47 protein-coding genes, 4 tRNA genes and 2 pseudogenes (1 of these 53 running past the window's edge) are annotated in these 57671 nt (G+C 47.4%); 34 read left to right on the top strand and 19 right to left on the bottom strand.

Going from position 1 to position 57671, the window contains the following annotated elements; all coding sequences use genetic code 11:
* The 5 genes from SHEWPOL2_RS08885 to SHEWPOL2_RS08865 form a co-directional block, all read left to right on the top strand.
* Positions 1 to 856: part of an HlyD family type I secretion periplasmic adaptor subunit coding region (locus SHEWPOL2_RS08885; protein ID WP_083848321.1), annotated on the top strand (this coding region is incomplete at its 5' end). 498 nt of the annotated region lie to the left of the window's left edge; the window shows 856 of its 1354 annotated nt.
* A gap of 26 nt (positions 857 to 882) precedes the next feature.
* Complete coding sequence (gene aggA, locus SHEWPOL2_RS08880; protein WP_037427724.1) at positions 883 to 2298, top strand: type I protein secretion system protein AggA; 1416 nt, start codon at positions 883 to 885, stop codon at positions 2296 to 2298.
* Positions 2295 to 2900: an OmpA family protein gene (locus tag SHEWPOL2_RS08875; RefSeq protein ID WP_037427723.1), complete on the top strand. Its 606-nt coding sequence runs from the start codon at positions 2295 to 2297 to the stop codon at positions 2898 to 2900. The genes aggA and SHEWPOL2_RS08875 overlap by 4 nt, the downstream gene beginning before the upstream one ends.
* Before the next feature lie 18 nt (positions 2901 to 2918).
* Positions 2919 to 3626, top strand: a complete 708-nt coding sequence (locus tag SHEWPOL2_RS08870) for a transglutaminase-like cysteine peptidase (RefSeq protein ID WP_037423398.1) — start codon at positions 2919 to 2921, stop codon at positions 3624 to 3626.
* A gap of 8 nt (positions 3627 to 3634) precedes the next feature.
* Positions 3635 to 5554 carry an EAL domain-containing protein gene (locus tag SHEWPOL2_RS08865; RefSeq protein ID WP_037427720.1) on the top strand — a complete coding sequence of 640 codons (1920 nt, stop codon included), beginning with the start codon at positions 3635 to 3637 and terminating at the stop codon, positions 5552 to 5554.
* A gap of 192 nt (positions 5555 to 5746) precedes the next feature.
* On the opposite strand, the gene SHEWPOL2_RS08860 is transcribed toward SHEWPOL2_RS08865, so the two are convergent.
* The 4 genes from SHEWPOL2_RS08860 to SHEWPOL2_RS08845 form a co-directional block, all read right to left on the bottom strand.
* Positions 5747 to 5823: transfer RNA gene (locus tag SHEWPOL2_RS08860), tRNA-Pro, on the bottom strand.
* Positions 5824 to 5876: 53 nt separating this feature from the next.
* A tRNA-Pro gene (locus SHEWPOL2_RS08855) sits at positions 5877 to 5953 on the bottom strand.
* Positions 5954 to 5968: 15 nt separating this feature from the next.
* Positions 5969 to 6044 (bottom strand) — tRNA-His (locus SHEWPOL2_RS08850).
* A 52-nt stretch (positions 6045 to 6096) separates the two neighbouring features.
* Positions 6097 to 6173 (bottom strand) — tRNA-Arg (locus SHEWPOL2_RS08845).
* A gap of 207 nt (positions 6174 to 6380) precedes the next feature.
* On the opposite strand from SHEWPOL2_RS08845, the gene SHEWPOL2_RS08840 reads away from it, so the two are divergent.
* Complete coding sequence (locus tag SHEWPOL2_RS08840; RefSeq protein ID WP_037427718.1) at positions 6381 to 9011, top strand: diguanylate cyclase; 2631 nt, start codon at positions 6381 to 6383, stop codon at positions 9009 to 9011.
* A gap of 20 nt (positions 9012 to 9031) precedes the next feature.
* Here the strand turns inward: SHEWPOL2_RS08840 and rep are convergent, their stop codons facing one another.
* Positions 9032 to 11047 carry a DNA helicase Rep gene (rep, locus tag SHEWPOL2_RS08835; protein WP_037423389.1) on the bottom strand — a complete coding sequence of 672 codons (2016 nt, stop codon included), beginning with the start codon at positions 11045 to 11047 and terminating at the stop codon, positions 9032 to 9034.
* 325 nt (positions 11048 to 11372) lie between these two features.
* Here rep and SHEWPOL2_RS08830 point away from each other — a divergent pair, with 325 nt between their 5' ends.
* The 6 genes from SHEWPOL2_RS08830 (at position 11373) to SHEWPOL2_RS08805 (ending at position 17409) form a co-directional block, all read left to right on the top strand.
* The gene (locus SHEWPOL2_RS08830) at positions 11373 to 11945 is read left to right on the top strand and encodes a TetR/AcrR family transcriptional regulator (RefSeq protein ID WP_037423387.1); all 573 of its coding nucleotides are present in this window, start codon (positions 11373 to 11375) and stop codon (positions 11943 to 11945) included.
* A 20-nt stretch (positions 11946 to 11965) separates the two neighbouring features.
* Positions 11966 to 13084 (top strand): efflux RND transporter periplasmic adaptor subunit, encoded by a 1119-nt coding sequence (locus SHEWPOL2_RS08825; protein WP_037427715.1) that lies wholly within the window; start codon positions 11966 to 11968, stop codon positions 13082 to 13084.
* Positions 13085 to 13097: 13 nt separating this feature from the next.
* The gene (locus SHEWPOL2_RS08820) at positions 13098 to 16187 is read left to right on the top strand and encodes a multidrug efflux RND transporter permease subunit (RefSeq protein ID WP_023266070.1); all 3090 of its coding nucleotides are present in this window, start codon (positions 13098 to 13100) and stop codon (positions 16185 to 16187) included.
* 116 nt (positions 16188 to 16303) lie between these two features.
* The gene (locus tag SHEWPOL2_RS08815) at positions 16304 to 16558 is read left to right on the top strand and encodes an accessory factor UbiK family protein (RefSeq protein WP_023266071.1); all 255 of its coding nucleotides are present in this window, start codon (positions 16304 to 16306) and stop codon (positions 16556 to 16558) included.
* A 94-nt stretch (positions 16559 to 16652) separates the two neighbouring features.
* Positions 16653 to 16985, top strand: a complete 333-nt coding sequence (locus tag SHEWPOL2_RS08810) for a hypothetical protein (protein WP_023266072.1) — start codon at positions 16653 to 16655, stop codon at positions 16983 to 16985.
* 58 nt (positions 16986 to 17043) lie between these two features.
* Positions 17044 to 17409, top strand: coding sequence for a hypothetical protein (locus tag SHEWPOL2_RS08805; protein WP_023266073.1), 366 nt, complete (start codon positions 17044 to 17046; stop codon positions 17407 to 17409).
* Here SHEWPOL2_RS08805 and SHEWPOL2_RS08800 read toward each other — a convergent pair.
* A complete protein-coding gene (locus SHEWPOL2_RS08800) occupies positions 17406 to 18572 on the bottom strand; it encodes a crosslink repair DNA glycosylase YcaQ family protein (RefSeq protein ID WP_037427713.1) in 1167 nt (388 codons plus the stop codon). The genes SHEWPOL2_RS08805 and SHEWPOL2_RS08800 overlap by 4 nt on opposite strands.
* Positions 18573 to 18807: 235 nt before the next feature.
* On the opposite strand from SHEWPOL2_RS08800, the gene SHEWPOL2_RS08795 reads away from it, so the two are divergent.
* The 6 genes from SHEWPOL2_RS08795 (at position 18808) to SHEWPOL2_RS08770 (ending at position 25024) form a co-directional block, all read left to right on the top strand.
* Positions 18808 to 19335 carry a hypothetical protein gene (locus SHEWPOL2_RS08795; RefSeq protein WP_023266075.1) on the top strand — a complete coding sequence of 176 codons (528 nt, stop codon included), beginning with the start codon at positions 18808 to 18810 and terminating at the stop codon, positions 19333 to 19335.
* A 162-nt stretch (positions 19336 to 19497) separates the two neighbouring features.
* Complete coding sequence (gene creD / locus SHEWPOL2_RS08790) at positions 19498 to 20976, top strand: cell envelope integrity protein CreD (protein ID WP_037427711.1); 1479 nt, start codon at positions 19498 to 19500, stop codon at positions 20974 to 20976.
* 117 nt (positions 20977 to 21093) lie between these two features.
* Positions 21094 to 21876 carry a phosphatase PAP2 family protein gene (locus SHEWPOL2_RS08785; protein WP_037427709.1) on the top strand — a complete coding sequence of 261 codons (783 nt, stop codon included), beginning with the start codon at positions 21094 to 21096 and terminating at the stop codon, positions 21874 to 21876.
* Between the two features lie 369 nt (positions 21877 to 22245).
* Positions 22246 to 22746, top strand: coding sequence for an Lrp/AsnC family transcriptional regulator (locus SHEWPOL2_RS08780; RefSeq protein ID WP_037427707.1), 501 nt, complete (start codon positions 22246 to 22248; stop codon positions 22744 to 22746).
* Positions 22747 to 23082: 336 nt separating this feature from the next.
* Positions 23083 to 24441, top strand: a complete 1359-nt coding sequence (locus SHEWPOL2_RS08775; RefSeq protein ID WP_037427705.1) for a sodium-dependent transporter — start codon at positions 23083 to 23085, stop codon at positions 24439 to 24441.
* A gap of 244 nt (positions 24442 to 24685) precedes the next feature.
* Positions 24686 to 25024 carry a hypothetical protein gene (locus SHEWPOL2_RS08770; protein WP_037427704.1) on the top strand — a complete coding sequence of 113 codons (339 nt, stop codon included), beginning with the start codon at positions 24686 to 24688 and terminating at the stop codon, positions 25022 to 25024.
* Positions 25025 to 25253: 229 nt separating this feature from the next.
* On the opposite strand, the gene SHEWPOL2_RS08765 is transcribed toward SHEWPOL2_RS08770, so the two are convergent.
* The 9 genes and pseudogenes from SHEWPOL2_RS08765 to ilvC all read right to left on the bottom strand — a co-directional run bounded on the left by SHEWPOL2_RS08765 (position 25254) and on the right by ilvC (position 37141).
* Complete coding sequence (locus tag SHEWPOL2_RS08765; RefSeq protein WP_037427702.1) at positions 25254 to 26129, bottom strand: Tim44-like domain-containing protein; 876 nt, start codon at positions 26127 to 26129, stop codon at positions 25254 to 25256.
* Between the two features lie 833 nt (positions 26130 to 26962).
* Positions 26963 to 27526: a hypothetical protein gene (locus tag SHEWPOL2_RS08760; RefSeq protein WP_037427700.1), complete on the bottom strand. Its 564-nt coding sequence runs from the start codon at positions 27524 to 27526 to the stop codon at positions 26963 to 26965.
* Positions 27527 to 27984: 458 nt separating this feature from the next.
* Positions 27985 to 28245, bottom strand: a complete 261-nt coding sequence (locus SHEWPOL2_RS08755) for a hypothetical protein (protein WP_086024010.1) — start codon at positions 28243 to 28245, stop codon at positions 27985 to 27987.
* A gap of 34 nt (positions 28246 to 28279) precedes the next feature.
* Entirely contained in the window at positions 28280 to 29413 is a 1134-nt protein-coding gene (locus SHEWPOL2_RS08750; protein ID WP_037427697.1) for an alanine--glyoxylate aminotransferase family protein, read from the bottom strand.
* Between the two features lie 137 nt (positions 29414 to 29550).
* On the bottom strand, positions 29551 to 31209 hold the full coding sequence (gene ilvA, locus SHEWPOL2_RS08745; protein WP_037427696.1) for a threonine ammonia-lyase, biosynthetic: 1659 nt from the start codon (positions 31207 to 31209) through the stop codon (positions 29551 to 29553).
* Position 31210: 1 nt separating this feature from the next.
* Positions 31211 to 33071: pseudogene (ilvD, locus tag SHEWPOL2_RS08740) on the bottom strand (dihydroxy-acid dehydratase).
* An 81-nt stretch (positions 33072 to 33152) separates the two neighbouring features.
* On the bottom strand, positions 33153 to 33413 hold the full coding sequence (ilvM, locus tag SHEWPOL2_RS08735; protein ID WP_037423344.1) for an acetolactate synthase 2 small subunit: 261 nt from the start codon (positions 33411 to 33413) through the stop codon (positions 33153 to 33155).
* Positions 33410 to 35083, bottom strand: a complete 1674-nt coding sequence (gene ilvG / locus SHEWPOL2_RS08730) for an acetolactate synthase 2 catalytic subunit (protein ID WP_037427694.1) — start codon at positions 35081 to 35083, stop codon at positions 33410 to 33412. Before ilvG ends, ilvM begins: the two co-directional genes overlap by 4 nt.
* A 579-nt stretch (positions 35084 to 35662) precedes the next feature.
* Complete coding sequence (ilvC, locus tag SHEWPOL2_RS08720; RefSeq protein ID WP_037427692.1) at positions 35663 to 37141, bottom strand: ketol-acid reductoisomerase; 1479 nt, start codon at positions 37139 to 37141, stop codon at positions 35663 to 35665.
* 196 nt (positions 37142 to 37337) lie between these two features.
* On the opposite strand from ilvC, the gene ilvY reads away from it, so the two are divergent.
* Complete coding sequence (gene ilvY / locus SHEWPOL2_RS08715) at positions 37338 to 38210, top strand: HTH-type transcriptional activator IlvY (RefSeq protein ID WP_037423332.1); 873 nt, start codon at positions 37338 to 37340, stop codon at positions 38208 to 38210.
* Positions 38211 to 38257: 47 nt separating this feature from the next.
* On the opposite strand, the gene SHEWPOL2_RS08710 is transcribed toward ilvY, so the two are convergent.
* A complete protein-coding gene (locus tag SHEWPOL2_RS08710) occupies positions 38258 to 39574 on the bottom strand; it encodes a hemolysin family protein (protein ID WP_037423329.1) in 1317 nt (438 codons plus the stop codon).
* Between the two features lie 167 nt (positions 39575 to 39741).
* On the opposite strand from SHEWPOL2_RS08710, the gene SHEWPOL2_RS08705 reads away from it, so the two are divergent.
* The gene (locus SHEWPOL2_RS08705; protein WP_037427690.1) at positions 39742 to 40581 is read left to right on the top strand and encodes a transporter substrate-binding domain-containing protein; all 840 of its coding nucleotides are present in this window, start codon (positions 39742 to 39744) and stop codon (positions 40579 to 40581) included.
* Here SHEWPOL2_RS08705 and SHEWPOL2_RS08700 read toward each other — a convergent pair.
* From SHEWPOL2_RS08700 to SHEWPOL2_RS08690, 3 genes are all read right to left on the bottom strand, one after another.
* Entirely contained in the window at positions 40544 to 40957 is a 414-nt protein-coding gene (locus SHEWPOL2_RS08700) for a YkgJ family cysteine cluster protein (protein ID WP_037423422.1), read from the bottom strand. The genes SHEWPOL2_RS08705 and SHEWPOL2_RS08700 overlap by 38 nt on opposite strands.
* Positions 40958 to 41060: 103 nt before the next feature.
* The gene (locus SHEWPOL2_RS08695) at positions 41061 to 42899 is read right to left on the bottom strand and encodes a GGDEF domain-containing protein (protein WP_231570464.1); all 1839 of its coding nucleotides are present in this window, start codon (positions 42897 to 42899) and stop codon (positions 41061 to 41063) included.
* A gap of 13 nt (positions 42900 to 42912) precedes the next feature.
* A complete protein-coding gene (locus SHEWPOL2_RS08690) occupies positions 42913 to 43971 on the bottom strand; it encodes an ABC transporter substrate-binding protein (protein WP_050991329.1) in 1059 nt (352 codons plus the stop codon).
* A gap of 635 nt (positions 43972 to 44606) precedes the next feature.
* Here SHEWPOL2_RS08690 and recG point away from each other — a divergent pair.
* The 14 genes and pseudogenes from recG to SHEWPOL2_RS08620 form a co-directional block, all read left to right on the top strand.
* Positions 44607 to 46682, top strand: a complete 2076-nt coding sequence (gene recG / locus SHEWPOL2_RS08685) for an ATP-dependent DNA helicase RecG (RefSeq protein ID WP_037423313.1) — start codon at positions 44607 to 44609, stop codon at positions 46680 to 46682.
* Positions 46683 to 46857: 175 nt separating this feature from the next.
* The gene (locus SHEWPOL2_RS08680; protein WP_037427687.1) at positions 46858 to 47751 is read left to right on the top strand and encodes a DUF3014 domain-containing protein; all 894 of its coding nucleotides are present in this window, start codon (positions 46858 to 46860) and stop codon (positions 47749 to 47751) included.
* Between the two features lie 366 nt (positions 47752 to 48117).
* On the top strand, positions 48118 to 48858 hold the full coding sequence (locus SHEWPOL2_RS08675; protein ID WP_037427685.1) for a beta-ketoacyl synthase chain length factor: 741 nt from the start codon (positions 48118 to 48120) through the stop codon (positions 48856 to 48858).
* A complete protein-coding gene (locus SHEWPOL2_RS08670) occupies positions 48851 to 49708 on the top strand; it encodes a lysophospholipid acyltransferase family protein (protein WP_037427684.1) in 858 nt (285 codons plus the stop codon). The genes SHEWPOL2_RS08675 and SHEWPOL2_RS08670 overlap by 8 nt, the downstream gene beginning before the upstream one ends.
* Complete coding sequence (locus SHEWPOL2_RS08665) at positions 49686 to 49940, top strand: phosphopantetheine-binding protein (protein WP_011074022.1); 255 nt, start codon at positions 49686 to 49688, stop codon at positions 49938 to 49940. The genes SHEWPOL2_RS08670 and SHEWPOL2_RS08665 overlap by 23 nt, the downstream gene beginning before the upstream one ends.
* A 9-nt stretch (positions 49941 to 49949) precedes the next feature.
* Positions 49950 to 50198: an acyl carrier protein gene (locus SHEWPOL2_RS08660; protein ID WP_011074023.1), complete on the top strand. Its 249-nt coding sequence runs from the start codon at positions 49950 to 49952 to the stop codon at positions 50196 to 50198.
* Positions 50198 to 50746, top strand: coding sequence for a hypothetical protein (locus SHEWPOL2_RS08655; protein WP_037427683.1), 549 nt, complete (start codon positions 50198 to 50200; stop codon positions 50744 to 50746). Before SHEWPOL2_RS08660 ends, SHEWPOL2_RS08655 begins: the two co-directional genes overlap by 1 nt.
* Positions 50743 to 52107, top strand: coding sequence for an AMP-binding protein (locus SHEWPOL2_RS08650; protein WP_037427682.1), 1365 nt, complete (start codon positions 50743 to 50745; stop codon positions 52105 to 52107). The genes SHEWPOL2_RS08655 and SHEWPOL2_RS08650 overlap by 4 nt, the downstream gene beginning before the upstream one ends.
* Entirely contained in the window at positions 52100 to 52474 is a 375-nt protein-coding gene (locus SHEWPOL2_RS08645) for a thioester dehydrase (protein WP_037427680.1), read from the top strand. Before SHEWPOL2_RS08650 ends, SHEWPOL2_RS08645 begins: the two co-directional genes overlap by 8 nt.
* A 20-nt stretch (positions 52475 to 52494) precedes the next feature.
* Positions 52495 to 54303 (top strand): glycosyltransferase family 2 protein, encoded by a 1809-nt coding sequence (locus SHEWPOL2_RS08640; protein ID WP_037427727.1) that lies wholly within the window; start codon positions 52495 to 52497, stop codon positions 54301 to 54303.
* The gene (locus SHEWPOL2_RS08635; protein ID WP_037427678.1) at positions 54300 to 55865 is read left to right on the top strand and encodes an aromatic amino acid ammonia-lyase; all 1566 of its coding nucleotides are present in this window, start codon (positions 54300 to 54302) and stop codon (positions 55863 to 55865) included. Before SHEWPOL2_RS08640 ends, SHEWPOL2_RS08635 begins: the two co-directional genes overlap by 4 nt.
* Positions 55862 to 56296 (top strand): acyl-CoA thioesterase, encoded by a 435-nt coding sequence (locus tag SHEWPOL2_RS08630; RefSeq protein ID WP_037427676.1) that lies wholly within the window; start codon positions 55862 to 55864, stop codon positions 56294 to 56296. Before SHEWPOL2_RS08635 ends, SHEWPOL2_RS08630 begins: the two co-directional genes overlap by 4 nt.
* Positions 56293 to 57114 (top strand): outer membrane lipoprotein carrier protein LolA, encoded by an 822-nt coding sequence (locus tag SHEWPOL2_RS08625; protein ID WP_037427674.1) that lies wholly within the window; start codon positions 56293 to 56295, stop codon positions 57112 to 57114. The genes SHEWPOL2_RS08630 and SHEWPOL2_RS08625 overlap by 4 nt, the downstream gene beginning before the upstream one ends.
* Positions 57114 to 57671, top strand: a pseudogene (locus SHEWPOL2_RS08620) (MMPL family transporter); the annotation flags it as partial. The gene SHEWPOL2_RS08625 and the pseudogene SHEWPOL2_RS08620, both read left to right, overlap by 1 nt.

Genomic DNA, 57671 nt, shown 5'->3' with positions numbered 1-57671 from the left:
AGATAATCTGAGCAACCAATTAGAAATTCTGGTTCGTCAGATACAACAAAGGCAACAAGAAATCGATGACCTTGCCTCAAAAACAACGACCTTAACAACCAGTATGCAGTTGATTTCTAGGGAGTTAGAGCTTACGAGGCCTCTGGCTAAAAAAGGGATTGTGCCCGAAGTTGAATTACTTAAACTCGAACGCGCAGTGAACGATGCCCAAGGGGAATTAAACTCATTGAGACTGCTTAGACCGAAACTGAAAGCAGCATTAGATGAAGCAATATTAAAGCGCCGTGAAGCGGTATTTGTTTACGCTGCAGATCTTCGTGCACAACTTAACGAAACACAAACCCGTTTATCCAGAATGAACGAAGCACAGGTGGGAGCCCAAGATAAGGTTAGCAAAGCGATTATAACTTCCCCTGTAAACGGCACCATTAAGACTGTGCATATCAACACCTTAGGAGGCGTGGTTCAACCCGGAGTTGATATAGTTGAAATCGTGCCATCTGAAGATCAGTTACTGATAGAAACCAAGATCTTACCTAAGGATATTGCGTTTTTACATACAGGCTTACCTGCAGTAGTTAAGGTGACTGCCTATGACTTTACCCGTTACGGTGGTCTTAAAGGTACAGTAGAGCATATTAGTGCCGATACATCACAGGACGAAGAAGGAAATAGCTTCTACCTTATAAAGGTAAGAACCGAAGAATCGAGTTTGATAAAAGACGATGGCACAGAGATGCCAATTATACCGGGGATGTTAACTAGCGTTGACGTTATCACCGGACAAAGATCCATTCTTGAGTACATTTTAAATCCAATTTTAAGGGCTAAGGACACAGCGCTCAGAGAGCGTTAAGCCTGTTATAAACCGGGAGGTTTGCAATGAAGACTTTAGTAAGACGACAATTTCAATGTTCAAAAATAGCGGTTCTGCTGTCAGCTATCTTGCTTCCACTATCGGCTCAAAGCCAAACGCTTGAGCAAGCGGTTGCGCACACGCTCGATACCAACCCAGATCTACGAGTGGCGTTTAACCGATTCAAAGCAAGAGAAGAGCAAGTAAATCAGGCAATTGCTGGTTATATGCCAACAGTCGATCTCACTGGTGGCTATGGCTACGAGCAGACGGATAGCGTATCAACCCGTCGACGCAAAAACGTCGGCGATGTTGATAGCAATGGCGTCGCGGAACTCAACCGCGGTGAGTTTGGTATTAGCCTAAAACAAATGCTTTTTGATGGTTTTTATACCAGCAGTGAAGTTGACCGTTATAGCTTTGAAGCCAGTGCAGACCAGTGGGCCTTACTTGCTGCTGCTGAAGATATGGCATTGGATGTCAGCAAAGTCTATCTCAACTACCTTCGTACTGATGAAGTGTTGAAGCTGGCTGAAAAAAATCTTAACAGCCATAAAGAAATTTATGATCAAATCAAGCAACGTACTGATTCAGGTCTAGGTTCAACAGCCGATCTATCACAAATATCAGGCCGTCTTGCAAGGGCAAATGCGAATGTGATTTCTGCTCGAAATAATTTGCTCGATGCTAAAGCGCAATTTATCCGAGTTGTGTCTGCCGACCCAGTTGACTTAATTCAACCCGTTCCAGATGCCGATATGTTACCAAAGGATTTAAACAGTAGCTTAGCTGACGCAGAGAAAAATCATCCTATCCTTAAATCTGCAGCAAACGATATTCGTGCTGCTGAAAATGAGCGTTCATCCACCCAAGCCAACTATTACCCGCAAGTTTCGTTAGAGCTAAACGGTAGCTGGAACAATGATGTGGGTGGCGAAGATGGCGTAAGTGCATTAGCGAGCCAAAATGTAGGTGGTTATAGCAACGACATCGTCGCCATGGTGCGAGTAAGATATAACCTCTTCGCTGGCGGTAAAGACCTCGCTCGTGAAAAAGAATCAGCCTATAAGCTGGGTGAAGCCAAAGAAATCCGTCAACGCGCTCAAAGAGAAGTCGTTGAAGGCGTCAATCTAGCTTGGAACGCCTATGAAATGTTAGCACCTCAAAAGCAATACATTCGTGACCATGTCATTGCAGCCAAAGATACTCAGTCCGCTTATGCGCAGCAATTTAACCTTGGTCAACGCAGCTTACTCGACTTACTTGATACTGAGAATGAATTGTTCGAAGCACGTAAGGACTACTTACAAGCTGAATATGATGAAATCATTGCCAAATATCGCGTGCTTAACGCGACTGGCCGCTTACTCGACTCACTGAAAGTGACGCGTCCGGAAGCATGGCGCGGAGAGCGTAGCTACGAAGGAGGAGCCAACCAATGAAAACCACTATCCTATTCCTTAGCGTGGCGCTTTTAGCAGGTTGTTCCATGCGTGATACAGTCAATATTGAAGATATGACAACAACTCAAGCATACGATCTTTCCGATAAGGATAGTGATGGAGTAGTTGAAGCCCGTGAACGCTGCAACGATACTGTTAAAGGTGCAGGCACGGATAACTACGGCTGTGGTCAGATCAAATCAATTAATGAGCGTAAGGAAATCAATGTATTATTTCCCAATAACTCAGCATACATTGCACCTGAGTATTACCCGCAAATTGAAGAGATCGCAATATTCTTACGTCAATACCCCACAACGAAGGTGACCATTGAAGGACATACAAGTCGTACGGGTACAGATGAAAGAAACTCGGTATTATCACAGGAGCGTGCTGATGCCGTTACCGCCGTTCTTGCCGAACGTTTTGGTATCGACAGAAGCCGACTCACCGCCATAGGATATGGCTCAAGTCGTCCAGTCGTTTTAGAACAGACACCTGAAGCAGAAATTCGTAATCGCCGAGTCGTCGCTGAAGTGACGGGTGATGACACCGCTACAGATATGAAGTGGACGATTTATTCCGTCGATGACACCAAATAAGGGCTAACAGAGTAGGTTATGAACGGCAGGCCAAAGGATATAAATGCATTTTTTCGCGCCTGCCGCTCAAGCCTAATTGCGTCTGCGTTGGGGATTAGTTGCCTGTATGCGGCACCGACCCAAACACTCGATGAAGCAAAAATCACCTCAACGCTAGAAAAACGCTATGGTGAGCGAGCAGGAATGCGAGCAAGAGCTTGGTTTAAAGTATTAGCAGAGGCAAACACGGTTGACGAAAAAGAAAAGCTATTGAAAGTTAATAACTTTTTTAACTTATTTCGCTTCGTTGATGATATAAAATTATGGGGAGAATCAAACTATTGGGCCACTCCAATGGAGTTTATTGGAGTCAATGGTGGAGATTGTGAGGATTTTTCAATCGCCAAGTATTTTACACTGCTTCAATTAGGTGTGCCCGAGGATAAAATGCGGATCACCATGGTTAAAGCAACCAGTGTTAATCAGTATCATATGGTATTAGCTTACTATGATACCCCTTCCTCCATCCCTTTAGTGCTTGATAATCTTGATCATGTCATCAAACCCGCAACTCAACGTAAAGATCTTATACCCGTATACAGCTTTAACGGTAAACAGTTATGGCTTAACAAAGAACAGGGACGAGGCGTTTTAGCTGGCTCGTCAACACGACTCGAAAAATGGAATGACCTAAACCATAGGTTAGGGGTTGATCGCTTAAGACAGCCCAAATTAAAACTGGAGTAGCACCCAAGATGACACTGTTTAGACAGATTTATTCGCTGCTTTTTAGCCTATTCTTGTTAGTAGTAGCAAGTCTTGGCTATGTGCAATTTACTGAGACTCAAAGCTTTTTGACCAAGCAAATGGAATCGGATCTAAACAATGCCAGTACCTCGCTTGGATTAATGCTAACTCCCGCGCTTGAGGCGGGTGATACTGCAGCCGCAGAAACCTTAGTCAACGTTATTTTTGAAGGCGGCTATTATAAAAATATTAAACTGACGTGGATGGTTGACGGTAAACAACAAGAATGGGCTAACCCTATTAAAATTGATGATGTACCTCAATGGTTTATCAATTTGAACCTATTTAAAACCATCAAAAAAGAAAGCACGATTACCTCAGGATGGTTACAGCTAGCTCAGCTTGAAATCACTGCGCACCCAGGATTTGGTTACCATGAATTATGGCGCATCATGTCCAATACTATTATCGCCTTTTCGTTGCTGTTTTTAGTCGCTATTTTTACCGCAAGATTAGGATTAACTTGGATTTTAAAACCACTACACGCTTTATCTGATCATGCTAAAAAGATTGCGGCTCGCCAGTTTGGGCCAGATATGCCTTTGCCTAAAACCACAGAACTCAAAGATCTCGTTACCGCGTTCAATAGCATGTCAGCTCAACTAAAACAGCTCTTCCAATCACTCGATGAGGAGGTAGGTACTTTACGCAAAAAGAATCTCACAGACCCCGCCTCAGGACTGCCTAATCGCCAATATGTGGTGAGCCGTCTCAATGGCTGGTTAAGCGAACCGAGCAGCGGCGCCCTGTTCTTAGCTAAGTTAGACTGGCTCGAAGAAGTTCACAGTAAATATGGCTATCAGGTTCGCGATGAAACCATTCGCCTATTGGCCGAAAAACTAGTCCAGCAATTAAATGAGATCACCCCCTCTGTGGTTGCGCGTATTGCCGCATTTGAGTTTGCCTTCCTTGTAACCGATGTAGAACATGATCAAATTAGCAAATATTTGCAAACGCTGATCCGCACAATCAATCAAGAAATATCAAAAGCAGGTTGTAAGCCCAATGAGAATTTTGCGATTGGGGTGGCTGAACGGATTGGCCAAATGAAGGTCTCCGATATTCTTGCCCAAGCAGACAACGCTCTGCAAAAAGCGCTCAAAGAGAATAAAACCTTCCATTGGTTCGAGACAACTGAACAACAACTTTTCACCCGAGAACAATGGCGCGACAATCTTAGCCACGCCATTAGCAACAAAAAGTTCAAGTTCCGTTGGCAACCTATCCAATTTTGTAATGGCGATGGCGTGAGCCAAAGAGAGCTCTATTGCCAACTCGAGCTGGGTGATAAGCTCGCTCATGCTGGCCAGTTTATGCCTTACATAGAGCTGCTGTCACTCGGCTCATTACTCGATAAATGCCTCATTGAGACTGTCTACGAGCAAAAACTGCTTGAGCGTCATTACGAGCCTTTAGCGATAAACTTAACGCATCAAAGTATTAGTGATACACAGTTCCACGACTGGCTTAATCACTTCCTCCGCACGGCTCAACAGGTTGAACGGATTTGCTTTGAGATCCCTGAAGCGGGGGTTTATAGCGACTTAGAATCCTGTACTCGCCTTTGCAATATTATTAGGGACAATGGTGCTAAATTTGGTATTGACCATTTTGGTAGACAATTTGGCTCCATGTCTTACCTCCAAGAGCTAAGACCAAGTTACGTTAAACTTGACCAATCTTTCTCTTACTATGACGAAGCATCACATAATAGCGAGCTCTGCCGTGCGATTATCAATGTAGCTAGAGGATTAGATATTCAGGTGATAGTGACAGGAATTCAAGAAAAGGCTCAGCTAGAGCGCTTCAATGAGCTAAAAACGGATGCCTATCAGGGCTTCATTGTCCCGCCAGAAAATATCGACTAAATCGAATACCATTGATTAAGGCTCCTTCGGGAGCCTTAATTATTTGAGATGTTGCTAACGGCCTTGAATCCTCGCAGCACCATGTCATGCAATCACAACGAGCCAGCAAGATACGAATAGCAAAACAGTACCAAGAGACAAATACAAAAAAGCCTCAGTACTTCTTTCGAAATTCTGAGGCTTCAGTGTAATTGGTCGGTGATAGAGGATTCGAACCTCTGACCCTCTGGTCCCAAACCAGATGCGCTACCGGACTGCGCTAATCACCGTAACTGTTAACTATTTGCTTGAAAACTCAAACGCGCTAGTTATGCGAAGAATGTGGTCGGTGATAGAGGATTCGAACCTCTGACCCTCTGGTCCCAAACCAGATGCGCTACCGGACTGCGCTAATCACCGAGATGTTAAATGAAATGGGGTGACTGATGGGGCTCGAACCCACGACAACCGGAATCACAATCCGGGACTCTACCAACTGAGCTACAATCACCACTGAATTTCACTTTACTGCTAACCTCAAGCTCACAACTCATTCGGAGAGATGGTGCGCCCAAAAGGATTCGAACCTTCGGCCTCACCCTCCGGAGGGGTGCGCTCTATCCAGCTGAGCTATGGGCGCTCGCCTTGGTTAGCGCCGCATATAGTATGGACAAATAGCCTTTGAGTCTATAGCTGTTTTGCACTTTTTTTACTGACTGCTCAAGTTTTGATACATTAGCATGCTTTTACAGCGAAAACACAGTTAAAATATGACTTGGATGTTACGGTATTTCGTGCTAATTATAACGTTTGGCAACAATTAACGCAGAACTGATTAGTGAGTATCATGTTTAGGGATGAAGATGAAACTACCCAACCTCGAGCTCCTGAGCTTGAACGCTTAAAAAAAAGACTTAATCGCCTTAAATATTTGGCGCATAAGTACAAGCGGGCGGAGATCGTTCAAAATGCGTTACTCGAATTATCCCATATTGCCACTCAGGTTCCTTCCCTCGAAGAATTCTATTTAGGGGTTCACCACCACCTAAAAAAGCTTATTTCTGCTGATAATTTTTTTATCGCTACTCTCGATATCAATACCAACACTATTTCGGTTCCCTTCTTTGCCGATGAAAAAGATGCCCATCCTGCCCAGCTTTATCCCGAGCAATCCCTATCAACGCTGTTGCAACAAGGATTAACTGGTTACGTTTTTCGCACAGGAAAAACCCTACTATGCGATGAATCCAAGGTTGAAGAGCTGGTCGAAGCAGAGGAAATCGTCAATTTAGGTTCTCCTTGCCACCTTTGGCTTGGAGTGCCCATCAAGCATGAAGGCATAGTCACTGCCGTACTGGTAGTACAAACCTATGATACTAATGTCAGTTATGGCGATATCGAGGTCGAGTTAATGACCTTTATTTGTCACCATATTGCTGGCGTGATGGAAAGACTTAAGCACCAAGAACAGCTAGAGCAAGCAATACAACAACGAACTAAAGAGCTTAGCCAAGCCTATGACAAGCTCAAGCAAGAAGTGTATGAAAGACGCAGAGCCGAGCGGCTGCAAAAATCCTTATTTGAAATAGCAGAACTAGCAAGCTCTAGTTCAGATAATCCTGAATTTTATGCACAGCTACATAATGTGATTCGGCACCTTATTCCTGCCAATAACTGTTACATCGCACTGCTAAATGAACAAGGTACCCACTTAACCTTCCCGTTTTACGTTTCCCAATTAGGTAACCAACACCCTGGGACTCGGCCATTACAGGATGGGCTTACGGAGTATGTGCTCAAACACAAACGTCCACTACTGCTAGACCAGAATGATATTCATGGTTTGATTGCCTCAAAAGAAATTTACGCTAAGGCCCCCGCACTTAATCACACTCAAACAATGCATCAATGGATAGGTATCCCACTGTTTATCCATGATGTAGTACGAGGTGCGCTAACCATTTATAGCTTTAGCATGACCCAAAACTACCAAACGAAAGACTTGGAGTTACTCACCTTTGTGTCACAACATATCGGTGCTGCTATCGAGAAAAAACTCGCTGCAGAGTCATTACGCCGCAGTTATGAAGAACTAGAGGAAAAGGTTGCAGCTCGTACAACTGCACTCGCTGAGCTCAACAAGGACCTAGAGAAAGAGATCCGTCAGCGCCGTAATATGGAAGCTAAACTCGTCCATGATGCCAAACACGATGCGCTCACAGGATTGCCCAATCGTGCGATGTTTATGGAACGTCTCAATCAGGCTATCAAACATGTTCGCCGCCATAGCCTAGAACAGTTTGCCCTGCTGTTTATCGACCTCGACCGCTTTAAGCAGATTAACGATACTATGGGGCATTTGGAGGGCGATAGATTCTTAATTGAAACCGCCACTCGCTTACGCGGTTGCATCCGTAGCAACGATACCTTGGCGAGGCTCGGTGGCGATGAGTTTGTTATCCTGCTCGATACCATCAACGGCATCAACGATGCCCGTGATGTGGCCGAACGGGTCATTCAAAAAGTCTCACAATCCTACAAATTAGGGACAATCGAGTTTCACTCAGGTGCCAGTATCGGCATAACCATTAGTGGTAATAAGTTAGATACCAGTGAATCGATGCTACGTAATGCCGACACCGCAATGTACCAAGCCAAGGCGAATGGCAAAGGTTGTTATGTCATTTTTGACGATAGCGCGTCACAGCAAAAAATCCAGGATATTGCCTTCGAGAATGATTTTAAACAGGCGCTGCAAGCAGAGGAGTTACAACTCAATCTTCTCCCAATAGTTGATTTACAGACTCTACAACCCCATGCTTTTGAGTGTCGATTAATTTGGGAGCATCCCGTATGGGGAAGTATTCCGCACGAAGTTTTAAGCCAATTAGCTGAGCAAGCTAACCTCATGGTTGAGTTGGATAAGTATGCAATTAACTTACTGAATAAGCATTATCACCAGCTCGTTGTGAGCCATGGAGATAACCTTGATTTACACCTTATGCTTTCCAGTCAACATCTTAAACACAAGCATGTACTTCGTGGTCTTAAAAATGCGCTCAAACAAACTCAGCTTCCTCTCCCGCAGCTATGGTTATTTTTTAATGAAAAAGCCTTAGTTCAAGAAACAGAGAACCACATAAGCGGCTTTGAATTATTAAATAAGCAGGGGGTTAACTTAGGGATTAGCCACTACGGAAGCGGCCACAGTGCGTTAAACAGTTTGTTATTCCTCCCTGTAAAAGGCTTAAAGCTGGATGCGAATATCACGAAACAACTGCAAGATGAACAACACATAAAGCTGATGTCTGCCTATCAAAAGGCGGCCTCAACCTTAAACTTACAAACCTTTGTTGACGGACTTCATCACCCTGAGCAAATCAATATATTCAATGCACTAGGTTATCGCTTCGGCCAGGGTAGTGCCATAGCCCACCCTTTTACCTTAGTGGAAACCCTGCATCAGGTTTGCGCCTAAAACTGCAATTACATGATTAATTAAGACTTCTTAAACATATCTCTTAAATTCGAGATATGGCTGCGCCCGGTCTGCATTCGCTCTTGCTCTGTTTGCTGTGGCTTACGGTTTTCCCAAATAAGGTCATCCTGCGGTAACTCATGCAGAAAGCGGCTCGGCTCGCAGCGCATAGTTTCACCAAACTGGCGACGCTCACGGCAGAGGGTGAACCATAGCTCACGTTGTGCCCGCGTTATCCCCACATAGGCAAGACGACGTTCTTCATCAACATTATCTTCATCTATGCTGGTTTGATGCGGCAGAATGCGCTCCTCAACCCCCACCATAAACACGAAGGGGAATTCCAGCCCTTTAGAGGCATGCAGCGTCATTAATTGCACCTGATCGCCGCCTTCATCTTCGCTGTTACGCTCCATCATATCTCTAAGCGTTAGGCGGTTAACCACTTCGGGCAAGGTCATAGGTTCATCTAATTCATCCCCAGAGAGCATTTCCGTCACCCAGCGATACAACTCGGAGATGTTTTTCATCCGCATTTCGGCGGCCTTCGCACTGGTACTGGTCTCGTATAAATAGTCTTCGTAATTAATCTTACGGATCAATTGTTTTACGGCTTCAACCGGTTCTCCCCGCTCGGCATGCTCGCCCGTATCGACAATAAAGCGGCCAAATTGATACAAGGCTGACATGGCATTAGGTGGTAAATGATGATTCAGCTCAGGATCAAAAATCGCCTCGAACATGGAGATATGTTTCTCGTTGGCAAAGTTACCCAAACGCTCCAAGGTGGATGGACCAATACCCCGTTTAGGTAAGTTAACCACACGTAAAAAGGCGTTATCATCGTCAGGATTTACCACCAGTTTAAGGTAGCCCATGATGTCTTTAATCTCGGCACGGGCGAAAAACGAAGTGCCGCCGCTTAGCTTGTAAGGGATACGGTTCGTCATCAACGCCCGCTCAAGTAGGCGAGACTGGTGGTTACCGCGATACAGAATTGCGTAATCACCAAATTGGGTACGGCCGACAAATTTGTGGCGAATGATTTCGGCGACCACGCGCTCGGCTTCTTGTTCCTCATTGGCAGCAAACAGCACCCGCATCGGCTCGCCGTAGGCTAATTCACTAAATAGTGACTTATCATACACATGGGGATTGTTGGCGATAAGGATGTTAGCCGCCCGCAAAATGCGTTGGCTAGAACGATAATTTTGCTCAAGTTTAATCAACTTAAGCTTTGGGAAGTCTTTGCCCAACAGCACTAAGTTCTGCGGCTTAGCACCACGCCACGAATAGATGGACTGGTCATCGTCCCCCACCACAGTAAAGCGCGCGCGCTCGCCCACCAGTAGCTTGACCATTTCATATTGGGAAGTGTTGGTATCCTGATACTCGTCCACCAGCAGGTATTGGATCTTGGTTTGCCAGCGCGTACGCACTTCTTCATGATGGCGTAACAATAGGGTTGGCAGCAGAATTAAGTCATCAAAATCCAAAGCGTTGTAGGCTTTCATATGCTGGGCATAACGCTGATACAACAGGGCGAACAACTGCTGCTGTTCATCCTTTGCCAGCTTGCGCGCTTGGTCGGGAATAATCAGCCCGCCCTTCCAATTGGAGATGCTGCTTGCCAAGGCTTTGAGTAAATCTTTATCTTCCTGTAATTCTTTTTGAGTCAGCTCTTTAAGGAGCGCAAGCGTATCTTGGTCATCGAATAACGAGAACCCAGGCTTTAAACCCAGCACTTTATGCTCACGTTTTACAATCTCAAGACCTAAGGTATGGAAGGTCGAAATCCATAAACCTCTAGCCTCTTTACGCCCCATAGACTGTGCGACCCGCTCCTTCATCTCGCGCGCCGCTTTGTTGGTAAACGTCACGGCGGCGATATTGCGGGCATTGTAGCCACACTTTTGCACTAGATAGGCAATCTTGTTGATAATTACCCGCGTTTTGCCACTGCCCGCGCCCGCTAATACTAAGCAAGGCCCAGAAACATAATGAACGGCATCATTTTGGGCAGGATTGAGTTTCATCGTCGCGCAATATCCAAACAAGTCTTCAGAAGGGGGATGGGATCATAGCAGAAGCGAAGGTTTTAAGGCCAACAAATCCCCAGATATCAATTGAGCAAACAATAGAAATGACTCGTCTCTTCAAATGAATAAGCATTTGAATATGACATCCTAAAAACCAGTCAAATATGCTGCAATCAGTGTGCAGGCAAGCTTATTACAAAATAACTTTCTTAAATCACACTTTTGCCATTTTTTGAGCTAATTTGTTGCTAAGGTTGATAATGCGCAGTAGAATTCCGCATGGATGAACGTTCATTCATAGATGTCGATATCGGAAAGCAGAATGGATAACAAACGTGACTTAATACTTCGCTCCGCCGAAAAAATCATTGCGACAGCAGGCTTACATAACCTTTCAATGCAAAAACTAGCAGTAGATGCAGGCGTTGCCGCAGGTACGATCTACCGCTACTTCAAAGATAAAGAAGATTTGATCATTGAACTGCGTAAAGACGTATTACAACAAATTGCCAGCAAGTTGCTTGAAAACATTAATGAAGGCAGCTTTGACGAAAAATTTCGCCGCCTATGGTTCAAGATTGTTGAACTGGGTCGTGAACAATCCCATGCAAATTTGAGTTTTGCTCAGTATTCCCACCTCCCAGGGGTAGATGCACCTGAGCACCAAGCATTTGAAAGAGAAATATTTCAACCGCTACACCAATTATTTGAGCAGGCAAAAAACCAAGGAATGATTCAAAAGCTTGATAATACCTTGTTGTTTTCTATCGCCTTTGAGCCGGCTATCGCCATAGGCAAACGCCTACGGCGAGGCCATTTGGAATGTACAGAAAATGAAATCCGGCGGGCATGTGAATTATGCCTAAAGGCCATTTCAATCAATCTTCAACTTTAACTCTAGGAATCTTTAGCACCATGAAAAAATGGACTCTAAGTATGCTAGCGATCGCTGTACTTGCCTTTGGCTCAGTGATCGGCTTTAACCTGATGGTAAAAAATAAAATCGCCGAGGCGATCGCCAATATGCCAGAGGCTGAGTTTCCTGTAACAGCCATGACATTAGATATGCAAAAGTGGCAACCCACAATTGATGCGATTGGCTTTGTTGAGCCGCATCAAGGGGTGACCATCTCCAACGAATTAGCAGGACGCGTCACCAGTATTAATTTTGAAAACGGTAGCCGAGTGGAAAAAGGCCAACTGCTGGCCGAACTCGATGCCAAAGTGGAAAGAGCCAACCTTAAAAGCAAAATGGTACAACTGCCCGCCGCTGAGGCCGACTTCAAACGCCTTTCAAAACTCTATGCGCAAAAGTCAGTCTCTAAACAGGATTTAGATAATAGTGAATCTAAATATCTGGCCTTACAGGCGGATATTGAAAGCTTAAAAGCCACTATCGAGCGCCGTGAAATCAGTGCGCCTTTCAGTGGTTTAGTGGGTATTCGTAACATTAACTTAGGTGAATATCTTCAGCCTGGTACCGATATTGTGCGTCTCGAAGATATCAGCACAATGAAAATCCGCTTCACTATTCCGCAAACCCAATTACCTCGTATTGCCGTAGGCCAAAAAATCCATGTGTTTGTGGACTCTTATCCTGAGCAACCCTTCGAAGGTGAAATTGCCGCGATTGAACCCGCCGTGTTTTACCAAAGCGGTTTGATCCAAGTGCAAGCACGCATTTCTAACGATAACGCCAAACTGCGTAGCGGGATGTTTGCCCGAGTATCCATCCTATTGCCAGAACTGAACGATCAGTTTGTACTGCCACAAACCGCCATCAACTTTACCCTTTATGGTAACTCTATTTACCTCATCAAAGAGGTCGAAGAAAACGGTAAAAAGCTGGCTAGAGTCGAGCAAATCAACCTGACGGTATTAGAGCGTAACGGCAATAACGCGCTGGTGAGTGGAGCGTTAAAAGCGGGAGATCGTATTGTCACCTCAGGGCAAATTCGCCTCAGTAACAACAGTAAAGTGACAGTGGTTGAAGACCAAGCCCTGACCCACTCCGACACTATGCCAAAGCTGTAATAGGAGCAAGATAATGCGCTTTACAGATATCTTTATTAGGCGACCCGTACTCGCCGCCTCAATCAGCTTTCTCTTGCTGCTGTTAGGCTTTAATGCCCTCAATAGCATGCAAGTGCGTGAATATCCGAAGATGACGAATACCGTAGTCACGGTATCGACCAGTTATTACGGCGCGGATGCAAATCTAATCCAAGGTTTTATTACACAACCGTTAGAGCAAGCGCTAGCGCAGGCCGATAACGTTGACTTTATGACCTCAGAGAGCTTTCTCGGCACCTCGAAAATTTCGGTGTATATGAAGCTCAATACCGATCCGAATGGCGCCTTGGCCGATATTCTCGCCAAAGTAAACTCGGTGAGATCGCAATTGCCCAAAGAGGCTGAAGATCCCAGTGTTGAAATGTCCACTGGCTCGCAAACCTCTGTACTGTATATTTCATTTTTTAGTGACCAGATTAACTCAAGCCAGCTAACGGATTACCTTGAGCGTGTCGTCAAACCCCAGCTCTTTACCATTGACGGCGTTGCTAAGGTGAATTTATACGGTGGTATTAAATACGCCATGCGTATTTGGCTCGATCCGGCCAGAATGGGGGCGTTTAACCTCTCCTCCAGCGATGTAATGCAAGTATTGCAGGCGAACAACTATCAGTCAGCGGTGGGTCAAACCAACAGTGTTTACACCCTTTTCAACGGTACAGCTGACACCCAGGTTGCTACCATCGAAGAGTTAAAACGCTTAGTGATCGGCAGTAAAGATGGTTTAGTCGTCCGTCTCGGTGACATTGCCGATGTCAGCCTCGAAAAGAGCCATGATATCTACCGCGCCTTAGCCAATGGCAAAGAAGCCGTGGTCATCGGCCTTGATGTCACGCCAACGGCTAACCCGCTTACCGTTGCGGCTGATACCCGCGCCCTGTTACCTGAAATTGAGCGTAACTTACCGCCATCCATTGAATCGAGCATTCTGTACGACTCCTCACTCGCAATTGATGAATCGATTAAAGAAGTGGTTAAAACCATTGGAGAAGCCGCGATTATTGTTATCGTGGTGATCACTCTCTTCTTAGGTTCGCTTCGCGCCGTGGTGATCCCGATTGTGACCATTCCGCTCTCGCTGATTGGGGTTGCCATCATCATGCAGATGTTTGGTTTTACGCTCAATCTCATGACCCTACTGGCCATGGTGCTCGCCATTGGTTTGGTGGTTGACGATGCGATTGTGGTGGTCGAAAACGTTGACAGGCATATCAAGCTGGGTGAGTCGCCCTTTAGAGCCGCGATTATCGGTACCCGCGAAATCGCGGTGCCAGTGATCTCCATGACCATTACCCTCGCCGCGGTTTATGCGCCGATTGCCTTAATGGGCGGGATCACCGGCTCATTATTTAAGGAGTTTGCCCTTACACTCGCAGGTTCTGTGTTTATCTCGGGCATAGTGGCACTGACACTGTCACCCATGATGTGTGCCAAAATACTCAAACCCCATACCGCACCTAATCGGTTCGAAATGGGAGTAGAAAACTTCCTCACGGGCCTGACTCGCCGTTACAGCAACATGCTAGATGCGGTGATGTTACATCGCCCAGTGATCGTCGCCTTTGCGATTATCGTGTTCGCTTCACTGCCAGTGTTGTTTAAGTTTATCCCGTCAGAACTGGCGCCCAACGAAGATAAAGGTGTGGTAATGATGATGGGCACCGCACCTTCAACTGCCAACTTGGACTACATCCAAGCCAATATGGGCTTAGTCACGGATATGATTAAGGCACAGCCTGAATCAGCCGCGTCACTCGCCTTTGTGGGCGTACCAAGTTCCAGCCAAGCCTTCGGGATCGCGCCATTAGTGCCTTGGAGTGAGCGGGATAAGAGCCAAAAACAAATGCAGGAGTTTTTTGCTAAAGAAGTGAAGCACATTCCTGGAATGGCGATTACCACCTTCCAAATGCCTGAGCTGCCTGGGGCGTCGAGTGGTTTACCGATTCAGTTTGTGATTACTACATCAAACTCCTTTGCCAGCCTCTTCCAAATCGGTACCAGCGTACTGGAAAAGGTGCAAAAGAGTCCCTTGTTTGTGTACTCAGAAATCAACCTGAAATTTGATTCCGGCACCATGAAACTGCATATCAAGCGTGACTTAGCCGGGACCTACGGCGTGACCATGCAAGATATCGGGATCACACTCGCCACCATGATGAGTGATGGCTATGTGAATCGCATTAACTTGGATGGTCGCTCCTACGAAGTGATCCCACAGGTGGAGCGTAAACTGCGGGCGAACCCAGAATCGCTGGCTAATTACTATGTCAAAGCCGCCGATGGTAAATCCATTCCGCTATCCAGCTTGGTTGATATTGAAATGGTGGCCGAGCCTCGCTCACTGCCGCACTTTAACCAAATGAATGCCTTAACTGTGGGTGGTGTAGCCGCGCCAGGCGTAGCTATTGGTGATGCCATCAGCTTTTTGCAAAATATTGGCGATAATGAGTTACCTAAGGGTTATAGCTACGACTTCCTCGGTGAAGCACGCCAGTTTGTCACTGAAGGTTCGGCACTTTATGCCACTTTCTTGCTGGCGATTGCGATTATTTTCTTAGTACTCGCCAGCCAGTTTGAAAGCCTTAAAGACCCATTAGTCATCTTGGTATCTGTACCGCTGGCGATTAGCGGCGCCTTGATTGTACTCGGGTGGACCCATGTGTTTGGCTTAGCCAAAATCAATATCTACACCCAGGTAGGATTAATTACCTTGGTGGGTCTTATCACTAAACACGGGATCTTGATGTGCGAAGTGGCCAAAGAGGAACAACTCCACCGTGGGCTATCTAAACTTGAGGCGATTAAACTGGCGGCAACCATCCGCTTACGCCCGATTTTAATGACCACAGCAGCGATGATTGCGGGTCTGTTACCGCTATTGTTTGCTTCCGGCGCAGGTGCGGTAGCACGCTTTAATATCGGTATTGTGATTGTCGCAGGTTTATCGATTGGGACGATTTTCACCCTGTTTGTATTACCGGTGATTTATACTTATCTTGCTGAAAAACATGAGCCTTTGCCCGTGTTTGACGAAGATACCGACGGGCTAGCCCACAACAGCTAACCGCATCCAAGTAAAACCTACGTCCCTTAAGACGTAGGTTTTACAAGGCGGTTTTCTTTTGAAAGCCAACGTACTAGGTTACAATCCCCACATTCAGTAAAGAGGCGGACAAGAAGATGATCAATCCAAAGAAAATCGAAGAAATGGCGAAGCAACTGAGCGATAGCCTGCCCAGCGGTCTTAAGCAATTTGCCGGTGAATTTGAAGAGCGCAGCAAGCAAGTGCTGCAAAATCAATTGCTCAAGTTGGATATGGTGTCCCGTGAGGAGTTTGAAGTACAACAGCATGTATTACTGAAAACCCGCGAGAAATTAGAAGCCCTGCAAGCACAAGTGAATGAGCTTGAGAAAAAGCTAAACGCCGCAGACTAACTTATAATGCCTGTTTGAAAGAGCACAGTTAGCGATAGCGCAGCTGTGCTTTTTTGTTTTTAACACTTCAAACATTGAGTCACTTAGGGAAATAATGCAACAACTCGCCAGCTACATCCTTGCTATTCAAGGCTATCCTAGCCCAGTTTCAGTGGTGAGCCACACCCAAGAGCAGCAAAGTTATCGAGACGATAATGCTGAAATGTGTGAATCTTTGACCTTATATCACTTCAACAACGGGGTTGTGGTCAGTCTGTTAAGCGAGCAAGATAAACAAGCTGATGAGCCAAACGCGGTTTGTGAGGATTATTGGTTGAGTTATCGAGTCGTCACCGCCAATATCGCGATTTCGCCGCAGCAAAAGTCCTTTAGCAATCTCTGCCAACAAGGCTTTTGGCTTAAGATGCAGCAAGGGCTTAACGAGTAAGAATAGCCGTCGGCGCTAAGACCTAGCGCCAGAGTTCGAATCGTCAGGGAAGAAGACAATGGATATCGCAATCAGCACACACTATCAAGACTATCTGCTTTGGGGATTATTGCTCCTTGGCGGCCTGCCACTGCTCAGCTATCCCTTTGTAGTCCTCGCCAGCCTGATGGGACTTGCCAGCCGAACCACGATTAACGTGCACTGGTTTTACCGGCTGATGAATAAGAGTTTTCTGTGGGGAACCCTTGCCTATCCCTTAGTGTATATTCCCTGCTACTGGCTCGCGCGCGGTGAGAACGGTTCATTATCCTTAGCCTATGCCACCCTGCCGCTGCTCTTTTTAGCACTGCTGTACCTGTGCTTTCGCTGGATGGATGTACCATCTAAAAACAAATGCCCAGATAACGACAAAGATCCCGATTAGATCGTCTGCTGCCGTGCGTATAGTTGTTTGAATGCCTTATGGTTAGCCTTCACCAGTTTCCAACGGCTACAGCCATTAAAGCGCGCATACTCAGTGACTGCCGCCTCAAATGCTGCGCAAAAGTCATCATCCATGCCGCTAAATCCCTCTTCTAAAGTCAGCTGTTGTAATAACAGTAAACCGCTTTGCCGCTCGGCTTTCACATCCACTCGACCAACAAAGCAGTCACGCCACAAAATCGCGAGGGAGTAATAGCCATATTGGCGTTTTTCGGCGGGCACATAGACTTCAATTTGGTAATCAAAATCAAACCATTGCTTTAATCGCTGCCGCTGAATTAATAGATTATCGAAGGGATTGAGTAACCAGACTCGATTGGGTATTGCAGCGGTTATTTGCAGCTCGGGGCGATAAAAATACCATTGCCCTTCCGCCTTAAAGCTTGCCAACTCACCTTGAGACTGCATAGCGGCTAATTGCTCATTCACATTAGCTTTTATGCCTTTGCGCAGATAAGCGATTTGCGCTGCCGAGCCAAAGGCATGGGCAGCGAGATAACGCTCAATCAAGTGGCGAGCAAATTCGCTCTCGCTTGGCGCTTGGGTATTGATATGCTCTGGCAGCACGCGCTCGGTAAGATCATAACATTTTTGAAATTTCTCCCTGCGCACCACCATTAACTCGCCGCGCATAAACAACTGCTCTAGCGCCTTTTTGGCGGGCTTCCAATCCCACCAGGCACCGTTTTTGCCTTCTGCATGTTCAAAGTCACTGGCCTTCAGTGGTCCTTCGGCGCGAATGCGGGCGCGCACTTCCTGCATCACCTTATCGTCTGGCTCAAACCAATGTTTGCCGCCATTTTGCAGCTGTTGTTTACGTTGCAAACTAAAACGGTAGTCGGCAATGGGTAAATATGCCGCCGCATGGGACCAATATTCAAAAATCTCGCCCTGTGCCAGCGCAGTATCTAACATCTGCGGTTGATACTGTGGTATCCGGCTATGCAACACATGGTGGTGCGCCCGCTCGACCACATTAATCGAATCGATTTGCACATACCCGAGACGGCTAATCAGCTCACAGACCGAAGTCTGCGGTTGTAATAAGCCCTGCTGTTGCATATTCAATTGCAACCACTCACGGGGTGAAAAAGGACTCGACATAAATTCTCCCAAAATGCTCAAAAACAATTGCGCCCAAAGATTGATGCCATGACTGACAGATGATCAAAAGGATAATCCTCTTACTTTTGTCGGATATTTCGTAAACTTAGCGTGAATTTGTCAGCTCGCGTACAACTTGAGTTAACATAGGGCATTTCCTCGCTTAGGGCTATCGCTTACCTCGAGTCAAACAACTCCCTCTTACAAAGGTTAGCCCCTCATTAAGGATTGATGAATGAATATCTATTACCGCGAAGCCAAACTCTGCGGCCGTAAAACCGGCAATGGTACTAAACTGCCATTTTTAATGAATATGCTGTACTCACTCGGTGAAAAGAATGGCGAGTTACAACCTTTCAGCATCGACGATATTAAGGCAGTCCTGTTTAACCAACATCAATCGATTGGCTGCTCCATCAAAGCGCCTTTACCCATAGTCTCTTGGCGCAGTGAAGCCATTTGGTACGAGCTATTCAAAGGTGAAGCGCCCGTGTATCTGCCCCAATGCATCACCTTTAGCAATGGCGCAATCGACTATGCGATTGTCGTGATTGGCGATGAGTATGAGCTACGTATTTGGCCGGACTGCAATAATCGTGAGCGTGAAAAACACCAATGGTTTTCACACCATGCCGCCGTCTACTCCGAAGAAATCGATGTCTTTAAAGAATGTCTTGAGACGCTACTCAAACATATCCGCAAGGAAGATGACTTTGAGGCTAAACACCCGAAATTTGACAAACAACGCACCAGTTCAAAATAGGTTTTAGCGCACTTAAAGGCGATTGCCATAATTTTGCCACTATTGATCAGCAACTTGCCCGCAACTTCCGTGGGCAAATCTGCTTTAATACCCGCCGTAATATCGAGTTAGCCCAATAGTATGCAATGGCGACTCGCGCGTATTTCATAGGGAATGAAATCCATGTTTAACATTATTTTCTGGGTGCTCACGTTACTGAGTTTGGCGCTGTTTGGCGGCGCTATCTATTTAGTGGCGCGCGCACTCCTTAAAAAACTCAATCGTGATCAAGGAACCGATATGTCAACACAAGAGCCGTGGGCAGCAACTACGACAAAGGGAACGGCATTAAAAAACACCACCTTATTAAAAGCCATCACCATTGGCATACTGTCGATTGTGGCCTTGCTACCGCTCGGGATCATTATGGATATGACGTCCGATCGCGAAATGCTTTACAACAGTGTGGTCGATGAAATCGGCCGCTCATGGGGCGAGCAGCAAACCCTCTCGGGCCCAGCGTTGGTAATCCCCTACAGTTATTTTGTGATGCAGGAAGAAGTCAGTAACGACGGCAAAACCCGCCACGAAGTGAAGCGCACCTATCAAGATGAGCTGGTGATTCTGCCGAAAAAGCTCACTCTCGATTTAGACCTAAAACATGATTTCCGTACCCGTGGCATTTATCAATCGCTGGTGTATAACGCGGCGCTTACGGGGCAGGCTGACTTTCGCTTAAATCGTTATGACATTCCTAACCTTATCGCCTTTGATAACAAAAATGCCCGTTTAGTCTTTGGTGTGTCATCAAACCAAGCAATTGATAAAGTAGAAAAGATTGAGGTGACAGGCGATTCAGTCTTACTCTCTGGCTCGCTGATGTCGGGCACAGGCTTGACGACTGGCGGTCTAGAGAAAGGCTTTAACCAAGGGATCCAAGTCGGCGAAGCAAGTGATTTTAGCGTGAACTTTGCCATGACACTGCGCGGCTCTCAGTCGATTAGTGCCCTGCCATTAGGCGAACAAACCCTGCTGAAGATCCATGCCGACTGGCCGCACCCGAGTTTTAAAGGCTTACTCCCAGCAGAGCGCGAAATCACTACTAACGGATTTACCGCCAACTGGAATATCAGTCACTTAACTCGCAACTATCCGCAGGAGTTTATTAAGAGTAATCAGTCGACGCTTACCGAAGTCGTAGCCAATGCCATGTTATTTGAACCTGTAACCCATTACGGCAAGATTGAGCGCTCAGTTAAATACGGCCTACTGTTTATCGTACTGACTTTTATCATGTTATTTATCTTCGAGCTGGGTCAAAAGACCAGCCTAAGCACAGTGCAATATATGCTGGTTGGCAGTGCGATGGCACTGTTCTACCTACTATTACTGTCACTCTCGGAGCATCTTGCCTTCCTGCAAGCCTATCTGATCGCCGCCTGTATTCCTGTGCTGTCGGTATCCGCTTATGTGGGCAGTGCCACCGCTAGCGTTAAACGTGGCGCGATAGTAGGCACTATGCTGGTGAGCTTGTATGCGGTGTTGTACTCAATACTGCAATTAGAAGATTACGCCCTACTGATGGGTACTGGCTTGTTATTAGTGGTTTTACTGATTTTGATGTTCGTAACCCGTCATCAACCCAAGGACACAGTGCAATAGCACCTACCGCTCCACCCTTGAAGACCCCCGACAGCGCACTTTTTGCTGTCGGGATTTTTTTATTGGCAAGACCACATGTGACATGTAGCCTATTGCGTTTACTCGGAGGCAAATATTTTGACTCATCCAGCCTATCTTCTACGTCGTTTGGCGCTTGTATGGTTACTGCTAGCAGCGATTCCAAGCCTACTGTTACTTACGCAAAATCAATTATTTCCGTTGCTCGATCTACAATCGCCCTTAGCCAGAGCCTTGTACTGGCTCACCACAACCGGCACAGCGCCCTATGGTGTTGCGACTGTTTTAGTCGTGTTGGCGCTTGCCTATTGTTATATGCCTAAAGCATTATTTATTAACTTGTTTTTAGCCATCAGCCTAAGCCAAGTATTAAGCCTAAGCACTAGCCATGCCCTTAAAAGTTTTTTTAAAGAGCCAAGGCCCAATCTGGTATACCTATCTGAGCAAGCACTCCCAGATGATGCACAGTTAACTCCGCAAACCTTCTATCAACTCGCAAAACCAGAACGCTCACAGGCCATTGCTGAGGCGCTGACCGAGCTGCAAACGAGAACCTCAGCGGTAAAACTGTCCCCAAAAATCCACCAACATTGGGAAGATGAAATCGGCTATTCCTTCCCGTCTGGACACACCATTTTTGCCGTAACCTTAGTGCTAACCGCCAGCTACTATCTGCTTTTAGCGGGTTTACCTCTATTCACCAGTGCGTTATTGGTTTGGGGATTATTGATGGGCCTAAGCCGTATGCTACTCGGCATGCACTGGCCGCAGGATGTGCTCTTTTCCACCCTACTCGCCGCTATCATCAGCAGCTTAAGCATATTTTTGGTCAGTAAAATGCGTCTATTCACGCAAAGGTTTGCGAAAACCTCTTCGCAATAACGCCTAGACCGACAATTCGCCATCAGACCTTTATACCAATCGTATTAAATATCTGTTCATTCAGCGGGAGTTAAACGCGCTTTAGACAAGGCGAAGGCTTGAAGGCATAGTGGTGCTCTGTCGAAAGCCTTAAACGCAGTATAAAGCACGTTCAACCCCGCCCTTCGGGAGCCTCACAGGCATCCCACTCCGGTGTTGCATTGACTTAAAAGGGAATGACCATTTCTGCGTCAATGCGCCTTGGATTGAAATGCCTGTGAGGCTCTGAACTGATTAGATATTTAATGTGATTGGTATTACACAAGATTTTTGGCAAACAGCGCTAACACTGGCAAACTAGGGGTAGAGTCCGCTACCCCTAAATTTTCCATGACTGAAACTCACCCATATAAACTCGACCAACTCGATTTAACCATTTTGCGTTTACTGCAAACCCACGGCAGGTTATCGAATCTTGAACTGGCAACGAAAGTCGGCCTGTCGCCGTCCCCTTGCTCACGCCGCGTTAAAGCCCTAGAAGAAGCGGGTTATATTGCCGATTATGTCACGCGTCTGTCAGCGGATAAATTCAACCTACATTTGACTGCGTATATCCATGTAAGGATGGAAAAACACACGCCTGCAATCCTCAACCAATTTGAAGCCAATATACTGGGCTACGAAGAAGTCCAAGAGTGCGCGCTGATCACGGGTTCTGAAGCCGACTATCAACTCAAAGTGTTAGTCCAAGATATGGCGCACTTTCGTACTTTTCTGTTAGATAAACTCACCACCAATGTGCATATCGCAGGTGTGCATTCCAGCTTCGTGTTGAAAAAGGTCAAGGAGCACACGGCCATCCCCTTAAGCCATATCACCATTGAACCCTAAGTGCAGTAAAAGTGGCGGCTTCTGCGATAGCGTGAGACCAATGCAGCTATGGTTACAGCGTAGCTCCTCCAAACTACTCACCCTGCGAAAGGTATTTTTAGCGATAAGATCACAATTTATTAGGTTTTTACCATCGCAATTAATCGCTAAAGCGAGGCAGTCAGCCACCGCCACGTGCAACATAATCGCGAACTTCACCACAAATCAAAATTTAACACCAAAATTAAAGCAAAATACGAATAACAATTGCCGATTAACATCAATTTAACGCACTAAAATTGCGTTGAACTTCTTATTTATCCGCCTAAGATACGCCTTCTTTTTACGGGAGGCACAATGCAATCGGCCAATACAAATTCGACTAACCATTTCAGCTCACGCTTAGGTTTTATTATGGCGGCAGCTGGCAGTGCCGTTGGTGTCGGCAACATTTGGGGATTCCCCACCCAAGCGGCAACCCATGGCGGCGGGGCCTTTTTGCTGGTGTACCTAGTACTGATTTTTATCCTAGGCATTCCCATGCTGATGGCCGAACTGATGATTGGTCGCCACGGACAAACCAACCCCGCCGATGCCATGGGTAAACTCGGTTGCAACTCGCTCACCCGTAATTTAGGCAAGACAATAGGGTTGATTTCTATCGTAACAGCAGGGTTGATCTACACCTTCTACAGCATTCTTTCTGGCTGGTTTGTGAGCTACGCTATCGCCCCAATTGCCACGGCTATGGGCTCGCACGATACCGCTGCTTGGCTAATGGATTTCTCGCTGTCGCGCAATCTGGTATTCACGCTAATTTTTAGCGCGCTGGTATTTTTGGTATTGCTGCAGGGCGTACAAGAAGGTATCGAAAAATGGTCTAAACGCTTAATGCCGCTATTGTTGATCATGCTGATCGCGGGAGTGGCCTATATCTTCACCCTCAATGGCGCGAGTGAAGGTATTACCGCACTATTAACGCCTAACGTTGCCAAGGCTATCGCGCCAGATACCTTGATCAACGCACTCGGACAAACCTTTTTCTCACTCACCATAGGCACTGGTGCCATGATGGTTTATGGCAGCTATTTGAGCCAAAAAGAGAATATTGCCAAATTAACCATCTGGGTTGCCTTTACCGATAGCGGCATCGCCTTTCTCGCCGCCTTTTTAATCATCCCAGCCATGTATGTGGCCCAGCATAATGGCGTGCAGATTTTTAGTGCAGAAGGCAAGTTGATCGATTCGGATGCATTGGTCTTTACTGTTTTACCCGCCTTATTCTCAACCCTAGGCGACACGGCCAACCTCATTATTAGCGTAGTGTTCTTTATGCTGCTGATCATCGCCGGCCTGACGTCAGCCATTTCCATCGCCGAGGTGCCAACGAGTTATGTGATGCAAAAATGTGGATTCAGCCGCCAACGTGCTACCTTGATCATCGGCCTATTGTTGACCTCATTATCCTTATTACTGGCGGTATTTTTTGAGACGCTATTTAGTTTCACTATCATGCTAACCACGCAAATGGCCCAACCGCTGGTAGCCCTCGGTATTGCGATTTACTTAGGTTGGATTTGGCGCCAAAGCCAGTTACTCAAGGCGATAAGTGGACAAGAGGGTGTCGATGCCACCGGGCTTTTCTGGCGTATTTGGCCAAGGTACGTGAAGTATATTTGCCCAGTACTAATCATCGCGATCAGGCAATTTGTGTAACCTCTTTCCAAACGCTAACAATCCATGCTGAGTTCGGGGATTGTTAGCTCCTCATCAAAAAACTAAGCCCAACCTTTTATTCTGTTTAAATATATAATGCCAACCAACTTAAAAAACACCTAAGGTATAGCACTTTATTTTTGTATAAGTATAATCAGCCCCCAATGGGAGCAATTGAAATTGATTTCCTTTAAACGTTGCAGATTAATTTTGCAATAGACTTTCATATAAAATGGATTTTATTATGCTAGCGTGGCTCATCTTGATATTAATAACGATTGTTCCAGTAAAAATTGGAGCTGAGTTATTTGAAGCAGAAAACAAAAGTATTATACATTGTGGTTTAGCCGTTACGATTGGAACAATACTAGCATTCACAATAGTTATTGCTATCAAAGGATTGCTTGGGCTAATTGTGACATATATTGCAATATCAGTAGTTTACAGTAAAATTTTTCAACTATCCTTTGGTAAAGGGTTAACTTTTACATTAGTAGTATTTGTAATTCAATTAGGAATAGTACACGGTTTAACTGATTTGGGTCTCCACCTTATTTCTCCATATATTAGCACCTCAACATAACGAAAAATCAGCACTATAAAATATAATCTACAAATAATGGCCCTAGTAGTGAGTAACTTAATTGCAGCTCGTCTCGCAACGACTGTATAGCCATATTAGTAAAATAGTCAAAGTAATGATAAGCGATTTTTCAATCAATAACGTTGAACTACTGAGGGAAGGCTGGATTGACGCGAAAGGGAATGTAAGCAGCCTTAAGAGATAAAGGCTGCTTTTGAAGGCGGACAGATTACTGCTCGATACCCACGATTAACCAAGGCGCGTTGGCTTGTGTAAGGTTACGCTCTAAATGCCAGATTTCCTTAATGTCTTCTTCGACACCTTCAACCGTATCACGGTAGCGGCCGCTAAACTTAACACTCACTTCCGCCAGATTAGCATTGTGTGTCGCGCGGACCAGTTCAGCATCTAAAAACATCACTTCTGTATGCTGTTCACCAACGAGCTCACGGCGTTGGTTGCTGAGTTCATTATAAAGCTCAATCGAAACATACTCTTGGATTTTGCTTAAGTCGTTTTCGTTCCATGCTACTTGCAAGGTTTTGTAATGACTACGAGCCCCTTCCAAAAAGCCGGGTAAATCAAAACCCGCAGGCAAATGGAAAGGCACTGTGCTCGCCGCTTGCGCAAAACCATTGCTGCCACTGTTTGCACTGCTGGCAAAACCGGTTTGTTCCGCTTGCTGGCGTTGCAGATTCGGATTAGGTTGACCTGCCCCCGCATAGGCCGGTCTTGGCTGCGCACTGGCTTTTGATGCCATCACTGTACGGATGATTTTAAACAGCACGAATGCCAACAGCGCGATAATCAAAATATCCATAAATTGAATATTTTCAAAACCTTCGCCCATAAATAGCGCAGCCAATAAGCCACCCGCTAATAAACCGCCTAACATGCCGCCCATCATACCTTTCTTGCCCGCAGCAGGTGCTGGCGCAGCGGTAGGCGGGGTTGTAGGGGTATTGGTTGCCGCAGGCTGAGCCGGCGCCGTTTGATGACTTTTGCCAATAGACTTATTACTGCCGAATTTTTTTGCTTCTGCGACGGGACTAGCAGCCAAGCTAACCGCAAAAATCATCGCCAGCATAATAAATAACTTTTTCATTTATAAGTTCTTTGTATGTATGACCAGAGGTGCAGGCATCATAGCGGGATGACATTATATGTCAACAGACAAAGCGGAACATAAACTGACAAACTTCGTTTGTTCTTCTAAATCAAAGTCAAAGTCGTGAGGCTTCGTCCCTAATTGTTCAACATGACTCGACTAAGAATGCGACAAAAGACACGTCAGTTCTGACTATGTAATGTGAGAAATGATTAAGCACTGTCATTCCAGTTACACGCAGCAAGCACATCCCTGTGTGCTCGACCGTGACATCCCTGTCACGAACGGTCACTTACATGCCAGCGCTTAATCCCGTTAACTTCCGTGTATCCTGATAGCCAGAACTCCGAAACCCGAAGCCAAGATCTAAGTACCATCTAAGCAGATATAGCTTTGGAAGAGTCATTAACACAGTCGCCATAGTGAAAAAATGCATGTCCTATCTTTTAGTAAGCACATCCCTGTGTGCTCCACGGCGGCATCTGCTGTATATGGACATACGAATGTCGCGATCACATGGATATGAATGAGCGACCATGCCGCCAACGGTCACTTACATGCCAGTGCTTAACCTTGCCCCCCTACAGTAATCTGCCCCTTCATACAAACGTACATACTGTAAATTTAAGCATGGGAGGCTCGTTAATTCGCGCCGAACAACGCGACTACAACAGTAATAGAGGGCGTGTCTTCAACACTAATCTGAGTTCTTCTAGGCCTCGGCATAGCAACTCCTCCACATAAACACTTTTACTGAGTTTAGTAGATGAGCCTAAATAACGCGATTTGTAATAGGTGGCTAGATTTTGCACCGCTAGATCTTGCCCTATTTATTTTTTTACTCTATTAACATTTAAACTTTCAAATAGCTCATAATATTCTCTTGAACTACAACGACCATCAAAAATATATGGAGGAGACCCTTGGGGGAATCCAATCAAATGGCTTAACCAGCCTCCTTTAGCTTGTAACCATCTATAGGTAATTAATAATTCACCAGTTTCAGAATCTTCCCATTGTGTTGTAGTTACGACTATTGGAATAGCTTTATTTAACGTATAAATTGCAATACCTTTGCTCTTATTGATATCTATCTTCGTAGACATTGTCCAATTACTATCCAGAGGTATATCTCGACGAACAACTGATTTTCCATAAACTTTATTTTTATCGTATATAAGTGTATCTTTTTCAGTACATAAGTTATTAAACTGAAACCACCCAACAATTTCATCTGCAATAGGAAAAAGGAAAATAAAAATAAAACCACTCCAGATTACTACCGGCTTTTTATTCCCATCAGGTAAATTAAAAATCGAAGAAAATAATACCGCTATTTTTTTTGCTATAAAAACCCATGCGGTCAGTATTAAAATAAATATTATTCCACTCATATAACATCCAAGATTGTTAGATTATTATTACGTCAGGAGTGTATTCACAACACTCATCACCTTTCTCTAGCCCCTTCACTAACACCTTTCATTAAAAAGAGCGGACTGGCACTTTTTATGCCTTAACAATCGACCTATAACACCTAAGCCAAAGGAATACACCATCCCCTCGGAGTTGCCGCAGGGCGAATAGGCAAATTGCGTGAGTCTCGCCATGGATGGCGAGCTAGCTTTCACAGGTGCATGGACGCATCCTTCGGAAGCGATAGCAAATTTGCCAATGAGCCCAAGAGGCTTTCAACTCCGTTGGGGACGTCTTGGCTGCTTGTGAAAACAATAGCAAGGAGGATAGGACGAGCAGTCCTCCTTGGTCGGGTGTGGGGTGAAGCCCCACGACTTTGATTCACCTCGGCCGTAAGGCCGCAAATTTATCGCCTGATCAACATAAAAATAAATAATTACAAACACTTCTTATCCGATTTATCATCGGAAGAAAGTGCTCGACTAATGCTGCCGAAGATTGCGGTTAAAATCCCGATGCCCACATCCATCTGCCGGGCATTGCTATCATCACCGCTGGCCTCGCGTTGACTCTGATTACCTGCTGTACCTCGCACAAAATCACAACTGGCATTGCTCATATTGCTGGAGGCACAACCACTTAAGATCAGAATCAAACCGCCAATCAATAAACGTGAGCTAACTAAGCGCAAACTCACTCTGCGTAACATCCTTATACGCGAAACAGACATATTAGTTCAGCACCTCTTCTAGGGCGCGCAAACAGAGCGCGACATTCTCACGACGGGCACCAAAGCCCATTAAACCGATGCGCCAAGCTTTACCTGCAAGTGCACCAAGACCAGCACCTATTTCAAGGTTGTAATCCTTAAGTAGACGCGCACGCACCGCGGCATCATCAACACCTTCGGGGATATAAATGGCATTAAGCTGTGGCAAGCGCGAATCTTCAGCGACCACAAATTTCAGGCCGAGCTTTTCAAGGCCGGCGCGCAGCACTAAATGCATGTCTTGATGACGTTTCCATGCATTTTCTAAACCTTCGGCCGCCAATAAACGCAGCGATTCGTGCAGGGCATAAAGCGCATTAACAGGCGCAGTGTGGTGATAGCTACGCTTACCGCCGGCACTGGTCCAATAGGCCATGACCAGACTTTGATCGAGGAACCAACTTTGCACTGGCGTTTTACGGTTTTTAAGCTTTTCCACCGCAGCGGGTGAGAAGGACACGGGCGATAACCCCGGTACACAGGAAAGGCACTTTTGGCTGCCAGAATAAATGGCATCGATGCCCCATTCATCGACTTTTAACTCGACGCCACCAAGGGAAGTCACCGCATCGACAATCGATAAACAGCCGTATTGCTTCGCCAGCGCGCACAGGGTTTTAGCATCACTTAACGCGCCTGTTGAGGTTTCGGCGTGCACAAAAGCAAGGAATTTAGCATCGGGGTTGGCCTTAAGTGCTGCTTCAACGGCAGCAGGGTCGACCGGTGTGCCCCATTCATTATCCACCAGCACCGCAATCGCACCAACGCGCTCGACGTTTTGGCGCATACGCTCACCAAACACACCGTTGCGGCAGACAATCACCTTTTCGCCGGGTTCGACTAGGTTCACAAAGCAGGTTTCCATGCCCGCACTGCCGGGGGCCGACACTGCCATGGTCATTTCATTTTTGGTCTGAAACGCATATTGGATCAGGCTTTTAAGCTCATCCATCATAGCGACAAACAATGGGTCGAGGTGACCGACGGTCGGTCTTGCCTGTGCGGCTAACACTTCAGGATAAACATCCGATGGACCTGGGCCCATCAAAATGCGGCGAGGGGGATTAAAGGCAGAAAAATGCGGTGCAGGTAACATCATGTCTCCTTAATGCGTAGGGTCGAGGTCTGACTATTATTAGAGCATTCACTCTTGATTTGTTAAACCAAATTACCACAAAAAGGGGCGCCTGTGCGCCCCTCCTTTAGCCTAAGTTGTAACCTAACGCTAAGTGACTACACAGGCAGGTTGTTTTTCCCTTTTCCGGCATTCAAAAACAGCTGATAAGCAGGGCTTTGCGTCTCTTCTTGATAGACAAATCCCAGCTCAGTTAAAAACTGCTGAAACGGCAAGGCATCGCCCTCGGGCACTTCAAACCCCGCCAGCACTCGGCCAAAGGCTGCGCCGTGATTACGGTAATGGAATAAACTGATATTCCACTTGCTTTGCAAGGTGGTTAAAAACTTCAGCAGCGCACCGGGATGCTCGGGAAACTCGAAGCTAAATAGGCGCTCCTCTAATGGCTCTGGCGGATGACCACCGACCATATAACGCACATGCAATTTCGCGGTTTCATCACCGGATAAGTCCTGCACCTCAAAGCCATGGTCTTCTAAGGTATTGATAATTTGCTCTAGCTCACCCTGACCTTTGGTTAGGCGGATACCCGCAAACACCACCGCCATATTGCGGCTGCTAAAACGGTAGTTAAATTCGGTCATCACCCGCTTTTCGAGCAGCTCACAAAAACGCAGGAAGCTCCCTGGACGCTCGGGCACTTTAACCGCCAGCACCGCTTCTTTTTGTTCACCCAGCTCGCAGCGCTCCGACACATACCGCAGGCTGTGGAAGTTCACATTCGCGCCACTTAAAATCGCCGCCACCTTCTCGCCGCGACCACTCTCACCTGTAGCATTGGTGCTGACATATTTTTTAAGCCCAGCCAAAGATAAAGCACCTGCGGGTTCGGCAATGGCGCGGGTATCCTCAAAAATATCTTTCACTGCTGCGCAGATTTCGTCGGACGTGACCGTCACCACGGCATCTACACACAGCTTGGCGACACGAAATGGCTCGGTGCCGATACACTTAACCGCCACACCATCGGCAAATAAACCGACTTGCGCCAGCGTCACCGGCTCGCCCGCTTCCATCGCCGCCTTTAAGCAGGCCGCATCTTCAGGCTCAACGCCAACGATTTTAACCTGTGGCATCACCGCCTTGTAATAAGCAGCAATCCCAGCAATTAAACCGCCACCGCCCACGGGCACAAAAATCACTTCAAGGTCGCGCTGCTGTTGCAGCATTTCTTGGGCAATGGTGCCTTGACCAGCGATAACAGCTTCGTCATCGAAGGGGGCGATATACACCCGCCCCTCCTGCTGCGCCATTGCCATCGCAAAACCATTGGCTTGATCGAAAGCTTGGCCGTGCAATACCACGTTGCCACCTAAGCGGCGAACCGCATCGACTTTAATATCCGGCGTGGTTTCGGGCATCACAATCACCGCATCCACACCACGACTGGCCGCCGACATTGCCACGCCTTGGGCATGGTTGCCCGCCGAGGCACACACCACGCCGCGTTGGCATTCAGCTTGGCTCAACTGAGCAATGCGGTTATAGGCGCCGCGCAGCTTAAAGGAATGCACAGGCTGCATATCTTCGCGCTTTAAAAACACTTGGCAGCCTAAACGCGCCGAGAGTTTATTGAGGCTCGAGAGTGGTGTCACTTTCGCAACATCATAAACCGACGACAGCAGGATTTTTTGCAGGTAGCTTTGCGCAAGCTGACTCTTTTCTAAGGCAGAAGTGACCGATTGCGCCTTATCGGACTGAACTTGAGAAGCCTGGGCTTCAGCCTGCTCCGTTTGCGACGATGCGAGAGATAACATATCAGTCCTCCAACTTACTGCGATCGCGCACCGCGCCCTTATCGGCACTGGTGGCAAGCATGGCGTAGGCTTTAAGTGCCATCGACACATAACGCTGACGCGAAAGCGGTTTCCACGCCATTGGCCCACGGGCGAGCATGGTTTCACGGCGCGCCGCTAACTCGGCATCACTCACCGCAAGCTTGATACTGCGCGCTGGGATATTGATTTCAATGCGATCGCCGTTTTCAATCAAGGCAATCGTGCCGCCCGCCGCCGCCTCAGGCGACACATGGCCGATGGATAAGCCGGATGTCCCACCAGAGAAACGTCCGTCGGTAATTAGCGCGCAAGCCTTGCCTAAGCCGCGGGATTTTAAGTAACTGGTGGGGTACAACATTTCTTGCATACCCGGACCACCTTTTGGCCCTTCGTAACGAATCACCACCACATCACCCGCCACCACTTCGCCACCTAAGATGCCAGCGACTGCGTCGTCTTGGCTTTCGTACACCCGAGCGCTACCGATAAAGGTCAGGTTAGATTCATCCACACCGGCGGTTTTAACGATACAGCCATTGTCGGCCAGATTGCCCGATAACACGGCCAAACCGCCCTCTTGGCTGAAGGCAAACTCGCGGCTACGGATACACCCTTCTCGCCTGTCATCGTCTAGTGATGGCCAGCGGCAGTCTTGACTAAACGCTTTAGTGGTGGGAATGCCCGCAGGTCCCGCCATAAAGAATTGTTTTACGTTGTCATCTTGAGTTTGCATGACATCGTACTTGGCGAGCACCGACTTGAGATTGCCGCCCGCATCGGCAGCAACATGTGGCACATCGGTATGCAGCAGTCCGGCGCGGTCTAACTCGCCTAAGATGCCCATCACGCCACCGGCGCGGTGCACATCTTCCATATGATATTTAGCGGTCGACGGCGCCACCTTACACAGATGCGGCACTTGGCGCGACATACGGTCGATACTCGTCCATAGTGAATGCCACGTCAGCTTCCTGCGCCGCAGCCAATAAGTGCAACACAGTATTAGACGAACCGCCCATGGCGATATCTAGCGCCATGGCGTTTTCAAAGGCTTTAAAGCTGGCGATATTGCGCGGCAGTGCCGAGGCATCATCTTGTTCGTAGTAACGTTTGGTCAGTGCCATCACGCGGCGGCCCGCTTCTAAAAACAGTTCGCGTCGGTCGCTATGGGTCGCGAGCATGGAGCCATTGCCCGGCAGCGACAGACCTAGGGCTTCGGTTAAACAGTTCATCGAGTTGGCGGTAAACATGCCCGAGCAGGAACCACATGTAGGGCAAGCACTGCGTTCAATTTTGGCGCTATCTTCATCGCTCACACTCGAGTCGGCTGCCGCCACCATGGCATCGACTAAATCGAGCTTAATAAGTTTGTCCGACAGCTTAGTTTTACCCGCTTCCATCGGCCCGCCCGACACGAACACCACGGGAATATTGAGGCGCAGCGCCGCCATCAACATGCCGGGGGTGATTTTGTCGCAGTTAGAGATACAAACCAGCGCATCGGCGCAGTGGGCATTGACCATATATTCGACGCTATCGGCGATAAGCTCCCGCGAAGGCAGACTGTAGAGCATGCCACCGTGGCCCATGGCGATACCATCATCGACGGCGATGGTGTTGAATTCTTTGGCAATACCGCCCGCCTCTTCGATGGCGCCCGCCACCAGTGAACCCATATCTTTTAAGTGCACATGGCCGGGAACAAACTGAGTAAAGGAGTTGGCAATCGCAATAATCGGCTTACCAAAATCATTGTCTTTCACCCCTGTGGCGCGCCATAGCGCACGGGCACCCGCCATATTGCGGCCTTCGGTACTGGTTGCTGAACGTAACTTTGGCATTGACTCTATCCCTTATCTCAAATCGAAAATCGTGCCCTTAGGGCCTTACTACGGAGCCGATGCGCCGCAGCCACCGGATGCTTATGCGTGTACTTTTTGTTGCTGCAAGTTTAGCGGTAACAAGACCTTGCATTGAGTGACATCAATCAATTTATTTAATTGATTGCTGAGCAGCTCAATGGCGCGCTCGCTATCCACTTCCATATCCAGCGACAGACTCGCATCGTCGTTCATCCGCATCTGCATTTGGGTGACCGTAAAACCACGATGGCGAGTCACGCGCAAAACACGCTCAAGCACTTCGGGGCGTTGTTGAACCGTTAATTCTAGGGAGTGGATCATGTTTGTTTCTCCATTTCGTCCATCATATCGCTGTTTGATGCACCAGGGGGCACCAGTGGCCAAACGTTAAAAGCATCGTCAATTGCAACGTGTAACAAATACGGGCCCTTAGCCGCTAACATTTCGGTTAAGGCCTCCTCCACTTCATCGGAAGAGAAAATCGTGCGGCCGGGAATATCAAATGCAGAGGCCAATAACACAAAATCAGGATTGTCAGATAAATCGGTTTCGCTGTAGCGTTCTTCAAAAAATAGCTGTTGCCACTGCTTCACCATCCCCAGTTTTTGGTTGTCGATCAGTAGGATCTTCACCGGTAATTTGCGGCGCTTGATGGTGGTCAGCTCTTGCACGTTCATCATAAAAGAGCCATCACCAGACACTGTGACCACAGTTGCATCGGGGCGGGCGACTTGGGCACCGATAGCAGCGGGTAAACCAAAGCCCATAGTGCCTAAACCTGCGCTAGATAAATGATCTTCAGGGCGACGGAACCACATATGCTGGGCGACCCACATTTGATGCTGGCCCACATCGCAGCACACTACGCTGTCTTCGGGCAGTTTATTGGCTAAACGGCGCAGCATAGCGGGGGCATAGATTAAGCTGCCGGGATGTTGATAATCCCATTGATGTTTACGAGCAAGATGTTCAACCTCTGCTTGCCAAGGCGTGATGTTCAGTGACATAGCCAAAGCAGGGAAAATCTGGCGTAAATCCCCGGCGATAGCCACATCGGGCTGGCGTAATTTACCCAGCTCGGCGGCGTCGATATCTAAATGAATGACTTTGGCCTTGTTGGCAAAAGTCGCTAAACGGCCTGTTACTCGGTCATCAAAGCGCGCACCGGCAACCACTAATAAATCACAATCCTGCACCGCGAGGTTGGCCGCCTTACCGCCGTGCATACCTAACATGCCTAAATAACCGGGCGTGCCATGGGCGATGCTACCCAAACCTTTTAACGTCGCGACCGATGGCATACCCGTGGCTTTGATAAAATCCCGCAACTGATCGACCGCCCCCGCCATCCCCACACCGCCGCCCACGTACAGCATAGGTTGCTTTGCTTGCGCCAACAGCGCACGGGCAGCATCGATATCGCTCATCTCAGCTTGGGGTTCATTGGTCACGGCCAGTAACGGTGTGCGGTATTCAAGGTGAGCGATTTGGATATCCTTAGGGATATCCACTAGCACTGGGCCGGGTCGACCCGATGCGGCGATTTCAAAAGCTTGGTACAAGGTTGGGATAAGATCGTTGACATCCGTCACCATAAAACTGTGCTTGGTACAGCTTAGCGACATCCCCAACACATCAATCTCTTGAAACGCATCAGTGCCAATCACGGCGGTTGAAACCTGACCCGTGATAGCGACAACAGGCACTGAATCCAATAGCGCATCGGCAAGCGAAGTAATTAAGTTAGTGGCGCCAGGGCCAGAGGTGGCAAAGCACACGCCGGTTTTACCACTGGCTCTGGCGTAACCTACGGCGGCAAAGGCTGCGCCTTGTTCGTGGCGGCTTAAGAGATGTTCGACAGGGCTTCCATAGAGGGCATCGTAGATTGGCATAATGGCACCACCTGGGTAACCAAATACTGTGGTAACACCATGTGCTGCCAACACTTTTATAACCGCGTCTGCGCCTCTTATCATCTGCCCTGGTTCCATATTTTCTCTCGCTACCTTAATTCTGAATTGTCGAAAATCGACTCGTAATTTGTGCTGGTTCGAAATGTAAGTCCCAAAACCTGGGGCCTGAAAACGAAGAACCCCCCGGTCCTTTCGGAGCGGGGGGTTCTTTCGAAACTTTTAACCTTTTAGGTCTACCAGTTTGCCATGCGCCGCCCCCGCTGTGATTTAATAATCACGACGGTAATAATCACGAGAATGAGCTTGGCAGCTTGGTTAAACATCAATATGGATTCCTAATCGGTATTCTATATGAGTATCGCGTTAATTCTTGCGTCCCTGACTGAGACGGCTTACGGCAGGAGGCTTACCCCGCCGCGAGCTATTAGCTTTACCATAAAGCGACAGCCAAACACAATAAAAAATTTTCTAATGTCAAAAAAATTCAGCTTCCCTGCCGAGACAATGCAAAACAACAAAGTAAAACGTTAACAAAATCGCGTTAGTGGCGAAAAACGCCGACTAACCCATGTCAGTTTTGCCCGCTCGACAACCAACGAAGCAGGAATCAATTTGTCACGCCAAGCCTCACATCCTTAGGGGCTAGGCTTTTATCCATTAAGCTCCAACAATACTTTTCATATCAGTCATATAGCCGCGAAGCTCGGCACCGATATATTCCACAGCTGTGTGGCGAATCGCATCGTTAATCGCGATTAATTGCAGATTATCAACACTATTAGAACTGTCCTTCAGACCCGCACCTAAATACTCTGGTGACATGGCATTCACATAGTCACGCAGCAGTGGCACGGCGGCATGGTTGAACAGATAACAACCGTATTCTGCGGTATCCGAGATCACCACGTTCATCTCATACAGACGTTTGCGGGCAATGGTGTTAGCGATCAGCGGTGTTTCATGCAGTGACTCATAGTAAGCCGACTCTTCAACAATCCCCGCAGACACCATAGTGTCGAACGCCAGTTCCACACCCGCTTTGATCATCGCAACCAAGAAAATACCCTTATCGAAATAAGTTTGCTCGTCGATATGTTCGCTCGAAACAGGCGCATTTTCGAAGCCCGTTTCACCAGTTTCGGCGCGCCAACGCAGCAGGTTCGCATCATCGTTAGCCCAGTCTTGCATCATAGTGCGAGAGAACTCACCGCTGATGATGTCATCCATGTGCTTTTCAAATAATGGTTGCAGGATTTCTTTTAAATCTTCTGCAATTTCAAACGCTTTAATCTTGGCAGGGTTAGACAGTCTGTCCATCATGTTGGTGATACCGCCGTGCTTAAGCGCCTCGGTCACGGTTTCCCAACCTTGTTGGATTAACTTAGCGGCATAGCCAGGCTCAACACCATCGGCCACCATTTTTTCATAACCTAGGATGGCACCCGTCTGCAACATACCGCAGAGGATCGTTTGCTCACCCATCAGATCCGATTTTACTTCAGCGATAAAAGAGGATTGCAACACGCCAGCACGGTCGCCGCCTGTGGCGCTCGCATAGGCTTTCGCGATGTCTAAACCATCCCCATTTGGGTCGTTTTCGGGGTGCACTGCAATCAAGGTCGGCACACCAAAACCGCGTTTGTATTCTTCACGCACTTCGGTGCCTGGGCACTTAGGCGCAACCATGATCACTGTAATATCGGGGCGGATCTGCATGCCTTCTTCAACGATATTGAAACCATGGGAGTAAGACAGAGTCGCGCCTTGCTTCATCAGCGGCATCACTGCGCTCACTACATTGGAATGCTGCTTATCGGGTGTTAGGTTCAGCACTAAATCGGCGGTCGGGATTAGCTCTTCAAAGGTGCCAACTTTAAAGCCGTTGTCTGTGGCTTTTTGCCATGAGGCACGTTTTTGGGCAATGGCTTCAGGGCGCAGGGCGTAAGCGATATTCAGCCCAGAGTCACGCATATTCAGACCTTGGTTAAGGCCCTGAGCACCACAGCCTAAAATCACAATATTCCAATCTTTGATGTAATTGCAGCCATCACTAAACTCAGAGCGGTCCATAAAACGGCACTGGCCAAGTTGTGCTAATTGTTGACGCAAATTCAGAGAGTTAAAATAGTTAGCCATCTGAGATACCACCTTTCAGTCGGGAATTGGGGACTCAACCAATATCAACCTATTGTTAACGATTGGTTGTGATTGAAATCACTATAACCTATGGCTATCGTTGCTTAAAATGATATATTCGAAACCTCATATTGCGTTTTTTGCAATGTCATTTTCAGTTTCAATACCCCAGATAAGCGGCCAATAGGACGAGGTTATGGACATACGCACCCTCAAATTGTACCTACACTTATGTGACAGTTTGCACTTTGCCAAGACGGCGGAGCAGATGCATGTCAGTCCCTCGACCTTAAGCCGCGCATTGCAGCGGCTCGAAGATGAAGTGAACGCAAAGCTGTTTGAGCGGGATAACCGCAGCGTGACCTTAACCCATGCGGGACGTGAGTTTAAATTGTTCGCAGAGCAGACGCTGCACCATTGGCGCGACCTGCGGCATAGTATTGATCTTAAGCAGGACGTACTGCGCGGCACCTTAAATCTCTATTGCTCAGTCACCGCAGCCTATAGCCATTTGCCGCAATTATTGGAGCGTTTTCGCCAAGAGCATCCCTTTGTCGAAATTGCGCTCACTACGGGGGATGCGGCTAATGCACTGGCCGAGGTACAACAAAATCGTGCCGATATTGCCATTGCCGCGCTGCCGGATCCTTTTCCTGCCACACTGCATTTTGCCAAGATTGATGATGTGCCGCTTTCATTAATCGCTCCCACTATGCGCTGTGCGGTGCAGCAACAGATTAACCAAGCTCAGATAGACTGGTCACGAGTGCCTTTTATCATTCCTGACCATGGACCAGGGCGACGACGAGCCGATAATTGGTTCAAACAGATGGGGATTAGTCCGAATATTTATGCCCAAGTGTCGGGACAGGAAGCCATAGCATCTATGGTGGCACTTGGTTGCGGTGTGAGCATTAGCCCTGAGGTGGTAATCAATAACAGTCCAGTGCGGGATCGTATTCAGTTGTTACCTTCGCCTGTCAAAATTGCCCCCTTTGAGCTGGGCTGCTGCTGTAAGGTCAAACGCTTGGACGACCCGATTGTCAATGCGTTTTTAGAGGCGATTTAAGCTTACAGGAGATAAAACGGGACTGAGTCCCGTTTTATTGCGCTTGATTAGGTATCTGGCGACTGTAATTTATCATTAGCCTCAATACGCGTCACCAGCAATTGGTCGACCTTGTAGGCGTCGATATCCACCACTTCAAACTTATAACCGGCGTAATTAACAAAGTCGGTGCGCTTAGGAATTTTGCGCAGCATGTACATCATAAACCCGGCAATGGTTTCGTAGTTTTGACTGTGGGGAAACTCTTCAATACCGAAGGCGCGCATGACGTCGGTAATCGGCGTCACCCCATCCACTAACCAAGAATTACCATCGCGGGCAATAATTTGCTCTTCGCTTTCGTGTAGCGACCAAGCGCCCATCACCGCACGTTGTAAATCGTTGGTGGTCACAATCCCAACCACAAGGGCGTATTCATTCATCACCACGGCGAAATCGGCGCGGCTATTTTTGAAGTATTCCATCGCCTCAGAAAGACTTAAAGTGTCAGGAATAATCAACGAAGTATGAACAAGGCTGGTGTCTTTTAAGGTAATTTTTTCGCCGTTAATCACACGGATCAACAGCTCCTTTGCGTCAACAAAACCTTTGACCATATCCAATTGGCCATCGCAGACCAAAAACTTAGTATGGGGATCTTCAGCAATTTTACGCTTGATATCCTCCTCGCTATCTTGCAGCAAGAAATACACTAAGCTCTCTCGAGCTGTCATGGCAGAAGTGACTGAAACGGTCTGCATTTCAAACACATTTTCCATCATTTGTTGCTCGCCCTTGTCGAGCACCCCCGCTTCAGCACCAGCGTTCATTACCGCATAAATATCATCGGAGGTGATTTCATCATTTCGAGCCGTTGGAATTTGTAGCAGCTTAAAAATCGCGCTGGCCATACCATTAAAAAACCAAACTAATGGTCTTAACACGGTAATACAAAAACTCATCGGGCCAACAACGGCCAAAGCAACCTGCTCTGGCATCGCCATCGCGATACGCTTAGGCATTAAATCCGCGACCAAAATAAAAGCACTGGTAACAAGTACAAATGACATCACAAAGCTCACCTGACTCAGCCAAGGATCGGCCAACCAAGGTGAAAGGAATTGATAAAAATAGGGGCGAAATGCTGATTCACCCACAATACCACCCATGATGGCAACAGCATTCAAGCCTATTTGAACCACAGTAAAAAAGCTGCCGGGATACGACTGTAAATGCAGCACTTTTTCAGCTCTGGCATCGCCCTCATCGGCTAACTGACGTAAACGGATTTTCCGTGATGCGGCCAAAGCAATTTCCGACATGGAAAAGAAACAACTTGCACCAATTAAACACAATATAATCATCACGTTATCTAAGAGACTCATGTAACACCTTTTATTTCACACTTGACTTACTTGCACCAACCCGCGCAGTGATTTTCGCGTGCCAGTTAAATATCACCCAGATACAGGGTTGGAATGTCGCGATAAAGAGCCAGTACAGCAAATAACCCTTTGCTACACTTTAATAATCGCCATTGAGCTTAAAGAGTATGATGCGTTCATTATATCCGCTAATCGCTTTACTATGCGTGATTCTGCTCTCGCCTGTTACCTATGGCGCCGATGAGCTTTCCCCATTTAGGTTACGCTTTTGTGTCGAAGAGACTGAATATCCACCATTTAATTACTTTGTTCGACAAGATGGTATTAAGACTTCCACGCTTAGCGGCTACGACATTGACCTGCTAGAGCGCACCTTTAAGCCCATTGGAATTGATTATGAAGTACTGGCTTTGCCTTGGCTCCGCTGTTTAAAAGACGTCCAAAATGGCAGCATAGATGCTGCGATGAGCGCATCGCTCAACCGACAAAGAGCGACTGATTATATCCCATCTATCGCTTATTATTACCTCACTCCAAGTTATTTTTATTTAAAAGCTGAATTGGACCCGCTGTTTCATATCGATGATATCAATCAATTAGCTCACTTTGGCAAGGTTTGCGGCATTAAAGGATTCAACTACGATAATTTTGGCTGGCGTAAAGAGACTCCTCTTAGCGAAATACATTCCCTAGGACATTTACCGGAAATGCTACTAAAACAAAGATGTAAGTTCTTTCTCGCCCGCAAAGAAATACTGGCGGGCACGCTAGCTTTGGCGCATGCTGCACAACTCCCTCAAGCACTAGCATCAAAGATCTCTCCTAATGCTCAGCAAGAAGCGTTTTACATGCTGATTTCTAAACATTCAGCCCATAAGGAGCTGATTGCTCATGAGTTTAATCGGCAGGTAAAAACGATGCAGGAGAATCATCAACTCGAAACCCTCTATCAATTTCATATTCAAAAACTTACTCACGGGGACGATAAGGGCAGTAATTCGCTTTAGGGCCAATTTGTGGGTGGTTACGACAGGTTTCAGGGCGTTGGTGATAAATAGTACAGCGGCGAGTTTTACCATCTAGATATAGGCAATCATCATTCGCCATACGGGCAAGGGTAAAAATCGCCGTTTTATGGTTATAGTTGTCAATAATACGCGCTTTTTGCAGGCGCTTGGCAATCGCCTTAAGATCGCCTTCAGCTTCAAAGTCATCCACCAAACCCATGCGCACTAAGTCACTTACGGTCACTTCAACGGGCAAAGTACAACAGGTTGCATGGCAGGTATCACACAGGCCTTTGCGATATTTTTGCCAAGTTGATAAATCATCAATATTAAAAATCGATACCGAATTTACCGTATTTTTGCTCCGTTTTGACACACCAAAACCTTCAGATAAACAATAAAGGGCGGCAATTATAACAGGCCCCAAATAGAAATAAATCTGTGGTCACAAACGGAACCAAGGCTTGACTAATACAAGCTCAAGAATGAGCTAGCGCTGTTTGAGGCGACTCCATCACCACTGTATTGCGACCACGCTCTTTAGCGCGATAAAGGCAGATATCGGCACGGCGTAATACATTCGAAATGGTGAGTTCATTTAATGCATCCGGCGGTAAATACACTCCACCAATACTAAGAGTAATCTTACCGGTAGGTGCACCCAAGTGCGGAATATTCAATGCAGCGACTTGATTGCACAGTTGGGTAGCAATGGCTTCCAATTGGATTGGTGTGATTTTCGCTAAAACAACTGCAAACTCTTCGCCACCAATGCGCGCTAGCAGCGCATTGGGTGGTAAAATTTCACAGCCTTTTAAATCCTGAGCCACTCGCCTAAGTACAGCATCGCCTTCAATATGCCCGTAGTTGTCGTTGTAACTCTTAAAATAATCAATATCCAACATCAACACACCGACTGCTGTGTTGCCATGGAGTAATGTGTCGAGTGTTTGTGTAAAGGGGCGTCGATTGCTCAGCCCAGTTAATTCATCGGTTTCAGCCATGACTCTGAGTTGCGTATTCACCGTTACCAGTGCTTGCTGTAAGTTAAGCATCTGTCGCTCTTTTTCTTCACGCAGCAATAACTCGTTCAGCGCTGCGGAAAACTGAGTCAACATCACTTTTTTTTGTTTAGTCCAATTTAGTGGCCGAGAAACCATTGATAGCGATAATAGCCCGACAATTTCATCGGCATTTTTCATGGCAAATGCGGCAATAGAGCAAATACCAATACCTCGAAGTAACCCGTATTCTTCAGGCGATGTTTGCTTCAATGAGTCGACATTCTCGATAACTAATGTCGATTCCTGCTCAAATTTTTGTGCCAGCAAAGTAACAATATCCGCAGAAATGCTAATAATTTCAGATACATTAGGTTCACTAGACCAAACGCAACGGTAGTTTACCTGTCGTTGGTTAAACTCTATTAGGCTTACCCTTTCGACATCAAATAATCGCCCGATTTTACGGCAAACCTCAGTAAGGTTGTTGTCTAAGTTAAGGGTCTCCACTGTTAAAAATTGCAATGATATTTCAGCTAACAGTTGGCTAGCTTGGGACTGCCAATTGAGCGCTTGAGTCCGCTCATCAACTAAACGTGCTAACTGACTTTGCTGTTGCTGCAATGCACGCTTTTGGCGTTTATTAACCGCAAGATCGTTACGAATTCTTTGATACATAGCCTGAAGCGATTGAGCAACATGACCAATTTCATCAGGATTTCTCACCACACTATCGGGTACGGTTAACTTAGGTAATGCATTCAGATTTATCTGGTTAGCAAACCGCTCCAATTCCGATAAACGATTGGTCACCAATAAACGCACCAGCGTAAGGATAAGATAAATCATCAGTAAGGTTTTAAGCCCATTGCCTAAGACAATAATGATCAATTGTTGCCATAATTCGTAATAGAGTTTGTCCGTATCCAGCCCGACAGTCAGCATACCAATCTGTTGTTCCTGATACATAATTGGGTAACGAAACAGAGTTTGTCGGGAATCCTTAGCGTGAATCGCCTTGCCCAACTGCATGGCTACGCCATCGATACTCTCTAAATTGACACTCGACACCATCGGCATCATGCCCAAGCCTGAAAGCAAATCAGATAACAGACCATGGTCCACATCCCAAAGTGACTTAGCAATAGTGGGTAAGATCGATTCGGAATATTCACGAATATCGGCAGTTGTATTATCAATGCTTTCTTGATAATTCCACACTAACTGCACCAGCATGGTCAGGACAGCAAAAAATGAGCTCACCCCAATAATAGTGAGCGTCATTCTATGACTGATGGAATGATTACGATGCTTCATGAATACCTATTAATTACTGTTGTGATAACTTATCCACTATTTGTGTCTTAAAAATCCCAGCCCAATCCCTTGCAACTAACTTCTGATAAAAAGCTGAGTCGGGATTAAGTACCCTAAAGAGTTCTATATCCTCATAGGAGGAATAACGTTGGGTCTCTTGGTATTGTTTGAGCTGAATCAACCCTAAGGCACCCGCTAAAAAATGCCCACCTCCAAGAGCACTCACTTTACGCTCTTGGCAGAGCGACAAAATCTCAGGGGAAGTATTAATCGAACTGACCAGTACATCACGTCCAGGTTCAAGGCCCTTTTCGCGGAGTGCTTTTACCACTCCGATAGCCATTTTATCGTTCGCCGTCCAGATTAAGGTTAAATCCGGATAACGGCTGAGCAAGGTTAATGTTTGATCATAAGCAATATCTTCACGCCATTGACCATATACCGTTTGAGTAACAATAACATTGGGTTGCATAAAGAAATAATCATTAGCGCCTTGAGTTCTTAACACTGATGCGGGCGTAGATTTATCGCCCGAGATTAATAAAACCTTAGCCTTTTTATTTTCTAAACGACTTAGCAAATTTTTAGCGGTATCAGCACCAATAGCATAGTTATCTGGGATAATCGCTGGTAATAAATAAGTTTGCCAATGTGGATCTGCCAATAAGTGTTCTCGCTCGGCGACAGAAATATCATTTAAAATCAATTGAACATATATGGGATATTGATAAAGCATCTGCAACATTTTTATCGCAGACTGCTTCTCATTCACTAAAATAATATGAGTAGGAAGTGATGGCTGAGATTTTAATAACGTTTCTAATTGAGCAATCATTTTAAAGTGATTACGATCTGAATGTATGATTTGCAAATTAATATCAAGCTTTGATGAAGCCACCTGCATTAATTTATCGACATCACCCCAAAAGCTATCCGTAACCGCGCCTGGATTAAAAAAAACCACATCCAATTTAGCCCACGCAGGCAAAGCAAAACACAGTATGCCTATCCATAAACAACGTAAACATAATAGATGCAAAGGCGAGTACTCCTCGACCGTGTTTCCCCGCATGTGATCCATCACAGAGGTCACTTTATTATTATCGATTCACAACCTTGTTACCGCATAATTACCAAAACAACCCAATGGCAACCAACACTTCGATTAAACCACAAAATAACAAAAAGTGTACTTTATAATAAAGAATATTAATTTTTGCTCCTGTTTTAGGCTCGAAATTATAGAATATTCATTTAATATTAATAAGATAACTCGACGTATAAGATAAGAGGCTATTTTTAATCCCAATATTAGGGCGTGTTGACGTTTCGAGATTAGATTTTGTTCGTTCTGGCAAGTTCGTGCTCGCGAAACGAGGAATGATGTGTAGTTATTCTACTCAAATGACGAGCGGCTCTTATGACAGAAAGTAAGAGCAAGAGCTTGCCAGACGAACCCTTCTGGCAGCATTGGCTGGCTTTTCTGCCGCGTTATCGTCCGTTTATGTAGAATAACTACACGGCACGGACTTTGCCTTGCATAAAAGCCAGCCTAATTGCTGCAAAAATAACCCTGAAACGTCAACACGCCCTAATCATTCAGCCTCTTTACATAGCGCACTTAACCGCAGTCGATCCCCCAAGATTGCCTTACGTTTATTCTCTGTTAGTATATGTATAAATTCACAGTGATTGAGTGCTAACGACTTGCAGCAATTGGATCTTGTTCCGATCACCGAACTCAAGGGCGTCGCCAAAAGAGTCGCGGAAAAACTCGCCAAACTCGGCATCACAACAGTACAAGATCTGCTGTTTCACTTGCCCCTGCGCTACGAAGACCGCACTCAAATCTATCCCATCGCCGCACTCATGCCCGGAAATTACGGCACCATTGAGGCCGAAATCCAGTCGACTCAAATCCTTCAAGGCCGTAAACGCATGCTCGTCTGCAATGTGCGTGACGATACTGGCAGCATGAGCCTACGCTTTTTTAACTTTTCAATGGCGCAGCGCAATGCGATGCAAAATGGATTAATGATCCGTGCCTATGGCGAAATTCGTCGCGGAAGTCATCAAGCGGAAATCGTGCACCCCGAATATAAAATCGTCTATCCGGGTGAGGATATTCACCTAAGCGATACACTTACGCCGATTTATCCCACCACCGAGGGCTTAAAACAGGCGAGTTGGATTAAGCTCACCGAACAGGCACTTGAATTATTAGAAGATGGCGGCTTGACCGAGTTATTACCCGCCCATTTGCAGCCAAACAACATGAGCCTAAAACAGGCGCTGCAAACCCTGCATCGCCCCCATGCGGGGATTTCACAATTTGATTTAGAGCTTGGTCAACACCCCGCGCAGCAGCGACTGGTGCAGGAAGAATTACTCGCCCACAACCTGAGTATGCTACGCCTTAGACAACGCAGTAACCTCGACGCCGCCGTGACCATGCATGCCACGGGGCAATTACTAAACCCTTTTCTCGCCTCACTGCCCTTTAAACCCACAGGCGCGCAGCAACGTGTCGTTGCCGAGATAGGTAAAGATTTAGCACAACCGCACCCCATGATGCGCTTAGTACAAGGGGATGTCGGCTCAGGCAAAACCTTAGTCGCCGCCCTCGCCGCCCTTCAAGCGATTGAAAACGGCTATCAAGTGGCCATGATGGCGCCTACCGAATTACTCGCCGAGCAGCATGCAGCTAACTTTGCCGCGTGGTTTGAACCACTAGGATTAAAAGTCGGTTGGCTTGCGGGTAAGCTTAAAGGCAAGGCGCGGGCGCAATCTTTAGCGGATATTGAATCTGGCGCAGCGCAAATGGTGATCGGTACCCACGCCATTTTTCAGCAACAGGTTATCTTCCATAGGCTCGCCTTAATTATCATCGACGAGCAGCACCGATTTGGTGTCCACCAGCGGATGGGACTCAGGGAAAAAGGTATCAATCAAGGGTTTCATCCCCATCAGTTGATTATGACGGCAACCCCGATCCCACGGACGTTAGCCATGACGGCCTACGCCGATCTCGACACCTCGATTATCGATGAGTTACCCCCAGGGCGCACACCCGTCACCACAGTCGCCATACCCGATTCGCGCCGTAATGAAGTACTCGAGCGCGTCCGCAACAGCGTGATCACGGACAAGCGCCAAGCCTATTGGGTCTGTACCTTGATTGAAGAATCCGAAGTCCTCGAGTGCCAAGCCGCCGAAGATACTGCCGAAGAATTACGACTATCGCTGCCGGAGCTGACCATAGGTTTAGTCCACGGCAGGATGAAAGGTGCTGAAAAGCAACAAATTATGGCGGACTTTAAAGCGGGAACCATCAACTTATTGGTGGCAACAACGGTAATTGAGGTCGGCGTCGATGTCCCTAACTCTAGCCTGATGATAATCGAAAACCCCGAACGATTGGGACTTGCACAGTTGCATCAACTGCGAGGACGAGTAGGGCGCGGTGCCGTAGCCAGTCATTGTGTGTTACTCTACAAGGCGCCACTGAGTCAAACCGCAAGTCAGCGGTTGAATGTCCTGCGGCAGAGTAATGATGGTTTTGTTATCGCACAGAAAGACTTAGAGATACGTGGTCCCGGTGAAGTGTTAGGCACTAAACAGACAGGGCTAGCCGAACTTAAGATAGCTGATTTAGTTAGAGATCAAGCGCTTATACCACATATCCAAAAGCTTGCGAATCATGTGATGTCGCAAGCACCCGATGCGGTTGATGCCATTATTCATCGTTGGCTTGGGCATAGGCAACAATATGTTCAAGCGTAAACCTTAAGCTAACCCCTTCAAGGTAAAATAAATTCAACCTGTTCAGCTAACCGCTATGGACAAGCGCGTGTAAACTTGCAAAATGAACTTGCAACCTAAAAGGCGGCACTTGCACTTTAATGTTAGCTGCATGATATTCACCACATTACCTTGACACTGAAGCGAAGGATGTAAAATGCAAGTTAATCAAGATGATAGAATTACACCTCAAGAGACCTCGTCTAGCAGCAATCGCTTTGCATTGATTGCGATTGTGCTCGTCATCCTGCTCTCTGCGGCAGGTTATTACTACTATAGTAAAGATGACTCACCCAAACTCATTCCTAATGCACCGATAGTACTACCAGAGCCACCATCGTCAGAACCGCTTACTCTGGAAACAAACCCGGAGCCTGAAACCACTCCAGTGGAAAACGTAACACCACAAACGACCACGACGGAAACTGACTCAACCACCACCGTTGAGCCTCAAGCGCCCGTAGAAACGGTGCCAAACTTGCCTGAGAGTGATGCTTTTGTGCATCAAAAAGCACTGGCACTTATCAGTAATAATGTCGTAGGTTCATCCTTAGTCACACAAGATTTGATCCGTCAGTTTGTAGTCTTCGTGGATAACTTGGCGCAGGGCGAATTGACCCGCAAAGTCAGCCCAATTAAGGGCCCTGAAAAACTCTTTACCGTGGCGGAAATCACTAACAAAGTGTATTTAAATCCAGAGAGTTACCACAGATATGATGCCTACGCGACCGTCATTGCCAATATGGATGAGCAAAGCTTAATGCACACCTACAAGCAACTCACGCCGCTATTTGATGAAGCCTTCGCTGAACTGGGTTATAGCAACGCCAAATTCAATGACAGAATGCTACAAGCAATTAAGGTGATGCTCGCAGCGCCAATTATTGAAGAGCCCATTGAGCTGAGTTCAATTAGCGTCAACTATCGCTTCGTTGATCCCAATTTGGAAGCCTTACCTAGTGCCCAAAAACTGCTTGTTCGTATGGGACCAGAGAACACTCGTAAAGTGAAAACTGCACTGCGTAAAATGGAAAGCCAACTCGCACAATAGATTGATATTCAATCAATAGTGGCATTATTAATAATAAACAGGCGCCTCAAGCGTCTGTTTACTATTGATATCAGAGCCTGTTCAACTGAGGTTAAGCCACTTAGTCTACACTCCCTGTCTTTATCCCGTTCTGAAAACTATGTTAGCCAACAGTGACAAAGCAAAATCTCATTGCATTTTATTAACCTTGCATATGCAAATGACTTCATTAAAACTAAGGACTTAGTGTAGAATGTGCCGTTCAATAAATGGGGGAATTGTGTTCGTTCATCCAACGAGCAAATAGCGATAAGCCAGTCAATTCATTAATGTTTTCGCTTAGTTAGGGATAACTAAGACAGCTTTAAATAGTGTCGAGGCAAAGTAGTGCAACTCAGATTCAGCATCCTCTCTTGGGGGGCGTGGGCTCCAAACTATCAGCAGCATGATGACTGGCAAACTTGGTGCAAGCACTCGGCTGAAACGACCAAAGAGGCTTCACCCACTGACAGCATATCTCCGGCACTTCCCCAAGTGCCAGCCATGCAGCGTAGACGCTTTAGCCGTTTAACAAAAATGATGCTAGATGTCAGTTTTCAATGTGATACGCCACCAAACTGCCGTTCGATATTTGCTTCCCGCCACGGCGAACTGCATCGCACTATTGGCTTGCTCGAAGATATTATCGCTAAGCAACCGCTTTCTCCCTTAGGTTTTAGTCAATCCGTGCATAACACTGGCAGTGGTATTTTTGGCATTTTACACAATAACACCGCCCCTTCTACCTCAATTGCCGCAGGCACTGAAACCCTTTCCCAAGCCATGGTGGAAGCTTTCGCCCAGCTACATCAATCAGCAGAGCCGTTATTACTGATCTTTGGCGATGATCCTGTGCCGCCGGTATACGATGAGTTTACCCAAGAGTATGAACTCCCCTTAGCCTTAGGTTTTACCCTCGCGCCCGCTTGTCATCGCTCGTCCGTAAAGCTCACGCTAAGCCAACTGACTCAAGCACAGCAACAAGTTACTCCTGCGCTGTCCTACGGCATGTTGATCCATGCTCTAGCGACCTCACAAAACATTGCTGGCTGTTTATCCCATTGGCACTGGAGCGTAGAACATGGCTAATCCCGCTCCACAGGGGGCACAGTTCAATGTCGCTTATACGCTGCCCGAAAAACGCCGCACGGGAATCAACTATATTCCCCGTTGGCTCGGTGGCGTCAGTTGCTATATTGCCTTTGGTTTAGGTGGACTGTTAAGTTCGCTCACCATATTGCCGTTACTGCGTTTTTGGCCCGGCACACCTGAGGCGAGGATTATCCGCGTGCAAAAAGCCGTGCACACTATGTTTAAAGGCTTTGTCGCTATGTTGACGTGGGCTGGGGTGATCAACGTTAGCACCCATAATGCCGAGCAGTTACATAGCGCCAAAGGGGTGATCGTCATCGCCAATCACCCGAGTCTCGTCGATGTGGTGGTGTTGATCAGTCTCATGCCCAATGCGGGTTGTATCGTTAAACAAGGCCTTTGGCGTAATCCGTTTTTACGTGGTGTGGTTTCCTGCGCAGGTTATATCCCGAATCGCGGCGCAGAGTTGATGCTCGAAGATTGCCGCGAAGTGCTCGCCAGAGGCACTAATTTAATTATCTTCCCTGAAGGTACACGCACAGTATTTGGCTCAATAATCAATGAGTTTGCCCGGGGCGCCGCCAATATTGCTATTCGTACCCAAGCCGATATTTTACCTGTGGTTTTGCGCACCAATGTACGAGGTTTGACAAAGGAACAGCCTTGGTATGAGATCCCAAGGCAAACCATGGGGATGGCCGTCGAAATCGGCAATCCAATTCCTCACCAAGCCTATCAAGCCCCTTTGGGTGAGCATGCGAAAATGGCCCGACAATTAACTCGGGACCTTGAACAATATTATCAACAACAACTCGAAAATAATTATGACTTTACACAACGAAATTAAACAGTTAATTATCGACTGCCTCGACCTAGAAGATGTCAGTATTGATGATATTGAAACCGATGCCCCCCTATTTGGTGACGGACTCGGACTCGATTCTATCGACGCCCTCGAGTTAGGTTTAGCCATCAAGAAAAAGTTTGATGTCAAAATCGAAGCCAACTCGGATAGCACTAAGGCGCATTTTTACAGTGTGGCCAGCCTTGCTAAATTTATCGAATCACAGCGCCCATAGGAGAGGAAAATGCAAAACCGTGAACAAATCCTCGCTATGCTGACCACGATTTTAGTGGATGAGTTTGAAATCGATGCCGATGCGATTACCCCCGACGCCAATCTTTACGAAGAGTTAGATCTGGACAGTATTGATGCCGTCGATCTGGTGATTAAGCTGCAACAACTGACAGGCAAAAAAATTCAACCCGATGAATTTAAATCAGTTCGTACCGTCAATGATGTGGTCAACGCCATTGAAGGCCTAGTAAAAGACTAATGCGCGTCCTGCTACAGGTGCTCACCGCACTCGCGCTGATAGCCTACCCAGTTGCCGTGTATTTGGGGCTAAACTATCTACCCGCAGGCACAATCGCCCTAGTGCTTTGCCTGTTGTTAGTAGTGCGTTTAATGCTGCAAAAGCAAAAGGTTAAAACATTAGCCTTGCCTTTGCTTGTGGGGATCGCGCTCACTGCTGGCAGTTTTGTGGCAAAACGCAGCGACTGGCTGTTGTATTACCCCGTGGTGATTAATCTCACCATGTTAGCCCTGTTTAGCTACTCGCTATACCAAGGCCCAAGCATGATAGAGCGGCTCGCGCGGTTAAAAGAACCCGATTTGCCGGATGAAGCCATAGGCTACCTTAAAAAAGTCACCCTACTTTGGTGCGGCTTATTTATCCTTAATGGCTCAATGGCGGCCTATACCGCCGCATTTACCAGCCTAGCAACTTGGACCTTGTACAACGGTTTGATTGCATATGTACTCATGGGACTGCTCCTCGGTGGGGAATGGTTATATCGCAGCTTTTGGTTGAAGAAAACATGACACAGCTACTCAAAAACTGGTTAATCCAGGGGCCATTCGCCCAACAACTGATCAGCTTTAACCACCATGACATAGTCACAGGTACCTTGTTTACCAATCAGGTGGCCCATTTTTATGAGCAGCTGCGCCAAGCGCCTGAGCGAAAATGGCTACTGGCGAGTGATACCAGCGATCTGTTTGCCGTTGGCCTATGTGCCGCACTCTTGGCAGGCAAAGAAATTATTTTGCCGCCCAACACCCAAACCGGCACCTTGAGCGAATTAACACACCAATTTGAAGGCATATTGTCCGACAAGCCATTGTGCGAGAGTCACGCCTTTATCCTATTGAATAAAGAGCTGAGTCTGCCCACAAAATCTTGGCCCAAGAGCGACAGCTTTGGTGAACTGGTGCTGTTTACCTCGGGCAGCAGTGGCGAACCTAAGGCCATTCGCAAGAGCCTAAGGCAGCTCGATGCCGAAGTGACTGTGCTCGAGCATACCTTCGCCGAACATTTGCCCCATTGCAGTGTGGTCTCGACCGTTTCCCATCAGCATATCTATGGCTTGCTGTTTAAAATCCTCTGGCCCTTAGCCGCCAGTCGCCCCTTTTTAAGCGAGCAAATTGAATATCCAGAGACCCTAAGCTACTACACTGCGCTGTTGCCGAATCTGTGTTTAATCAGTAGCCCGGCGCAATTATCCCGTTTGCCTAAGGCGCTGGAGCATGAACGCCAATTACGTTCACCCAGCTTGGTCTTTAGCTCTGGCGGCCCCTTAAGTTTCACCGCCGCCCAGGGTGTCGCCCAATGTTACGGCCATTTACCCATAGAGATTTTTGGTAGCACCGAAACCGGCGGTATTGCCTATCGCCGTCAACATGAGGCCGATGAACCTTGGCAAGTGTTTGAACAAATTACCATAGACCAAGACGCTGACGATGGCGCCCTGCTGCTGAAGTCACCCTATTTGGTCGACGATCAATGGTTACGCTGCGAAGATAAAATCGAACCGACAGCCAATGGCCAATTTAGACTCAAAGGCAGGCTCGATCGCATCGTTAAGATTGAAGAAAAACGCCTGTCGCTGGCGCAAATGGAGACCTTGCTCAGTAGCCACGCCTATGTCGAGCAGGCTGCCTTGGTCGTATTGCCCCAGTTTAAATCCCAGTTAGGAGCCGTCATTACCCTGTCACCATTGGGCCGTAGCGTGCATCAAGAGCAGGGAAAACTCAGTATCAACAATGCCTTAAAAGCGCATCTGCTGACCCAGTTTGAACGAGTAACCCTACCGCGCCGCTGGCGTTACCCCGACACCCTACCGTTAAACACTCAGGGTAAGCGTGTCGCCGCCCAGCTAGTTGAGTTATTTGACCATGATTAAGTCGAGTTTACCGCCGATACTCACATCAGAGTTCGGCCCTGATAGCATCGAATTACGCCTGCTGGTCGCCGCCGATCTCGAATATTTTAACGGCCATTTCCCCGAGCAAGCCGTACTCCCCGGCGTGACCCAACTCGATTGGGCCGTGCGCTTAGGTTGCGAGCATTTTGGTTACAACGCTGCGGTCGCTAATTTAGAAGTACTAAAGTTTCAACAGCTTATTCTGCCAGGGCAGGAAGTGACCTTAATCATCAGTCACAATGCCGCCAAGGAAAAACTCACCTTTGCCTACAGCGATGGCGACCACCGCTATGCCTCAGGCCGTATCAGCTTTGCCAGCAAGCAAGGTGATGGAGCGGCGCAGTGAGCGACGGTATGAACGACATAATGTTAGCCCCGCCAAGTGATTTAATGGGCCCAGTCCCAATCAAGCTGGCACTGGTGATCCCCAATTACAATCACAGCGCCGCGATCGCCCAGACCTTGGCCGAGCTCGCCACTCTTAATCTACCCTGCTATTTGATTGACGATGGCAGTAATGATGAGACCCGCTATCTGCTGCAATCCTTGGCGGAGCAACACGATTGGGTGACCTTGCTGCAACACCCCTACAACCGAGGTAAAGGTGCAGCGGTGATGACGGGGCTTCGCCGCGCCTATCGCGATGGTTTTACCCATGCGCTACAGGTCGATGCCGACGGCCAGCATAATTTAAGCGATATCCCCGCGATGCTCGCCAAGGCGCAGGCCAAGCCGGATGCGCTGATCTCAGGTAAGCCCGAGTACGATGAGTCCGTCCCCAAGGGGCGACTCTACGGCCGTTATCTCACCCACTTTTGGGTATGGGTCGAAACCTTAAGCTTTGATATTCAAGATTCTATGTGCGGATTTAGGGTGTATCCATTAGCTGCCACCGAGCGTCTCTTCAGCCAACAAGCACTAACAGAGCGGATGGATTTCGATATCGAAATCCTAGTAAAACTCTACTGGCAAGGGGTAGAAATTCTGTTTCACCCCACCAAGGTCATTTATCCCGAAAATGGCGTCAGCCACTTTCAAGGTGTGGCCGACAATGTGCGTATCACTAAACTGCACACGCGGCTATTTTTCGGCATGTTAAAACGCCTGCCGCAGTTGCTGCACCGTAAACAAGCGGCGAAATCGACGTCATCTGCTCATACTGCGACCCATTGGTCAGCCATGAAGGAGCGCGGCAGTTATTGGGGCATCAAACTGTTAGTCGAAAGCTACCGTTTTGGTGGCCATTGGCTATGCCGCGCCATTATGTATCCCGTGATTTGCTATTTCTTCCTGACCGGAAAAGTCAGCCGCCAAGCCTCATTGGATTTTCTGCGCCGCGTGCAGCGCCTCGAGCCACGGCATCCTCAGTTAAATCAGCCCGTTGGCTGGCGCGACAGCTTAAGCCACTTTATCGCCTTTGGTAATGCGGCGCTCGATAGAATCGATGCTTGGTGCGATCGCATTCAATTAAGCCAAGTGGATTTTCCCGACCGCCAAGTGCTGGCCGATCAGCTAGAAAGCGGCCAAGGTGCCGTGCTGCTGGTGTCCCACTTAGGCAATCTCGAGCTGTGCCGCGCGATTTCAATCCACCAGCGCAAGGTCAAAGTCAATGTCATGGTGTTAACCAGCCATGCCGAAAACTTTAATAACGTACTCAAACAGTTAAATCCCGATAGCACGCTGAATTTGATCCAAGTGACCGAGCTAAATCCCGCCACATCCATGCTATTACAACAAAAAATTGAAGACGGCGAGTTAGTGGTGATTGCAGGGGATAGAACCTCATCCCACGCCCAAGGGCGAGTCGTGTACGCGCCATTTATGGGTCAAGATGCAGCCTTCCCGCAGGGGCCCTTTATTCTGGCCGGACTCTTAGATTGCCCGGTTTATCTGATGTTCTGCCTGCGTGAGCAAGGGCGTTATCGAGTGCATTTAGAGCGCTTCGCCGAGACACTTAAAGGCCCACGAGCGGGCAGAATGGAACGACTCCAACAGGCCGTTTCTCGCTACAGCGAACGCCTCGAACACTACGCAAGGCGTGAGCCCTTGCAATGGTTTAACTTCTTTGATTTTTGGCGGGATGATAACCAGGTTAACCGCGCGACATCCGCCCACAAAACGACAGCAGCACTCCCAGAGCAGGAGCGCACTACAGACAGGACAGAGCATTTATGAACCACGCAGTTACTCACACGACAACCGTTGAGTCGCCAATCGAATTTGGCCGTCAGTTACTCACATTAGAGCAGGTCGTCGCCGTGGCTAAGGGTGCCAAGGTCAAACTCTGTGATGATGCCGATTATCAAGAATATATCCAAAAAGGCGCCCGCTTTATCGATAGTTTGCTGCACGAAGAAGGTGTGGTCTATGGCGTCACCACCGGCTATGGCGACTCCTGCACTGTCAACGTGAGCCTGGACTTAGTGCACGAACTGCCGCTGCACTTATCCCGTTTTCATGGTTGTGGCCTTGGCGAAGTCTTAAGCGTAATGCAGGCGCGCGCCGTGATGGCTTGCCGTTTAAACTCCCTCGCGATTGGCAAATCAGGTGTCACCTATGAGTTATTAAAGCGCATCGAAACCTTGCTTAATCTCAATATCGTGCCAGTGATCCCAGAGGAAGGTTCAGTCGGTGCCAGTGGCGATTTAACGCCACTGTCGTATTTAGCCGCCGTATTAGTCGGTGAGCGCGAAGTGATTTACCAAGGCGAGCGCAGAGCCACCCAAGAGGTTTACCGCGAGCTGAGCATCACGCCCCATGTGCTGCGCCCCAAAGAAGGCTTAGCCCTGATGAATGGCACGGCAGTGATGACAGCATTAGCCTGTTTGGCCTTTGATCGCGCACAATATTTAGCGCGTTTAGCCAGCCGCATTACCGCCATGGCGTCGTTAACCCTCAAAGGCAACTCGAACCATTTCGACGATATTTTGTTTGCTGCCAAACCCCATCCAGGGCAAAACCAAATCGCCACTTGGATACGGGAAGATTTGAACCACCATGTTCACCCGCGCAATTCAGATCGTCTGCAGGACAGGTATTCCATCCGCTGCGCGCCGCACATTATTGGCGTGCTGCAAGACGCGCTGCCCTTTATGCGCCAATTTATCGAAACCGAAGTTAACAGCGCCAACGACAACCCGATTGTCGATGCTGAAGGCGAGCATATTCTCCATGGCGGCCATTTTTACGGCGGGCATATCGCCTTTGCGATGGATTCCTTAAAAAATACTGTGGCCAATATCGCCGATCTGATCGATCGCCAAATGGCATTAGTGATGGACCCTAAGTTTAACAACGGTTTACCCGCTAACCTTTCGGGTTCGACTGGTGCACGTCGCGCCATCAACCATGGCTTTAAGGCGGTGCAAATCGGCGTTTCTGCTTGGACGGCGGAAGCACTGAAACACACTATGCCCGCGAGCGTTTTCTCACGCTCAACCGAATGCCATAACCAAGATAAAGTCAGCATGGGCACTATCGCCGCCCGTGACTGTATGCGTGTATTACAGCTGACAGAACAAGTCGCCGCCGCAGCCCTGCTCGCCATGACCCAAGGCATTGGTCTGCGTATCAACCAAAACGAGTTAGACGAAGCCTCACTGACGCCATCGCTTGCGACCACGCTCGCCCAAGTGCGCGCTGACTTTGAGCCATTAGTCGAAGACCGACCACTGGAAGCCGTGCTGCGCCAAACCGTTGCGAAAATCCAAGCGGGCGAATGGGAAGTGTGCCGATGAAAGCCTTGCTTAGCATAGAAATGGACATGCAGATCCCCTTCCACGATGTGGATTCGATGGGGATCACTTGGCATGGGAATTACCTGCGTTACTTTGAGGTCGCCCGCTGCAAATTGCTTGACGAATTAGGCTACAACTATCGCCAAATGCAGGCCTCGAACTACGCTTGGCCGATTATTGATGTGCAGATCAAATACGTTAAGCCCAGCACCTTTGAGCAACATATTACCGTGCGTGCCGAGTTAGTTGAGTGGGAAAATCGCCTAAAAATCAATTATCAAATCCGTGATACCACAACGGGCGAGCGAATTACTAAGGGCTATACCATTCAAGCAGCGGTGGATATGACAAGCCAAGAAATGTGCTTTGTAACGCCAGAGATATTTCGCAGCAAAATCGCTCCGCTGCTTGTAAAGGCGGATAGCGAATGAATGCCCTCCTCAAAACCTGGTCGCGAGCTAAGTGGGTGCAATGGTTCTGCCAAGGCGCACTGTTAAGCTGCATGCTGCTTGGCTCTGTGCAGGCGCAAGACCTTGCTGATCCTAACCTTACAGAAGCGAGCCAATATCAACCCCTGTTTAACCAAGGAGCCGATAATGCCGCATTACTCGCCCTCAGCCAAAAGCTTAACCTTGGCGAGACGGTACGCGGCCACTTTGTGCAATCCCGCCAACTTAAAGTGTTAAAAAAGCCCCTCATTAGCCAAGGTCAGTTTGTGTTCGACAAAGACCAAGGGCTGATTTGGCAGCAGCTTACGCCCTTTGAGTCCTTGCTCATTTTAAAGGATAAGCAACTTATTCAGCGGGATAGCCAAGGACGAGTGCAAGTCAGCAGCGCCGATGCTTCGGCAAGTGCAGCAGCCATGGGGGATTTATTACCAAGTCTGGTGAGTGCCATGCTGGGCGGCGATATTTCAGGATTAAGCAGTCATTTTGAGCTGCACTTCTTAGCTCAAAAAACGTTAACAAATGAATTAGCTAAGGAAAACTGGCAGCTCGGATTAACCCCTAAAGATCCGCTGATGAAAAAAGCCATCGCTAACATGGTGCTCGAAGGCAGTGATACTCTTCATGCCTTAGTGTTGCTCAGCGCCGCCCCCAGCGTGAGTCCGCAGGATATCACCCGTATCGATTTTCGCGAGCTGCGCCAAGGTAAACTGAGCGAAGCCGAATTAACCCAGTTCTCAATCGCGCTAACTCAAAAAGTTCCTCCACGGGAGACTGATCCTCAAGAGAGCAAGGCAAAATAATGGCGACCAAGATTGCCACGCGCATAGGTCACAGGCTGATGTACACCTCAAGCAAATTACGCCTTGCGATTTGGCTGTGTCTGATGCTGGCGGCGAGCCTATGGACGCTGCAACTGTGGCAAAATGGGGCTAAGGTTCAAAGCGATATTCTCGCCATATTGCCCCATCTGCAGCAGGATGCGCTCACAGCCCGCGCCCTCGAGCAAGTGGAGTCAACACTCGCCGATCAAGTGTATCTTGCCCTGATTGCCAAGGATGAAACGCAAGCCATTGCGGCGGCAACGCTCCTGATGGAGCAGCTTAAGACTCAAAATACCGCCTTTACCGATATTCGCAGTGCCGACATGCAAATGGGTGAAGCCCTAGGCCAATATTATTTTCCCCATCGATTTAAGCTATTAACCTCAGAGCAAGCCGATGCGTTAACCCATAATGGCCTCGATAGCTTAGTTGCCTCGGCCACACAACAGCTCTACAACGCCTTTAGTTACGCAAATAGCCAACTGCTCACTCAAGATCCTTTGCTGTTATTTCCCGCCAATTTGCTCGCCCTCGCA

Source organism: Shewanella sp. POL2 (assembly GCF_000282755.1).
Lineage (GTDB): Bacteria > Pseudomonadota > Gammaproteobacteria > Enterobacterales > Shewanellaceae > Shewanella > Shewanella xiamenensis.
This window is presented reverse-complemented; position numbering and strand designations above follow the sequence as displayed.

Coding starts and splice junctions, on each gene's coding strand:
- aggA (WP_037427724.1), top strand. CDS start 883: ATGAAGACTTTAGTAAGACGACAATTTCAATGTTCAAAAATAGCGGTT.
- SHEWPOL2_RS08875 (WP_037427723.1), top strand. CDS start 2,295: ATGAAAACCACTATCCTATTCCTTAGCGTGGCGCTTTTAGCAGGTTGT.
- SHEWPOL2_RS08870 (WP_037423398.1), top strand. CDS start 2,919: ATGAACGGCAGGCCAAAGGATATAAATGCATTTTTTCGCGCCTGCCGC.
- SHEWPOL2_RS08865 (WP_037427720.1), top strand. CDS start 3,635: ATGACACTGTTTAGACAGATTTATTCGCTGCTTTTTAGCCTATTCTTG.
- SHEWPOL2_RS08840 (WP_037427718.1), top strand. CDS start 6,381: ATGTTTAGGGATGAAGATGAAACTACCCAACCTCGAGCTCCTGAGCTT.
- rep (WP_037423389.1), bottom strand. CDS start 11,047: ATGAAACTCAATCCTGCCCAAAATGATGCCGTTCATTATGTTTCTGGG.
- SHEWPOL2_RS08830 (WP_037423387.1), top strand. CDS start 11,373: ATGGATAACAAACGTGACTTAATACTTCGCTCCGCCGAAAAAATCATT.
- SHEWPOL2_RS08825 (WP_037427715.1), top strand. CDS start 11,966: ATGAAAAAATGGACTCTAAGTATGCTAGCGATCGCTGTACTTGCCTTT.
- SHEWPOL2_RS08820 (WP_023266070.1), top strand. CDS start 13,098: ATGCGCTTTACAGATATCTTTATTAGGCGACCCGTACTCGCCGCCTCA.
- SHEWPOL2_RS08815 (WP_023266071.1), top strand. CDS start 16,304: ATGATCAATCCAAAGAAAATCGAAGAAATGGCGAAGCAACTGAGCGAT.
- SHEWPOL2_RS08810 (WP_023266072.1), top strand. CDS start 16,653: ATGCAACAACTCGCCAGCTACATCCTTGCTATTCAAGGCTATCCTAGC.
- SHEWPOL2_RS08805 (WP_023266073.1), top strand. CDS start 17,044: ATGGATATCGCAATCAGCACACACTATCAAGACTATCTGCTTTGGGGA.
- SHEWPOL2_RS08800 (WP_037427713.1), bottom strand. CDS start 18,572: ATGTCGAGTCCTTTTTCACCCCGTGAGTGGTTGCAATTGAATATGCAA.
- SHEWPOL2_RS08795 (WP_023266075.1), top strand. CDS start 18,808: ATGAATATCTATTACCGCGAAGCCAAACTCTGCGGCCGTAAAACCGGC.
- creD (WP_037427711.1), top strand. CDS start 19,498: ATGTTTAACATTATTTTCTGGGTGCTCACGTTACTGAGTTTGGCGCTG.
- SHEWPOL2_RS08780 (WP_037427707.1), top strand. CDS start 22,246: ATGACTGAAACTCACCCATATAAACTCGACCAACTCGATTTAACCATT.
- SHEWPOL2_RS08775 (WP_037427705.1), top strand. CDS start 23,083: ATGCAATCGGCCAATACAAATTCGACTAACCATTTCAGCTCACGCTTA.
- SHEWPOL2_RS08770 (WP_037427704.1), top strand. CDS start 24,686: ATGCTAGCGTGGCTCATCTTGATATTAATAACGATTGTTCCAGTAAAA.
- SHEWPOL2_RS08765 (WP_037427702.1), bottom strand. CDS start 26,129: ATGAAAAAGTTATTTATTATGCTGGCGATGATTTTTGCGGTTAGCTTG.
- SHEWPOL2_RS08760 (WP_037427700.1), bottom strand. CDS start 27,526: ATGAGTGGAATAATATTTATTTTAATACTGACCGCATGGGTTTTTATA.
- SHEWPOL2_RS08750 (WP_037427697.1), bottom strand. CDS start 29,413: ATGTTACCTGCACCGCATTTTTCTGCCTTTAATCCCCCTCGCCGCATT.
- ilvA (WP_037427696.1), bottom strand. CDS start 31,209: ATGTTATCTCTCGCATCGTCGCAAACGGAGCAGGCTGAAGCCCAGGCT.
- ilvM (WP_037423344.1), bottom strand. CDS start 33,413: ATGATCCACTCCCTAGAATTAACGGTTCAACAACGCCCCGAAGTGCTT.
- ilvG (WP_037427694.1), bottom strand. CDS start 35,083: ATGGAACCAGGGCAGATGATAAGAGGCGCAGACGCGGTTATAAAAGTG.
- ilvC (WP_037427692.1), bottom strand. CDS start 37,141: ATGGCTAACTATTTTAACTCTCTGAATTTGCGTCAACAATTAGCACAA.
- ilvY (WP_037423332.1), top strand. CDS start 37,338: ATGGACATACGCACCCTCAAATTGTACCTACACTTATGTGACAGTTTG.
- SHEWPOL2_RS08710 (WP_037423329.1), bottom strand. CDS start 39,574: ATGAGTCTCTTAGATAACGTGATGATTATATTGTGTTTAATTGGTGCA.
- SHEWPOL2_RS08705 (WP_037427690.1), top strand. CDS start 39,742: ATGATGCGTTCATTATATCCGCTAATCGCTTTACTATGCGTGATTCTG.
- SHEWPOL2_RS08695 (WP_231570464.1), bottom strand. CDS start 42,899: ATGAAGCATCGTAATCATTCCATCAGTCATAGAATGACGCTCACTATT.
- SHEWPOL2_RS08690 (WP_050991329.1), bottom strand. CDS start 43,971: ATGCGGGGAAACACGGTCGAGGAGTACTCGCCTTTGCATCTATTATGT.
- SHEWPOL2_RS08680 (WP_037427687.1), top strand. CDS start 46,858: ATGCAAGTTAATCAAGATGATAGAATTACACCTCAAGAGACCTCGTCT.
- SHEWPOL2_RS08670 (WP_037427684.1), top strand. CDS start 48,851: ATGGCTAATCCCGCTCCACAGGGGGCACAGTTCAATGTCGCTTATACG.
- SHEWPOL2_RS08665 (WP_011074022.1), top strand. CDS start 49,686: ATGACTTTACACAACGAAATTAAACAGTTAATTATCGACTGCCTCGAC.
- SHEWPOL2_RS08660 (WP_011074023.1), top strand. CDS start 49,950: ATGCAAAACCGTGAACAAATCCTCGCTATGCTGACCACGATTTTAGTG.
- SHEWPOL2_RS08655 (WP_037427683.1), top strand. CDS start 50,198: ATGCGCGTCCTGCTACAGGTGCTCACCGCACTCGCGCTGATAGCCTAC.
- SHEWPOL2_RS08650 (WP_037427682.1), top strand. CDS start 50,743: ATGACACAGCTACTCAAAAACTGGTTAATCCAGGGGCCATTCGCCCAA.
- SHEWPOL2_RS08645 (WP_037427680.1), top strand. CDS start 52,100: ATGATTAAGTCGAGTTTACCGCCGATACTCACATCAGAGTTCGGCCCT.
- SHEWPOL2_RS08640 (WP_037427727.1), top strand. CDS start 52,495: ATGTTAGCCCCGCCAAGTGATTTAATGGGCCCAGTCCCAATCAAGCTG.
- SHEWPOL2_RS08635 (WP_037427678.1), top strand. CDS start 54,300: ATGAACCACGCAGTTACTCACACGACAACCGTTGAGTCGCCAATCGAA.
- SHEWPOL2_RS08630 (WP_037427676.1), top strand. CDS start 55,862: ATGAAAGCCTTGCTTAGCATAGAAATGGACATGCAGATCCCCTTCCAC.
- SHEWPOL2_RS08625 (WP_037427674.1), top strand. CDS start 56,293: ATGAATGCCCTCCTCAAAACCTGGTCGCGAGCTAAGTGGGTGCAATGG.